Source organism: Kitasatospora sp. Xyl93, from assembly GCF_055383135.1.
On sequence record NZ_AP029185.1, the window covers coordinates 680,742 to 738,412 of the forward strand.

Annotated in this window: 32 protein-coding genes (2 of these 32 cut by a window edge); 23 read left to right on the forward strand and 9 right to left on the reverse strand. The window is 75.5% G+C overall.

Translation table 11 applies throughout. The features are described from left to right. Positions 1-1,898 carry the 3' portion of a fibronectin type III domain-containing protein gene (locus ACZ5GH_RS03015; protein ID WP_464333329.1) on the forward strand. Its footprint begins 1,327 nt before the window's first position, so only the last 1,898 of its 3,225 coding nucleotides appear in the window; its start codon lies beyond the left edge, outside the window; it ends in the stop codon at positions 1,896-1,898. Positions 1,899-2,276: 378 nt separating this feature from the next. Next, positions 2,277-3,251, forward strand: coding sequence for an alpha/beta hydrolase (locus ACZ5GH_RS03020; protein WP_387747625.1), 975 nt, complete (start codon positions 2,277-2,279; stop codon positions 3,249-3,251). A gap of 136 nt (positions 3,252-3,387) precedes the next feature. On the opposite strand, the gene ACZ5GH_RS03025 is transcribed toward ACZ5GH_RS03020, so the two are convergent. Both ACZ5GH_RS03025 and ACZ5GH_RS03030 read right to left on the reverse strand, forming a co-directional pair. Beyond that, a complete protein-coding gene (locus ACZ5GH_RS03025) occupies positions 3,388-4,308 on the reverse strand; it encodes an NAD-dependent epimerase/dehydratase family protein (RefSeq protein WP_464333330.1) in 921 nt (306 codons plus the stop codon). Positions 4,309-4,390: 82 nt separating this feature from the next. Further along, on the reverse strand, positions 4,391-5,599 hold the full coding sequence (locus tag ACZ5GH_RS03030) for a saccharopine dehydrogenase family protein (protein ID WP_387747621.1): 1,209 nt from the start codon (positions 5,597-5,599) through the stop codon (positions 4,391-4,393). A 70-nt stretch (positions 5,600-5,669) separates the two neighbouring features. Here ACZ5GH_RS03030 and ACZ5GH_RS03035 point away from each other — a divergent pair, with 70 nt between their 5' ends. The 4 genes from ACZ5GH_RS03035 (at position 5,670) to ACZ5GH_RS03050 (ending at position 8,964) form a co-directional block, all read left to right on the forward strand. Then, positions 5,670-6,245 (forward strand): TetR/AcrR family transcriptional regulator, encoded by a 576-nt coding sequence (locus ACZ5GH_RS03035; protein WP_387747619.1) that lies wholly within the window; start codon positions 5,670-5,672, stop codon positions 6,243-6,245. Between the two features lie 229 nt (positions 6,246-6,474). After that, positions 6,475-7,185, forward strand: a complete 711-nt coding sequence (locus ACZ5GH_RS03040; protein ID WP_387747617.1) for a type 1 glutamine amidotransferase domain-containing protein — start codon at positions 6,475-6,477, stop codon at positions 7,183-7,185. Between the two features lie 257 nt (positions 7,186-7,442). Beyond that, entirely contained in the window at positions 7,443-8,201 is a 759-nt protein-coding gene (locus ACZ5GH_RS03045) for a YqjF family protein (protein ID WP_464333331.1), read from the forward strand. A gap of 124 nt (positions 8,202-8,325) precedes the next feature. Beyond that, the gene (locus ACZ5GH_RS03050) at positions 8,326-8,964 is read left to right on the forward strand and encodes a hypothetical protein (protein WP_387747613.1); all 639 of its coding nucleotides are present in this window, start codon (positions 8,326-8,328) and stop codon (positions 8,962-8,964) included. A 336-nt stretch (positions 8,965-9,300) separates the two neighbouring features. Here the strand turns inward: ACZ5GH_RS03050 and ACZ5GH_RS03055 are convergent, their stop codons facing one another. The 3 genes from ACZ5GH_RS03055 to ACZ5GH_RS03065 are packed head-to-tail and all read right to left on the reverse strand — an operon-like array spanning position 9,301 to position 11,998. Then, entirely contained in the window at positions 9,301-9,996 is a 696-nt protein-coding gene (locus tag ACZ5GH_RS03055; RefSeq protein WP_464333332.1) for a response regulator, read from the reverse strand. Next, a complete protein-coding gene (locus ACZ5GH_RS03060) occupies positions 9,993-11,168 on the reverse strand; it encodes a sensor histidine kinase (RefSeq protein WP_464333333.1) in 1,176 nt (391 codons plus the stop codon). Before ACZ5GH_RS03060 ends, ACZ5GH_RS03055 begins: the two co-directional genes overlap by 4 nt. Next, positions 11,165-11,998: a lysostaphin resistance A-like protein gene (locus ACZ5GH_RS03065; RefSeq protein ID WP_464333334.1), complete on the reverse strand. Its 834-nt coding sequence runs from the start codon at positions 11,996-11,998 to the stop codon at positions 11,165-11,167. Before ACZ5GH_RS03065 ends, ACZ5GH_RS03060 begins: the two co-directional genes overlap by 4 nt. A gap of 276 nt (positions 11,999-12,274) precedes the next feature. On the opposite strand from ACZ5GH_RS03065, the gene ACZ5GH_RS03070 reads away from it, so the two are divergent. From ACZ5GH_RS03070 to ACZ5GH_RS03085, 4 genes are all read left to right on the forward strand, one after another. After that, the gene (locus ACZ5GH_RS03070; protein WP_387747605.1) at positions 12,275-12,643 is read left to right on the forward strand and encodes a hypothetical protein; all 369 of its coding nucleotides are present in this window, start codon (positions 12,275-12,277) and stop codon (positions 12,641-12,643) included. Positions 12,644-12,701: 58 nt separating this feature from the next. Then, complete coding sequence (locus ACZ5GH_RS03075) at positions 12,702-15,812, forward strand: type 2 lanthipeptide synthetase LanM family protein (RefSeq protein WP_464333335.1); 3,111 nt, start codon at positions 12,702-12,704, stop codon at positions 15,810-15,812. Positions 15,813-15,817: 5 nt separating this feature from the next. Further along, the gene (locus ACZ5GH_RS03080; protein ID WP_387747601.1) at positions 15,818-16,096 is read left to right on the forward strand and encodes a hypothetical protein; all 279 of its coding nucleotides are present in this window, start codon (positions 15,818-15,820) and stop codon (positions 16,094-16,096) included. 212 nt (positions 16,097-16,308) lie between these two features. Continuing rightward, a complete protein-coding gene (locus ACZ5GH_RS03085) occupies positions 16,309-19,227 on the forward strand; it encodes a helix-turn-helix transcriptional regulator (RefSeq protein WP_464333336.1) in 2,919 nt (972 codons plus the stop codon). 212 nt (positions 19,228-19,439) lie between these two features. Here ACZ5GH_RS03085 and ACZ5GH_RS03090 read toward each other — a convergent pair whose 3' ends face one another. Both ACZ5GH_RS03090 and ectB read right to left on the reverse strand, forming a co-directional pair. Beyond that, the gene (locus tag ACZ5GH_RS03090) at positions 19,440-20,369 is read right to left on the reverse strand and encodes an ornithine carbamoyltransferase (RefSeq protein ID WP_464333337.1); all 930 of its coding nucleotides are present in this window, start codon (positions 20,367-20,369) and stop codon (positions 19,440-19,442) included. Positions 20,370-20,374: 5 nt separating this feature from the next. Then, positions 20,375-21,676: a diaminobutyrate--2-oxoglutarate transaminase gene (gene ectB / locus ACZ5GH_RS03095; RefSeq protein WP_464333338.1), complete on the reverse strand. Its 1,302-nt coding sequence runs from the start codon at positions 21,674-21,676 to the stop codon at positions 20,375-20,377. Positions 21,677-21,882: 206 nt separating this feature from the next. Between ectB and ACZ5GH_RS03100 the strand changes: the two genes are divergently transcribed. From ACZ5GH_RS03100 to ACZ5GH_RS03145, 10 genes are all read left to right on the forward strand, one after another. Beyond that, positions 21,883-22,104 (forward strand): MbtH family protein, encoded by a 222-nt coding sequence (locus ACZ5GH_RS03100; protein ID WP_387747593.1) that lies wholly within the window; start codon positions 21,883-21,885, stop codon positions 22,102-22,104. Beyond that, the gene (locus ACZ5GH_RS03105; RefSeq protein WP_464333339.1) at positions 22,101-23,954 is read left to right on the forward strand and encodes an amino acid adenylation domain-containing protein; all 1,854 of its coding nucleotides are present in this window, start codon (positions 22,101-22,103) and stop codon (positions 23,952-23,954) included. The genes ACZ5GH_RS03100 and ACZ5GH_RS03105 overlap by 4 nt, the downstream gene beginning before the upstream one ends. Then, the gene (locus ACZ5GH_RS03110) at positions 23,951-30,574 is read left to right on the forward strand and encodes an amino acid adenylation domain-containing protein (RefSeq protein ID WP_464333340.1); all 6,624 of its coding nucleotides are present in this window, start codon (positions 23,951-23,953) and stop codon (positions 30,572-30,574) included. Before ACZ5GH_RS03105 ends, ACZ5GH_RS03110 begins: the two co-directional genes overlap by 4 nt. Continuing rightward, on the forward strand, positions 30,571-31,914 hold the full coding sequence (locus ACZ5GH_RS03115; protein WP_464333341.1) for an MFS transporter: 1,344 nt from the start codon (positions 30,571-30,573) through the stop codon (positions 31,912-31,914). Before ACZ5GH_RS03110 ends, ACZ5GH_RS03115 begins: the two co-directional genes overlap by 4 nt. A 104-nt stretch (positions 31,915-32,018) precedes the next feature. Next, entirely contained in the window at positions 32,019-33,038 is a 1,020-nt protein-coding gene (sbnA, locus tag ACZ5GH_RS03120; protein ID WP_464333342.1) for a 2,3-diaminopropionate biosynthesis protein SbnA, read from the forward strand. Further along, positions 33,032-34,033, forward strand: coding sequence for a 2,3-diaminopropionate biosynthesis protein SbnB (gene sbnB, locus ACZ5GH_RS03125; RefSeq protein WP_464333343.1), 1,002 nt, complete (start codon positions 33,032-33,034; stop codon positions 34,031-34,033). The genes sbnA and sbnB overlap by 7 nt, the downstream gene beginning before the upstream one ends. Next, positions 34,030-37,251, forward strand: coding sequence for an amino acid adenylation domain-containing protein (locus tag ACZ5GH_RS03130; protein WP_464333344.1), 3,222 nt, complete (start codon positions 34,030-34,032; stop codon positions 37,249-37,251). The genes sbnB and ACZ5GH_RS03130 overlap by 4 nt, the downstream gene beginning before the upstream one ends. Before the next feature lie 307 nt (positions 37,252-37,558). Further along, positions 37,559-38,554 (forward strand): TauD/TfdA family dioxygenase, encoded by a 996-nt coding sequence (locus ACZ5GH_RS03135; RefSeq protein ID WP_387747579.1) that lies wholly within the window; start codon positions 37,559-37,561, stop codon positions 38,552-38,554. Continuing rightward, on the forward strand, positions 38,541-45,038 hold the full coding sequence (locus tag ACZ5GH_RS03140) for an amino acid adenylation domain-containing protein (protein ID WP_464333345.1): 6,498 nt from the start codon (positions 38,541-38,543) through the stop codon (positions 45,036-45,038). The genes ACZ5GH_RS03135 and ACZ5GH_RS03140 overlap by 14 nt, the downstream gene beginning before the upstream one ends. Beyond that, positions 45,035-52,264 (forward strand): amino acid adenylation domain-containing protein, encoded by a 7,230-nt coding sequence (locus ACZ5GH_RS03145; RefSeq protein ID WP_464333346.1) that lies wholly within the window; start codon positions 45,035-45,037, stop codon positions 52,262-52,264. The genes ACZ5GH_RS03140 and ACZ5GH_RS03145 overlap by 4 nt, the downstream gene beginning before the upstream one ends. Before the next feature lie 59 nt (positions 52,265-52,323). Here ACZ5GH_RS03145 and ACZ5GH_RS03150 read toward each other — a convergent pair whose 3' ends face one another. Further along, entirely contained in the window at positions 52,324-53,037 is a 714-nt protein-coding gene (locus tag ACZ5GH_RS03150; protein ID WP_464333347.1) for a helix-turn-helix transcriptional regulator, read from the reverse strand. Continuing rightward, a complete protein-coding gene (locus ACZ5GH_RS03155) occupies positions 53,034-53,642 on the reverse strand; it encodes a response regulator transcription factor (protein ID WP_387747571.1) in 609 nt (202 codons plus the stop codon). The genes ACZ5GH_RS03150 and ACZ5GH_RS03155 overlap by 4 nt, the downstream gene beginning before the upstream one ends. Before the next feature lie 498 nt (positions 53,643-54,140). Between ACZ5GH_RS03155 and ACZ5GH_RS03160 the strand changes: the two genes are divergently transcribed. From ACZ5GH_RS03160 to ACZ5GH_RS03170, 3 genes are all read left to right on the forward strand, one after another. Beyond that, positions 54,141-55,100 (forward strand): UDP-glucuronic acid decarboxylase family protein, encoded by a 960-nt coding sequence (locus ACZ5GH_RS03160; RefSeq protein ID WP_464333348.1) that lies wholly within the window; start codon positions 54,141-54,143, stop codon positions 55,098-55,100. Between the two features lie 91 nt (positions 55,101-55,191). Continuing rightward, on the forward strand, positions 55,192-56,862 hold the full coding sequence (locus ACZ5GH_RS03165) for a carbamoyltransferase family protein (protein ID WP_464336788.1): 1,671 nt from the start codon (positions 55,192-55,194) through the stop codon (positions 56,860-56,862). After that, positions 56,859-57,671: the 5' portion of a glycosyltransferase family 2 protein gene (locus tag ACZ5GH_RS03170; protein ID WP_464333349.1), read on the forward strand. 252 nt of this gene lie beyond the right edge of the window; the window shows 813 of its 1,065 coding nt (coding positions 1-813); the start codon lies at positions 56,859-56,861; its stop codon lies off the right edge, out of view. Before ACZ5GH_RS03165 ends, ACZ5GH_RS03170 begins: the two co-directional genes overlap by 4 nt.

The following is a 57,671-nucleotide window of genomic DNA, read 5'->3' on the forward strand; positions in this document are numbered from 1 at the left end:
GCGCCACCGGCAGCCGGCTCACCTCCGGGTCCGAGGGCTACCGGGTCAAGTCGCTCAACCCGAAGTTCCAGGCCGCGCTGGCACCTCAGGGCTCCGGCCCGGGCGCGGAGAAGACCTTCACCCTCGACCTGGCCGAGAAGATCAACGACGACCCGAAGATGAAGGAGAGGCTGGGCGGCGCCACGGTCACCGCCAAGCTGACCGCGGCCCTGAGCCTGAGCACCAACTGGGCGGCCGCCGTCGACTTCAAGCAGGACCCCAACGGCTCCTGGTACACCCTGCCGACCTTCACCTACGACTTCTCCGCGACGGCCACCGCGAAGGCGTCGATCAACGGTGAGTTCGGCATCGCCTACAAGCACGAGACGCAGCGCGAGCCCCTGGTCACCATCACGCCGCAGAGCTGCCTGTTCGTGTACGGGATCGCGTTCTGCCCCTCGCTCACGGTCTACACCCAGACCTCGATCGACGGCTCGATCAGGTTCTCCTTCTCGGCCTCCTACGAGCGGACCATGGGCGGCCGGGTCTTCCGCGACTACAGCGGGAACAGCCAGACGGAGGACCTGACCAAGGACGCGGTCACCAAGTTCGACTACACGCTGAACGCGGCCGCCAAGGTCAGCTTCGCCTTCCCGGTGTCGTTCAAGGTCCTGATCTACGGGGTGGCCGGCCCGGAGGTGGAGATCACGCCCGCCATCGAGGTGACCGCGGACACCTCGGCCAATCCATGGCTGACGGTGAAGGCGCCGTTGAAGGTGTCGGCCTTCTTCCTCCTGGACGTCAAACTGACGAAGTTCGCCTTCGGCGGCGTCGTGTTCAACAAGACCTTCGACGTGTACCAGGCGCCCGGGCCGTTCCCCGGACCGTCCCTGTCCGGCGGGTCGGCGGCGGCCGCCTCGGCGCCGTCGGACGGAGCGGCGGCGAAGGGCGAGCTCGCGCCGGCGGACGACCAGGCACCGGCCTCCGGCACCGCGCTGACGGCCACCCACCAGTACCACGTGACCTGGCCGGCGGGCTGCGACAGCACCCAGGCGGTCACCTGGTCCATGGCGCCCGGCTCGCTCGGCAGCGTCGACCAGACCGGCCTCTACAGCCCGCCGCACCCGCGCCCCACGTACAACTACGTCGACGTGATCACCGCCACCACGGCCGGCTCCGCCGGCTGCGCGCCCACCACCCTCCAGGCGGCGGTCCACCACGGCGCCAGCCTCCCGGCCGCGCCCAAGCAGCCGGTGGTCAGCGCGGACGGCACGACCGTCAGCTGGACCGCGGCCGGCGACGGCGGCAGCCCGATCCTGGAGTACGTCGTGACCGTGGTGAACGACCCGGGCAACCCGGCCGGCGCCGAGACGGTGCTCGGCACCGTGCCCGGCACGGCGACCTCGCTGGCCGTCCCGGCCGACCGGATCGCGCAGATCGAGGCGGACGGCGCCCAGGTGCAGGTCACCGCGGTGAACGCGCGCGGCCAGGGCCCCGCCTCTCCGCTGTCGCACCCCGCGCCGGCCACCAACCCGATCCTCGACCTGCGGACCTCGCAGGCCACCGTCGGCGGCACCATCCAGGTGCACCCGACGGTGGTGAACGGGGGCCGCAGCGACGCCACCGGCGTCCGCTACCAGCTCAGCTACCCGGAGGCCTTCGGCAACCCGACCTCCCCGTCCGCCTGCACGATCGACGCGGTGAACCGGGTGCTGACCTGTGACACCGGGGCCCTCGCCTCCGGTCATCACCGGACCACCCCGCTGATCTCCTTCAGCGTCGGCGCGCTGACCCCGGGCACCAGCTACCCGCTGACCATGACCCGCGTGTCGGCCAGCCCGGTCGCGAGCGACCCGAACAACGGCACCTTGACGCTCTCCTGCACCGCCGACCCCGCGGGCAAGGTGACCTGCGCGTAGCCCTGACGCACCGCACGACCCGGCCCGGCCCCCTCGCCGAGGGGGCCGGGCTCCGTGCCCTGCCAGTCCCCGCTCAGTGCGCATGCGGCACACCACTCCCACCAGCATCATCGAATGCGAATGCGATCAACGCCGACGAGCCGGACCCTGTAGGGAGGACGAGCCGTCCGCCGAAGGCCCGCCATGTCCATTCACGAGCGGCCCCCCTGCCGGGCCGCCGCACTTCGGGGCCTCCCGTTCTCGACTCGCCCGCTTCTCCGCACCTCGGATCGGGTGTCGCGATCACCTCGAAGGGAGTCGTTCGCGGCACTCGGCCTGGATGCGGACCGTGCGTAGCGTCGATGAGGCAGGCCACCGGCGTCGAGGAGAGGACCAGCGATGACCGACCTTCCAGCCCCGACCACTCCGTACCTGGAGCCCGAGGCCAAGAAGCTCGCCGACGACACCGACCCGCACCCGCGGATCTACGAGCTTCCGCCCGAGGAGGGGCGCAAGATCCTCAGCGACCTGCAGAGCGGCGAGGGCGTCGAGCGCCCGGACGTCGACGAGGAGTGGGTCGACGTCGACGCCGGCGAGTGGGGCACCGTCCGCACCCGCATCATCAAGCCCAAGGGCGCCACGGACCCGCTGCCCGTGGTCTTCTACATCCACGGCGCCGGGTGGGTCTTCGGCGACGACAAGACCCACGACCGCCTCTTCCGCGAGCTCACCGTCGGGGCCGGTGCCGCCGGCGTCTTCCCGGTCTACGACCGGGCGCCCGAGAAGGGGTACCCCAGCCAGGTCGAGCAGAACTACGCCGTCGGCCAGTGGCTGCAGGAGAACGGCGCCGACCACGGCCTCGACACCTCCCGCGTCGCAGTCGCCGGCGAGTCGGTCGGCGGATGCATGTCCGCAGTCTTCGCCCAGATGAACAAGGACCGCGGCGGGCTCGCGCTCAAGGCGCAGATCCTGCTCTACCCCGTGACCGGGCCGGACTTTGACACACAGTCCTACCACCAGTTCGCGGAGCACTACTACCTCACCCGCGACGGTATGAAGTGGTTCTGGGACGCGTACACGACCGACGAGACCAAGCGCGAGGAGAAGTACGCCTCGCCGCTGCGGGCGACCCTCGAGGACCTCAACGGGCTGCCGCCCGCCCTCGTCATCACGGCAGAGGCCGACGTCCTCCGGGACGGCGGCGAGCTCTACGCCAACAAGCTCCGTGAGGCCGGCGTCGAGGTGACGGCCGTCCGCGTCAGCGGGACCGTCCACGACTTCATGCTGTTGGACAGCCTGCGGGACACCCCGGCCACCAACGTCGCACGGAAGCTGTCCGTCGACGCGCTGCGAGAGGCTCTCCACCAGGAGTGACCGCAGCCGGGAACATGGGCGGCTGACTCGACAGGGCCTGCCGCCCAGCGCTGCGCCGACCGCGTCCGCGCGGTGCAGGCCCGGCTGCACGCCCGCGCGCACGAGCCCCACCCATGGAGCACCTCCTGTTGACGGGTCAGTCAGCGAGGATCCGCTCTGCGCCGTCCCGATAGGTCGTGACCGGGAAGTCGGGAAAGCGGGCCGCGAACTTCGCGCTGTCGAAGACGTTGTCGTCGCGGTAGCGGGCGAGCAGCTCGAACATCTCATCGAGCGGCTTGACGAAGCGGCGCCCGAGGCGGAAGGCGAGCATCGGCAGCACCGTGTAGCCGATCCTGCGGCCGGTGACCTCGCCGGCGATCCCGACGAGCTGAGCGTAGGACTGGCGGTCCGGGTCGATGGGCAGGTGCCACGTCTGGCCGTAGGCATCCGGCGTGTTGCCGAGCAGGGCGAGAGCGCGGCTCGCGTCGGGGGTCCAGATCAGGGAACGCTTGGCATGGGCATCGACCGGGACGAACGGTCGCTTGCCCGCCTTGATCCGGTCGAACACGAGCGAGTTCGTGTAGCTCTTCGTCCGGCCGGGACCGTAGAACTCGGGCGCTCGGCCGATCAGGGCTTCGACCTGTCCGGCCCGCATGGCCTCGAGCAGCATGGTGGCGATCTGTGCGCGGACCCGTCCTTTGCGTCCGCCCGGTGCGAATGCTGTCGACTCGGTCTGGGGCGTCGCTGTTCCGGGATACATGTAGGTGTTGTCGAAGAAGACGAGCCTCGTGCCGTGTTCGGCGCAGGCGTCGATGACGTTGCGCATGATGACGGGGAACTGTCGCTCCCACAGCTCCGAGTCCAGGGGCAGACCGACGGTGAGGTAGGCGATGTCGCTGCCCGCGACGGCACGGCTGGTGGCGTCGGCGTCGGTGAGGTCTGCGGCCACGAGCTCGTCGGTGTCGTTCACCCTCACCGGCTTGCGGCTGACGAGGCGGATGTCCTTGGTGTGGTTGCGGTGGAGCTCGTTCACGAGCTCGTCGGCGATGGGTCCGCCGGCGCCAAGGACGGTCTGCATGGGTGCGGTCTCCTTGAGGTGGATGGTGCGGGTGGCGACGACGGCCCGACTGCGAACGATCGGCGCGCTGGTGCCACCCTGCTCAACGTCCGGTACGGGTCGCCGTCTGCGAGGTGACCACGGTGAAGGACATGCCGGCGTCGCCGAGCCGGCGCAGCAGGTTCTCTCCCATCGCGGTGGCGGTGGTGACCTGGCCGGCGGTGGGCGGGTTGTCGTCGAAGGCGAGGCACAACGCCGACTCGGCCAGCATCTTGGCCGTCTCGGTGTAGCCGGGGTCCCCGCCGCTGACCCGGGTGTGCACGGTCCGACCGCCGCCCTCGCCGATGATGTCGACGGTGAACCAGGTGCGGTCGCGCCGCTGCACCGACGGCCCCTCTCCTCGGGGGATGCGTCGGCCGATGGCGCGGCGCAGGGGCGGGACCTGCACGGCTGCCAGGGCTGCGGCGAAGCCGGCAACCGCGCCGGCGACGGTGGCGACGCGTCGGGCCCCGGCGTAGTGGGAGTAGGCGAAGTCGGGCCCGTAGTCCGGGCGGGCGAGCGCGGAGCGCCGTACGACGTCGGCGTCGATCGTGGGCAGCGGGATCAGCCAGGTCCCGAGCGTGCGGTCGCGACGGGGGCGGCCGATGCGGGTGCGGACCTGTCGGCCGCGCGGTCGAGGCTCGAGGCGGCGGCGTCCGGCCGCGGCCCGCAGCATCGCGCGCGGTCGCGACAGCTGGCCGAGACCGGAGTGCAGCGTGCCGCCGGAGATGGTGGCGTTCGTGCGGACCACTCCCCGAAGGGTCACCGGTACCCCGGCCGGCAGCTGCTGGACGGTGAAGAGCGCACCGAGGTCGTGCGGGACCGAGTCGAAGCCGCAGGCGTGAACGATGCGAGCACCGGTCCGCTCGGCCGTCGCATGGTGCTCGACGTACATCCGGTCGACGAACTCGGGCTCGCCGGCGAGGTCGACGTAGTCCGTGCCGGCCGCGGCACAGGCCGCGACCAGCGCTTCGCCGTGCTCCAGGTAGGGGCCGACCGTGGTGATCACGACCCGCGCGGACTCGGCGACGCGGGCCAGGGACTGCCGGTCCGAGGAGTCGGCGTGGAACAGCGCGATGTCCTCCGGCCGCTGGTCGATCCGGACGAGACGATCGCGAACGGCCTCCAGCTTGGCCTGGTTGCGTCCGGCCAGGGCGAGCCTCGCTCCGGGAGGGAGATGGGCAGCCAGGTACTCGGCGGTCAGCGCGCCGGTGAAGCCGGTGGCGCCGAGGAGCACGACGTCGAAGCGGCGCGGGTTCGTGCGTGGGGACATCGGGTCTCGGCTCCTTCGGACGTACGCTATGTTTACAGTGCTCACAAAGCATAGGAGGGCAAAGTAAGCAATGTCAACATCAGAGAAGAGCGGCTACCACCACGGCGACCTGCGGGCGGCGCTGCTGTCGACCGCGATGGAGATGCTGGAGGGCGGCGAGCCCTTCTCGCTGCGTGCCGTCGCACGCCGGGCCGGCGTGTCGCCGACCGCGCCGTACCGCCACTTCAAGGACCGCGACGCCCTGGAGTCCGCACTGGCCGTGGAGGGCTTCCGGGACCTGCTGGGCGACCTGGGCGGCGGGCGCGACCTGCCCGCCTCGCTCCCGGACCTGGCCGAGTTCGCCGTCGCCTACGTCGCCTTCGCGCTGCGGCGCCCGGCCCTGTTCCGCGTGATGTTCGGCAAGCCGTGCGACGACGCCGACGACGAGCGGGTCAAGGCCGCCGACGCCCTGCACGAGCTCCTGGCCGACGCACTCGATCGCGTCTTCCCCGATGCGGACGCCTCGGCCCTGGCCACGGCCGGCTGGGGGCTCGCCCACGGGCTGGCCTGCCTGTACCTCGACGGCAAGCTGCAGGCCGCGTCGGGCGAGGAGGTCGCCGACCGGGTACGCGGCACCTTCCTCGCCCTCACATCGGTGGGCGCCTGACCCGCACCGCCACCCCGCACATGCTCTACGCCCTCCATTGTTGACGGTGCTCACGTCCCGTGCGACCTCCAGGGCTTCACCCCACTCCGCGGACTTGGGCACGAACAGTGGGCGCGGATCCTGACCCGGGCATTCGGGACGCTGCGCGCCCTGGGCGCCCGCTGACCGACCACCCCGTGGCGTCGGAGCGCCACCTCGCTGTCCCGGTCCGCATGAAGGAAGATCAGCCATGACCAAGCGCGTCCTCAACGTCGTCACCAACGTCGGTCACTACGACGACCCGTCCCACACCACGGGCCTGTGGCTCTCCGAGCTCACGCACGCCTGGCACGTCTTCCAGGAACACGGCTACGAGCAGACACTCGTCAGCCCGGCCGGCGGCGCGGTGCCCCTCGAACCCCGTGCGCTGAAGTTCCCGAACTACGACAGGACAGCCAAAGCCTGGCGCGCCGATCCCGGGAAGATGGCGCTGCTCCACAACACGGCCAGCCCGGACCAGATCGACCCGGCCGAGTACGACGCGATCTACTTCACCGGCGGACACGCGGTGATGTACGACTTCCCCGACAGCGAGGGCCTGCAGCGCATCACCCGCGAGATCCACGAGCGCGGCGGCATCGTCTCCTCGGTCTGCCACGGCTACTGCGGCCTGCTCAACACCCGGCTCTCCGACGGCTCCTACCTCATCGCCGGCCGCAAGATGACGGGATTCGCCTGGACCGAGGAGGTCCTCGCCCGGGTCGACAAACTGGTCCCCTACAACGCCGAGGAGAAGGCCAAGCAACGCGGCGCGCTCTACCGGAAGGCGGCACTGCCGTTCGTCCCCTACGTCGTCACCGACGGCAACCTCGTCACCGGCCAGAACCCGAGCTCGGCCAAGGCCACGGCGAAGAAGGTCGTCCAGGCCATCGAGGGCAACGCGTCGAAGGAGCGCGGCTGAGTCGAGACGCACTCCGTCCGTGACAGAAGGCCACTGGGCGGGGGCAGGGCGGTGCCGACGCCGCCCGGTGCGGTGATCGACAGGATGCTCGCCTCGGTCTTCAGGGCGAAGGAGACGTTGAAGGCGGCGTTGACGCTGCGGATCTTGCTGGAGGACGGGCTGCGCACCACCTGGTCGGCCTCGGTGAACTCCACGACGGGGGATCCGGGTGTTTGGCACCAGGGCCGGACGGACAGGCGCTCGGCGTGGTCTCGTTGATGCCGGAGCAACCCGTGAAGCTCGCCGCGTTGCGCGCCGGGTGGCTCACCCAGACGTTCGTGCACTGGGCGTTCGAGCCCGAGCACGTCATGGCCCTGTTGCCGAGCGGGTTGACCGTGGACACCTACGACGGGATGGCCTGGGTGAGCCTGACGCCGTTCGTGATGGCCCGGGTTCGGCCGGCGGGACTGCCCGGTGCCGGGTTCACCTGCTTGGAGACGAACCTGCGGACCTACGTGCTGGGGCCGGACGGCTCCCGGGGGCTGTGGTTCCTGTCCATCGAGGTCAACCGTGCCGTCATGCTCGGCGCTCGGGCGGTGGGCGCTCCTTACCACCGCGCACGGCTCGACCTGTCCCGAGCGGGCGGCGCGCTCACCTACACCGGCCACCGCCGTGGAGCGGGCGCCGCGTACCGACTGCGGGTGCGACCCGGCAGGGCGATCGAACCCGTTGGACTCGACGTGTGGCTGACCTCCCTCTGGCGGGCCTACACCAGCAGGCTGGGGAGGCTCTGGCGCACGCCCGTCGAACACGGGCCCTGGCCGCTGCGCGAGGCAGCGGTCGACGTGCTCGAGGAGAGCCTCACCCGCGCCGCAGGGCTGCCCGCTCCCGGCGGCGAGCCGCTGGTGCACTTCTCGGACGGAGTCGAACCGGTACGCCTGGGTCTGACCCGTCCCACCCATCTCGGCCACGCGCCCGGGCGAGGCCGCCACGGCACGGACACGGCGACTCCCCGTACGGAGGAGGCGCAATCGTGAACCCGAGGGCCGTCGCCCGCTTCCAGGGCCTCTTCGACCTGGTCGGCGGAGCCTGGCCGGTCCTGCACGTGCGCGGCTTCGAGGAGGTGGTGCGCAGTGTGGATGACGGAGCGGTGGTGGGAACGTGGAACGGGTGCGGCTGCGGTTCGACGGTTGGATCGCGGGTGTCGGGACCGAATCCGGTACCCGGATCGTCGTAGGGCACTGGACGGCGTCCCCGTTCGGGGCGTTCAGCGATGTCATGGTCGAGCAAGCGGACGGGTTCCGGCTTCTGCTGGTCCCCACCGGACAGATCGGCGAGTTCGTCGCGGGCACCTACAGCTTCGACCAGGTTGACGTCGTGCCGGTCGCGGTGGCTCGTACGGGCACAGGGTGGTCGGTGACGGCGGGACCGCTGACCCTGCGGTTCACGTTGGGCCGACGCGGCCCGCTGGGCTGGTTGCTGCGCGCCGTGCCCGCGCCGCTCTCCTGCCGGCCTGCGTGGGCGGCCCTGACCGACGTTCCGAGCAGCCTGCTGCCGGGGGTACGGACGCGCGGCAGCGCCGGCCAGGGGCGCCGCGAGTGGTACGCCGCCCGCGATCTGTGGCCGATCACCGCCGCCACCGCCGTACACCGGGGACGGGACCTCGGTTCACTGCGCCCGGTCGAACCACCCGTCCGCTTCGGGTTCGGTTCCACCCCTCGCACGCCGTGTCAGGTCCGGATCACCACCACCGTGGAGCAGGACGGCGTCCCTCGCCGACCGCCCAGCGGCGGACGGTGACTGTTCGGCGGCAGGGCGGCGGATACCACCGCGTCCATGGAGCCCGACTCCGGGGGCGGGCGCCGCACGGAGGAGCGCAAGTCCTCCGACGAGCGGGCCGGTGGCCGCGGTGCCCCGCGGCGGTTTGTGCGGGGCACGGGACGGTCGGACGCTCGTCGAGCGCACCCGCGACCGCTTCGCGGACGTCCACCGCCTGCTGGAGCAGAAGTGGACGATCAGCCGCCATCGCCCATTCCGCTCGCCGATCGGGTGCCGGCCGGGCCAGGTCGTCCTCCATGACGACCTGGACCGGGAGCACGGTGAACCGGCGCTCCTGCGGCCCGTGCCCGTCCCGGGTCAGCGCCGTGGCCGGCCGGGTGGGGCGAAGGCTCCGTCAGCGACCAGGCCGTGGCGGTAGGCGTACACGACGGCCTGGACGCGGTCGCGGAGCTGGAGTTTGGCGAGGATGCGGGAGACGAAGGTCTTGACGGTCTCGTGGCTGATGACGAGGGTTGCGGCGATCTCGTTGTTCGAGAGGCCCTCGGCGATGAGGCGCAGGACTTCCAGTTCGCGAGGTGTGAGCGGGACGTCGTGGGAGCTGCTCGTGGCGGGGCGGGTGCCGGCGGCGTAGTGCCCGACTAGCCGGCGTGTCACGTCCGGGTCGAGGAGGGCCGCGCCGGTGGCCACGGTCCGGATGCCGTGGAGCAGCCGGTCCGGCGGGGCATCCTTGAGGAGGAAGCCGCTTGCACCGGCGCGCAGTGCCTCGTAGACGTATTCGTCCAGGTTGAACGTGGTCACGACGAGGACTTTGGCGGGGTTGGATATGTCGATGCCGGCCAGCAGTCGGGTGGCTTCGAGGCCGTCGAGGACCGGCATGCGGATGTCCATCACGACGACGTCGGGACGTAGCTCGCGGGCGAGGTCGACCCCGCTCCGTCCGTCCCCGCACTCGCCGGCCACCTCCATGTCGGGCTGGGCGTCGATGATGGTGACCAGGCCGGTGCGGACCAGGATCTGGTCGTCGCAGACCAGGACCCGGATCGGTGTGCTCACGAAGTCCCTCCGGCGGGGATGCGCGCCCGGACGTTGAAGGCGCCGTCCGAACCGCGGTCGGCGCTGAATTCGCCGTCCAGGATGTCGACGCGTTCGCGCAGGCCCGCGAGGCCCCGTCCGCCGCCGGTGGCGTCGGCGGCGTGCGAGCCGGTTCCGTCCGTGCTGACCGATACGGTGATCTCCCTCTCTCCGTGCTGCACCCGCACGGACGTGCGGCTGCCGCGGGCATGCTTGAGGGCGTTGGTCAGTGCCTCCTGTACCACGCGGTAGGCGACGAGGTCGGCGCTGCCGGTCGAGGCCGCTGGTGTGCCCTGCTCGGTGAAGTCCACGGGCTGTCCGGCCCGGCGGGTCTGCTCGACGAGGGTGCCGATCCTGCCGACGACCGGTGTCCTGGGGTGAGCGCTCTCCGTCGTCGTGATGCCGTGGTCCGGGTTGAGCAGGTCCAGCAAGTGGCGCAGGTCGGTGAGGGCGCGGCGGCCGGTGTCGCTGACGGCGGTCAGGGATCGCTCCAACCGCTCGGGTGCGGCGGTCAGGTAGCGAGCGGCTTCGGCCTGGACGACCATCGCGGTCACGTGGTGGGTCACCACGTCGTGCAACTCGCGGGCGATGCGCGCGCGTTCGGCGGCGCGGACCTCGGCGGCCACGCTTTCGCGGCGTTCGGCTTCCTCCGCCCGCATGGAGCGGAGCCACGCTCCGGCCCCCCAGGCCACCGCGAGGGCCAGGTAGAAGGTCACGAACCCCGTCGGCGTCTCGCCGCCCGAACCGAGCCGGGTGAGCGCGACCGCCAGGGGCACGTACGCCAGCGAGAGGAGGGCCAGGACGGCGCGCCGGTGCCGTTCGAGGTGGGATCCCGCACTGATCAGCACGAGGGGCAGGGCGGCGCCGGCGACCGAGTGGTAGCCGCGCAGCTGGTCGAGGGCGAAGCCGCAGGCCACCAGGGCGAGAGAGACGATCGGCCACCGTCGGCGCACCACGAGGGCGAGGCCTTCGAACACGAGGGCCACGGCGGCCGGCGCGTCGAGGCGGTGGGTGGGCAGGTCCCCGAGCTGCGTTCCGTGACCGCGCAGCCCCGGCAGGAACGGCGCGGCCATGAAGAGCAGTCCGAGGGGAAGGTCGCGCACGGTGACGTCGAGTCGGCGCCAGACCCGCCCGGCACCCTGAAGGCTGATCACCGGGCGAGTGTAGCGAGGGCCTTGACCCGCTCGACACGCTGCCGAGGGACGATGTGGCCGCGGCGGTGGGCGAGCCACAGGAAGGCGACGGTGAGCAGTGTGCCGAACAGCATCGCGTACACGCTGGCTTCCGGGCCGAACTCGCCGCCGGTGAGCAGCTCGCTGCCCGAGGTCGAGGCGTTCAGCAGCCCGTGGACGTCGCCGTTGCCGGAGACCTCGGTGCCGAAGATGCCGGATTCTGCGTAGTTCCAGCCGAAGTGCAGGCCGATCGGCAGCCACAGGGAGCGGGTGGCGGCGTACGCGGCGGCCAGCATGCCGCCGGCCTCGAGCGAGATGGCGACGGCGCCCAGCAGGGTGGCGTCCTTGTTGAGCAGGTGGGCCGCGCCGAATATCACACTGGAAAGGGCCAGTGCGGGGTACGTTCCGAGACCGCGCTCCACGAGTCGAAAGAGCAGGCCGCGGAACATGAGTTCCTCCGTGACGGCGGCGCCGGCCATGAAACCGACCAGCCCGATCGCCCCGGTGGGCGAGCCGAACCCGTGGACCGTGTAGTCGCCGAGGAAGGTGATGTTCGCGATGACGCATCCGAACATCGCGACTCCGATGACCAAGCCCCGCAGGAGCGACCCGCGCGCGCCTTCCCAGGCCAGTTCCGTGACCGGGCGCCGCTCGGTGCGCCCCACGACCCACCGGTAGACGACCACCGAGAGCGCAACCGTCAGGCCGCCCAGGAGCAGTGACAGCCACGGGTTGCCCGCGGCCGCGGTGACACTCTGACCGCCGACCGCACCGACCAGGACCACGGCCAGGATCTGCCACACCAGTTTCATGACGACTCTCTCTTCGGTTCCGCTTCCGGCTTCACGCCCGATCCGCGGGCGGAGCACCGCGGCTGACCGAACGCTACGGAACCGGTGGGCAGGGATCGTCACCCCGCAGAGGGCACTCGCACGTAGCTCTCACGGGGGACCTCACGCGGAGGAGTTCACAGGCAGGACCGGGCCGACCGTGGTGAGGGCGGTGCCGGCGAGCTGACCAGTGCCGAACGCGAGGACCTCCGGCGTCTGCGACGGCAGAACCTCGAACAGGACAGGACCATCGAGGTCTTGAAGAACGGCATCACCTGCCTGCCCACCGGCGAGGGCTGGTACTACCTGGCGTGCCGGCTGGACCTGGCCACTCGCGAGGTGGTCGGCTACGCGATGGCCGACCACCACCGGGCCCGCCTGGTCGTCGACGCCCTGCCCACGGCCCACGGGCGAGGCTGCGAAGAAGCCGCTGCGCGTCGCCGTATGGAGGCGGCGGCTCCGGGGGCCGCCCGGGTCCCGAGGTACCGGGGCGGCTTCGCGTGGGGCGGGGTGTTCACCTCGCACGTCCTGGAGAAGGCGTCCCTGTACCTTCCCCGGGAGCCGCGCGGGCGGCGGGGGCCTGACGACGGGGGCCGGGCGAGGACGGTCCGCACGGTAGCCACGTGATCACTACGTGGAGATCACACCCTTGTGCAATCATCCACACGATGCCACCCTCTGCACTGTGATTGCCAGGGACCCCACGACCGTCAACGCCGGTTACGGATCCGGTGGTTGGTGGCTGCCCGCGGTCCGGGCAGCGGACCGGGCCCCGGCGGGCCGGCCCGACTGGGCCGTGTTCGTCGAGCGGGCGGTGGCCGGGGCGCCGACGACCGACGCGACCGACCACGGGTTACCCGCCGGCGACCTGCCCGGCGTCAGCGGGTTCCGGCCCGTGGTGGCGCCGCTGGCCCGGCTGGCCGGGGCCGGACTGCCGACCGCGCTGCCCGCCGGGGCGGTCGACCTGCCCACCGTACGGGCACGGTTCGTCGACGGGCTCACCGACACGCTGGCCCGGCAGGCCGCCCGGACGCTGGTCCTGGAGCTCAACGTGGCCAGGGAGGAAGGGGTGTTGGCGGGCGACTCCCCCGCCGACCGCTTCCGGGACTTCGTCCGGCGGATGGCCGCACCGGCCGCGCTCCGCGCGCTGTTCGGCGAGTACCCGGTCCTGGCACGGGTCCTGGCCCGGACCTGCCTGGCCGCCGCCGACGCCTTCGCGGAACTGCTGACCCGGTTCGCCGCCGACCGGCGCGAGGTGACCGCAGCCCTGTTCCACGGCGTCGACCCCGGCCCCCTGGTAGCCGTCCGGCGCGACGCGGGCGACGGGCACCAGGGCGGGCGGTCCGTCGCGGTGCTGCGCTTCGCCGGTGGCGGGCGGCTGGTGTACCGGCCGCGGCCGACCGCCGTCCACCGTCATCTCGCCGACGTGGTCCACTGGTTCAACACCCGGCCCGGCACCCCCGGTCTGCGGACCCCCGCCCTGCTGGAGCGACCGGGCTACGGCTGGCTGGAGTTCGTGGAGCGGCGGCCGTGCACCGAACCGGCCGAGGTGCAGCGGTTCTACCTCCGGCAGGGCGCCTGGCTCGCCCTGCTGCACGCCCTGGACGCCACCGACCTGCACGCCGGGAACCTGATCGCCTGCGGCGAGCACCCCGTACCGGTCGACCTGGAGACCCTCTTCCACCCGCCCGCGCCCGCCGACCCGGACCGGCCGGACGACGACCCGTGGCACGAGGACCCGGCGGCGCTCGCACTCCAGGCCTCGGTGCACCGCACCGGCCTGCTGCCCCGGCTGGTCCTCGGCGACGAGCGTGCCCTGGACGCCTCCGGGCTCGGCGGTGACGCCGGCGCCGGCTCCCCGAGCGCGGCCGTGCGCTGGGCGGCGGCGGGCACCGACGGGATGCGGCTGGTCCGCGGTGCGGCCGAGTTCGCCGGCGCCGAGAACCGGCCGCGGCTCGACGGCACCGACTCCGATCCGGCCGACCACCTGGACGAGCTGCTGGCCGGGTTCCGAGCGGGCCGCCGGGCCCTCGTGGCCGGACTCGCGGACCTCACCGGCCCGCGCGGCCTGCTGAGCGCCTTCGCCGAGGACGAGGTCCGGGTCGTCCTGCGGGCCACCGAGGAGTACGCGACGCTGCTCGACGAGTCGACCCACCCCGACGTGCTGCGCGAGGCCGGGCACCGCGAGGCGCTGTTCCGGACCCTCGGCACCGGCGAGTCCGCCCGGCCCGGCCCGGCGGCGGTGATCGACGAGGAGGTCGCCGAACTGTGGGCCGGTGACGTGCCGCTGTTCACCACCCGCCCGGGCGGGACCGAACTGCGCGGCGGCCGGGGCCGACCGGTCGCCGGCGCCCTGGACCGCCCCGGCCTCGACCGGGTCGCGGAGCGGCTCACCGCCCTGGGGGCGACCGGTCCGGCCGAGCAGGAGTGGATCGTCCGCGCGGCCATGGCGGCCCGCTCGACCGGCCCGGCGCACGGCCACACCGGGCCGGGGACGCCCGCCGACCCGCCCGCCGACCCGCCCGCCGCTCCGGACCCCGCCCGGCTGCTCGCCGCCGCCCGGGAGATCGGCGACCGGCTGGTCGACGGGGCGCACCGGTCCGCGGACCGGGCCAACTGGCTCGGGCTCGACCTGATCGCCGACCGCTACTGGCGGCTCGCCCCGGCCGGCGCCGACCTCGGCGGCGGCTACCCCGGGCCGGCGCTGTTCCTCGCCCAACTCGCCGCGCTCACCGGCGCGGACCGCTACGCGGAGGTGGCCCGTCTGGCTCTGCGGCCGGTGCCGGCCCTGCTGGAGCGGCTCGCCGCCCGGCCCGAGGACCTGGCGCTGGTCGGTTCGGGTGCCTGGGCCGGCCTGGGCGGCCTCACCTGGGCGCTGGCGCAGGTCGGTGGCCTGCTGGACGACCGGGAGGTGCTCGGCTGGGTCGGGCCCGCCGTCCGGCTCACCGCGGCCGCCGCGGAGGCGGAGGAGCCGTCCGGGCTGGCCGACGGTACGGCCGGCGGGCTGGCGGCCCTGCTCGCGGTGGGGCGGGAGACCGGGGACGCCGAGGCCCTGGCCGGTGCCCGGCGCTGCGCCGAGCGCCTGCTCGGTCGACTCGACCTGTACCGGGTGCACGACGCGCACGGCCCGGACGGGCCGCGCGACCGGCCCGACCGCCCGGCCCCGGGCTTCGCCACCGGAACGGCCGGCCTCGGCTGGGCCCTGCTGGCGTACGCGCAGGCGGGCGGCGGCGCCGCGTACCGGCACGCGGGGCTGGCCGCGCTGCGCTCGTCCGTGGCCGGGCGGGCACCCGGCGGGTCCTGCTGCGAGGGCGCGCCCGGCATCGCACTCGCGGTGATCGACAGCGGGGCGTCGGCGGGCGACCCGGAGCTGGCCGCCTGGGCCGGGGCCGCCGTCGGCGCGGCGGTCACGGCCGGGACGCGGCCCGACCACAGCCTCTGCCACGGCGAGACCGGCGTGCTGGAGCTGCTCGGCCGGGCGCCGGGCGCCGCCGCCCGGCAGGGGCTGGCGCGCCGTTCGGCCGCCCTGCTGGACGCGCTGGCCCGCACCGGGCCGGTCTGCGGCACCCCCGGTGGCCTCGCCGTCCCGGGTCTGCTGTTCGGGCTGTCCGGAGTCGGCCACGGGCTGCTCCGGCTCGGTTTCGCCCACCGTACGGCTTCGGCGCTGCTCCTGGCGCCGGGTTCGACGCGGCCGTCCCACGAGGACGCCGTGACCCACCCGCGGTCGTCCCCCCGGACGTCGCGGCACCGAACGGCGTCCGCCCCGGACGCCGTGATCCACGAGAGAGAAGGGTGAAGTCCTTGAACCGATCCGTCCCCCTGGCCAGAGCACTCGCCGGAACCACCCCCGCCGCGGGCAGACCGGCCGTCGGGCAGTCCGCCGGAACGCCCGCGCCGGAGGCCGTCCGCCGGTGGAAGCGGGCCGACGGGCACGAGGGCGTGGCCGCCGACCACCCGGCCGGCGCGATCAGGCTTCACCCGGGCGGCCGGCTCGCCCGCCGCTCCGTGCTGCTGGGCGGCGGGACGGCCCGGATGGCCGAAACCGACCCGTGGACGACGATGAGCTACCACGAGGAGTAGCCGGCCCAGCCCGTCCGGGCCCGTGTGTGCGCCGGCGCCCCCGGGTGCGCACGCGGTCGGCGTGACCCCCGCGGCGCGCGGCCGCCGGTGCCCGGACGACCCGCCACCGCCCGCCTGACCGGCACGTTCAGGCATGAACATGCCGGTCAGCCGGGCGGTGAATGCCCGATTCCGCTCTACCGGAGCCGTCCGGTGACCAATAGCCTGCGGCCATGCGGACCTCATCACCGGTGACCGTCGGCCGCACGGCCGAAACGTCACTGCTGCGACGAACCCTGACACGCCTTCAGAGCGACGGCGGGCGCGCGGTGTTCCTGGTCGGCGAGGCCGGCATCGGCAAGTCCCGGCTGGTCGACGACTGCGCCGGGCGGGCCGTGGCGGCCGGACTGCCGGCACTGCGCGGGCGCAGCAGCGCGACCGGGGCGGACACGCCCTTCCGCCCGCTGGCGGAGGCGCTGTACTCGTGCTTCCACGCCGAGGGCCCCCCGGAGGACGCCGAACTGCTGCCGTACCGGCCGGCCCTGGGCCGGCTGGTGCCGGAGTGGCGGCCGGCGGCGGGGCCGGGCTACGCCGAGAGCGTGGTGGAGCTCGCCGAGGCGCTGCTGCGGCTGCTGGGCGTGATCGGCCGCCGGTCCGGCTGCGTGCTGGCCCTGGAGGACCTGCACGACGCGGACGCGGAGACGCTCGCCGCGGTGGAGTACCTGGTGGACCACCTCGACCGGGTGCCGGCGCTGCTGGTCGCCACGCTGCGGCCGGAGCCGGGCAACGCGTTGGACCTGGTGCGCGGCGCGGAGCGGCGCCGGGTGGCGTCCGTCGCCGCGCTGCCGCCGCTGACCACCGCCGACGTCGGGGCGCTGGCGGCGGGCTGCCTGGGCGTGCCGGTGGGCCGGGTGCCGTCCGCGGTGACCGGCCGGCTGGCCGAGCGCAGCGGCGGGAACCCGTACCTGGTGGAGGAGTTGCTGGCCGAGCTGGTCGGCTCGGGCGCGCTGCGCCGGGACGGCGACGGCTGGCGGGTGACCGGCGACCTGGCCGCGACCGTGCCGGCCAGCGTGGTGCACGGCTGCGGCCTGCGACTGGGCCGGCTGGCCCCGCCGGTCCGCGACCTGCTGCTGGCGGCGGCCACCCTCGGCCCCCGGTTCTCGGTCGACAGCCTGCAACTCGTCACCGGGGACGACGATCCGGGCCTGTTCGCCCGGCTGCGCGCCGCGGCCGAGGCGGACTTCATCGTGCCGGACCCGGGTGCGCCCGAGGGGTACGGCTTCCGGCACGCCATCACCGCGCAGGCGGTGCTGGAGAGCGTCGCCCCGGCCGAGCGGGCCGCGCTCGCCCGCCGGGCCGCCGCCGCGCTGCGCAAGGCCGGGCCGCCGTACGCGGCCGACCACGGCCGGCTGGTGGCCCGGCTGCTCGTCGCGGCCGGCGACCACCACGGCGCGGCCCTGCTCTACGCGGAGGCCGGCCGGCAGGCGCTGGCCGAGGGCGCGTCCGCCTCGGCGGTGCGGCTGCTGGAGCGGGCCGTGGAACTGGCGGCGCCGGCCGACCGGACGGCGGCCACCGAGTCGCTGGGTTACGCGCTGGTCGAGGCAGGCCAGCTGGACCGCGCGCTCGCCCTGGCCGACACCCTGCCGACGGCCAGCGCGGCGGCGTTGAGCCCCGAACGGGAGGTCGCGCTGCGCACCCGGCTGGCCTGGGCGGCCGTGGTGGCTGAGCGGGGCCCCGAAACCGTCACCCAGGTCGCGGCGGCCCGGGCGCTGCTGCGCGACGGGGGCCGGCCCGAGCAGACCGCCGCGCTGGCGGTGGTCGAGGGGCACCTGGCGCTGCTGCCCGGCCGGCGGGACCGGGTGGACGACGCCGAGCGGATCGCCCGGGAGACCGCCGAGGAGGCGGAGCGGACCGGCCCGCCGGTACTGGCCTGCCAGGCCCTGCAACTGCTCGCCCTGCTCGCGCGCGAGCGCGGCTTCGACGCGGCCGACCAGTGCCTGGAGCGGATGCTGGCGGTCGCCGAGACGCACGGCCTGCCCAACTGGCGCTTCGAGGCCCTGCTCCGGCTGGGCGCCAACGCCTTCCTGCGCACCGGCGACGCCCGCCGGCTGGAGCAGGCCGGGGAGGCCGCCCGGGAACTGGGCTCGCTGGTGCGCACCCAGCACACCGAGAGCCTGCTCGCGATGAACGCCGTCCTGTGCGGCGACCCGGCCGCCGCCGAGGCCATCGTGGACCGCTGGCTGGACACCAGTCTGCGGATGGGCAACCTGGCCACCCACCGCTACCTGCGGCTGACCTCGGCGACGCTGGCCGCCCACCGCGGCCGCCGCCGGGACATGGAGCGCGAACTGCGGCTGTTCCGGCAGGCCGGGGGCGACGGCTCGCTGCTCACCCCGGTGGTGCTCGGGCTCTGCCGGGCGGTCTGCGCACTGCTGGAGGAGGACCGGGCCGGCGCGGAGGCCGAGCTGACCGCCACCGCCGAGTGGGAGGCGCTGCACCCGAGCGTCTTCTACCTGTCCGGCCAGTACGGGCTGGCCCCGCTGCTCGCCGTACTGGCCGGCCGGGCGGACTGGGCCGCGTACGAGGCGGTCGCCGGCGCCCCGGGCGCGGAACTGGCCTGGAACCGCCCGTTCCTGGCACTGGCCCGGGCGGTCCTGCTCGGCCGGCGGGGCCGGGGGGCGGAGGCCGCCGCCGAGGTCGAGCGGCTGCGGCGGGACCCCGACCTCTTCCCGACCGCCCACCGGCTGGGCCTGCGGCTGGTCGCCGAGGCCGCGCTGGCCGACGGCTGGGGCGATCCGGTGAGCTGGCTGCGCACCGCGGAGGAGTACTTCCACGAGCTGGACGTGCCGTCCGTCGCGGGCGCCTGCCGGGCCCTGCTCCGGCAGGCGGGGGCGAGCGTCGGGCAGCGCCGCAGCGGACGGGACCGCATTCCGGCCGCGCTGCGGGAGCGGGGCGTCACCCCGCGCGAGTACGAGGTGCTGGCGCTGCTGGTGGACCGGCCCGGCAACCAGGACCTCGCCCGGCGGCTGTCGATCTCGCCGCGCACGGTGGAGAAGCACCTGGCGAGCCTGGTGCAGAAGACCGGGGCGGCCGACCGGGGCGGGCTCTGCCGACTGGCGGCCGAGCTCGCCCCGGACCCGCGCCGGCCGTGAACGCCGGTGCGCCGGAGCACCCGCGCCGGCTGTGAGCGCCGGTGCGCCGGAGCACCCGGAGGGGACGTGGGCACCGGTGCCCCCGGGGGACGTGGGCACCGGTGCGTCCCCGGCCGGCCGGGGACGGCGGCGCGGCGCACGGGCCGGGAACGGGCGGCGCGCCGGGCCGGCCGTTCCCGACGCCGCCACCGCGCCGCCGCGCCACACCGCGCTCAGCCGTTCCCGACCGTGCACCACTCCAGGACGGCGCGCGCGCTGTGGTACTTGTTCTCGGCCTGCCCGAAGGCGAGGCTGAGCGGTCCGTCGAGCACGGAGGCGGTGACCTCCTCGCCCCGGTGGGCCGGCAGGTCGTGCAGGAAGACCGGGGCGGAGGTGGCGGCCATCACCGCGTCGTCCACCCGGAAGGGGTCGAACAGCGAGCGCCAGTGCGGGTCGGGCTTGCTGGTGCCGGTGGTCTGCCAGCGGGTGGTGTAGACGACGTCGACCTCCGGCAGGCGGGCCATGTCGTGCCGCTGCTCGACCAGGCCGCCGCGGCGCCCGGCCCCGGCCGCGGCCCGCTCCACGTACCGGGGGTGGACGCCGTAGCCGGGCGGCGTGCGCAGGTGCAGCTCGGTGCCGGGGTAGCGGGACAGGGCCAGCGTGAGCGCGGAGGCGCTGTTGTTGCCCTCCCCCGCGTAGAGCACCCGGAGCCCGTCGATCCGGCCGAAGTGCCGGTGCAGGGTGGTGAGGTCGGCGAGGGCCTGGGTCGGGTGCTCCTCGGCGCTCATCGCGTTGACGACCGCCATGGTCTGCTGGTCGGCCAGTGCCCGCAGCTCGGCCTCGGGGCCCGCCGTCCGGGCCACCAGCACGTCGAGCATCCCGGACAGCACCCGGGCGGTGTCCTCGACGCTCTCACCGGTGTTCTGCTGGAGGTCGTCGGGGCCGTAGCCGATGATCCGCGCGCCGAGCCGCAGCGCCCCGGCGGAGAAGGCCGTCCTGGTGCGGGTGGAGGTCTTGCGGAAGAGGATGCCGACCACGTGCTCGCGCAGCGGGCGGGCGTCCTCGGCGTGGCCGGCGGCGAACTCGGTGCCCCGGCGGACCAGGTCGTACAGCTCCTGGTCGGAGAGGTCGTCGATCGAGATCAGGTGGCGGCGACTGGTCACGGCGCTCACCCGGCCAGGATCGCGTCGAGGACGACGGCGAGGCCGCGTTCCAGCGGGGCCCGGTCGATCGCCAGCGGCGGGAGGAGCTTGACCACCTCGTCGTGCCGGCCGGCGAGTTCGACCACCAGGCCGTGGTCGAAGCAGTACCGCTGGACGCGTTCGGCCCGCTCGGGGCCGCCCGCCCCGGCGAGGTCGAGGCCGAGCACCATGCCCCGGCCGCGTGCCGTGACGCCGGGCACCTTCGCGAGGACGGTCTCGCCGAACTCGCGCAGCCGCTCGGCGTTGTCGGCGAGGGCGTCGAGGAACTCGGGCTGCTCCCAGTAGTCCCAGGCGGCGGTGGCCGCGACGAAGGCGAGCTGGTTGCCGCGGAAGGTCCCGGTGTGCTCGCCGGGCTCCCAGCAGTCGAGGTCGCGGCGCAGCAGCACCAGGGAGAGCGGCAGCCCGTACCCGCCGATGGACTTGGAGAGGGTGATCAGGTCGGGGACGATGCCGGACTGCTCGAAGGCGAAGAAGGTGCCGGTGCGGCCGCAGCCGGACTGGATCTCGTCGGCGATCAGCAGGATGCCGTGGCGGACCGTCAGGTCCCGCAGGCGGCGCAGCCAGTCCGCGGAGGCCGGGTAGACGCCGCCCTCCATCTGGAGCGGCTCGACGATCACGGCGGCCGGCAGGTCGGTGCCGGAGGACGGGTCGGTGAGCAGCCGCTCCAGGTACCCGATCGAGTCGAACGCGCCGTGCGGGCCGTCCTCGTAGGGGACGAAGGTGACGTCCTGGGCGATCGCGCCGCCGGCCCGGCGGGCCCGCCGGCTGCCGGTGACCGCCAGCGAACCCTGCGACATGCCGTGGAAGCCGCCGGTGAAGGCGACCAGGCCGCGCCGCCCGGTGGCCTTGCGGGCCAGTTTGAGGGCGGCCTCCACCGCGTCGGTGCCGGTCGGGCCGGTGAACTGGACCTTGTGGTCGAGGCCGCGGGGGCGCAGCAGCACCTCGTCCATCCGGGCCAGGAAGTCCCGCTTGGCGACGGTGTACATGTCCAGGCCGTGGCTGACGCCGTCGGCGGCGAGGTAGGCGGCCAGCTTCCGCTTGATCGGGTCGGGGTTGTGGCCGTAGTTGAGGGTGCCGGCGCCGCAGAAGAAGTCGAGGAAGACCCGGCCGTCCTCGGCGTGCAGTTCCGCGCCCTTGGCCCGCTCGAAGACCACCGGGAACTTCCGGCAGTAGAGCCGGACGTCGGCCTCCATGGTCTCGAAGAGGGCGTGGTCGCCGGGGGCCGGCGGCTCTGCCGGGGTGGCCGGCGCGGTCCGTTCGACGGTCATAGGTGTCCTTTCCGACGCGGCGGGGTCCGGCCAGCATTCCGGCGCGGCGCGGGCGCGCAGAAGAGAAGGACCAGCAGTCCTGCGGGCAGCGGGGCTGCCGGATTGTCGGCCGCTTCTTCCCTATGGCGTCCGGCCCGCCCCGGGCGAGTCTTCCTGTCGCGGCGCCCCGGCCGAGCGGGCGCCCGCCCCTGCGAGAGGAGAGCGGAATGGCTGACGAGAGTACCGACCCGCGCACGTACTGGGTGGTCCGCAACGACGAGGAGCAGTACTCGATCTGGCTGGCCGACCGGGAGCTCCCGCTCGGCTGGCAGCGGGAGGGCAAGGAGGGCCCCAAGCAGGACTGCCTGGACCACATCGACACGGTCTGGACGGACATGCGTCCGCTGAGCCTGCGTCGGCGGATGGAACAGGAGACCCGGACGGCATGAACACCGTGGTTGGCCGCGCCGACGCACCCCTGCCCGACCGGTGCGTGCACGAGTGGTTCGCGGGACGGGCGTCGGGCACGCCGGACGTGACGGCCCTGGAGTTCGGCGGACGGCGGCTGACCTACGCCGAACTGGACTCCCGGGCCAACCAGTTGGCCCATCTGCTGCGCGCCCGCGGAGTCGGGCCCGACGCCCCGGTCGCGGTGTGCGCCCAGCGCAGCCCGGAGGTGGTGACCGCCCTGCTGGCCGTGCTCAAGGCGGGCGGGCACTACCTGCCGCTGGATCCGGAGTACCCGCCCGAGCGGCTCGCCTTCATGGTGGCCGACTCCGGCGCCCGGGTCCTGCTGGTCGAGCCGGGGCTCGCCGACCGGTTCGCGGCCACCGGCCTGGACCGGGTGGCGATCGAGCCGGACTGGTCGGCGGCGGCCGGCCTGCCGACCACGGCCCCCGCCTCGGGGGCCGTACCGGACGACCTGGCCTACCTGATGTACACCTCGGGCTCCACCGGCCGTCCGAAGGGGGTCGGGGTCACCCACCGCAACGTGCTGCGGCTGGTACACGAGGCCGACTACGCGGACCTCGACCCGGGGCAGGTGGTGCTGATGCTCGCCCCGCTGTCCTTCGACCTGTCCACCTTCGAGGTCTGGGGCGCGCTGTGCAACGGCGCCCGGCTGGCCGTGCTGCCGCAGGGCGTGCCGACCGCCGCCTCGATCGAGGAGGCGGTGCGCCGGCACGCCGTCAGCGTGGCGCTGCTGAGCACCGGGCTGTTCCAGCACGTGGTGCGCACCCGGCCCGGCGCGCTGGCGACGGTGCGCCAGGTCCTGGTGGCCGGTGACGTGGCGCCGCCGGCCGAGGTGCGGATGCTGGTGGAGCAGGGCGTGGAGGTGGTCAACGGCTACGGGCCGACCGAGTGCACGACCTTCTGCGCCGCGCGGCGCGGGGTCACCCTGGCCGAGACCCGGGGCTCCGTCCCGATCGGCCGGGCCATCACCCGGACCAGCCTGTACGTGGTGGCGGAGGACGGCGTCACCGTGCTGCCGGCCGGCGAGCCCGGTGAACTGCTGGTCGGCGGGCCGGGGGTGGCCCGGGGCTACCACGGCCGCCCGGCGCTCACCGCCGAGCGGTTCGTCCCGGACCCGTACGGCACGGTGCCCGGCGCCCGGCTCTACCGCACCGGGGACCTCGTCACCGAGGGCCCCGACGGGCAGCTGCTCTTCCACGGCCGGCGCGACCAGCAGGTCAAGATCAACGGCCACCGGATCGAACCCGGCGAGGTCGAGGCCGCGCTGAGCAACCACCCGGAGGTCCGGGCGGCGGTGGCCGCGGTCCGGCCGACCCCGGCCGGGGACAAGCAGCTGGTCGGCTACGTGGTGTCGGACACCCTCGACCGGCCGGGCCGGCCGCTACGGGAGTACCTGGGCGGGCTGCTGCCCGAGTACCTGGTGCCGACCGCGTGGGTGCGGCTGCCCGAACTGCCGCTGAACCCCAACGGCAAGGTGGACCGGGCCGCGCTGCCGACCCCCGGCGACGACCCGGGCCGGGCGCCGGTGGCCGCCCCGCGCACGCCGGTCGAGCGGGCCGTCGTCGAGGTCTGGTCCGAGCTGCTGTCGGTGGCCGCGATCGGCGTGCACGACGACTTCTTCGAGCTGGGCGGCCACTCGCTGCTGGCCACCGAGGTGACCGCCCTGCTGGGCGAGCGCTTCCCGGTCGAGCTGCCGGTGAGCGCGGTGTTCGACGCCCGCACCCCGGCCCAGCTCGCCGAACGGCTGCGCGAGGCGATCACCGAGCGGGTCGAGCAACTTTCCGATGCAGAAGTGGAGTCGATGTTGTCTCAGGTGATCGAGGGATGAGCGCTCCGCTGACCGGCCCTCCCCCCGCCGAACCCGCCGACCCGACGAACTCCGAGGACACGACGGGCGCCGAGGGCACGACGAACGCCGAGGGTACGACGGGCGCGAGCGCGCAGGCCGAGCGGCGCCGGGCGCTGCTGGACGGCCTGCTGCGCGGCTCGGCCCGGCCCGCCCCTCCCGGCGCCGCCGCCGAGGGCGCCGTCGCCCGGCTGGCCCGCGGCGGCCCGCTGCCGCTCTCCTTCGCCCAGCAGCGGCTGTGGCTGCTGGAGCAGTTGCGCCCCGGCACCGCCGAGTACGTGCTGCCGGTCGGCTGGGAGCTGCGCGGCCCGCTGGACGTGCCGGCGCTGCGCCGCGCGCTGGCCGAGGTGTCGGCCCGCCACGAGGTGCTGCGCACCCGCTACCTGGAGGTCGACGGCGAGCCCCGCCAGCTGCCGCTGGACGTGGCCGCACCGGAGTTCGAGCTGGTCGACCTGGCCGTGCTGCCCGCCGCCGACGCCCGGGACCGGCTCGGCGGGCTCGTCGAGCGACTGGCCCGCGCGCCCTTCGACCTCACGGCCGGCACCCCGCTGCGGGCCCGGCTGGTCCGGCTCGCCGAGGAGCACCACGTCCTCGTCCTGGCCTTCCACCACATCGCCTTCGACGGCCATTCGGTCGGTGTCCTCGCCGCCGAGCTCGGTGCCCTGTACCCCGCGTTCGCCGAGGGGCGGCCCAGCCCGCTGACGCCGCCCGCGGTGCAGTACGCGGACTGGGCCGGCTGGCAGCGCGAGGCGCACTCGGCCGCCGCGACCGCCGGCCAGCTCGACTACTGGCGGCGGAAGCTGGCCGGCTCGACCGCGCTGGAGCTGCCCACCGACCGGCCCCGGCCGCCGGTGTTCGACCCGGCGGGCGCGATCCTGCCGTTCACCGTGCCGGCCGGCACCGCCCGTGCCCTGACCGCCTGGGGGCGCGGCCGCGGCGCGACGCCGTTCATGCTGCTGCTGGCCGCCTTCAAGCTGCTGCTGGCCCGGCACGCCGGCCGCGCGGACGTCACCGTCGGGGCCCCGCTGGCCGGCCGCACCCGCCCGGAGGCCCGCGAGCTGCTCGGCTTCTTCGTCAACACCCTGGTGCTGCGCACCGACCTGTCCGGGGAGCCGACCTTCGAGGAGGCCGTGGAGCGGGTCCGGGAGAGCGCGCTGGGCGCCTTCGCCCACCAGGACGTCCCGTTCGAGCGGCTGGTGGACGAGCTGGGCGCCGAGCGCGACCTGTCCCGCAACCCGCTGTTCCAGGTGATGTTCGCCTACAACGGGGCGAGCGCCGGCCACGGCTTCGGCGGCGCCGGGCTGAGCGCCACCCCGTACGCCACGCCGTGGCACAGCGCCAAGTTCGACCTGACGCTGCACCTGACCGAGCAGCCCGACGGCTCGCTGTCCGGCGTGGTCGAGTACGCCACCGCCCTGTTCACCCCCGAGCGGGCGGCCGTGCTGGCCGAGCACTTCACCGCGCTGCTGGAGGCGGTCGCCGCCGACCCCGGCACCGCCGTCACCGGCGCCACCCTGTTCTCGCCGGACGAGCGCGCCCGGCTGGAGCGGTGGAACGACACCGCGGTGCGCTACCCCGACGACGAACTGCTGCACTCCCTGGTCGAGCGGCAGGCCGGGCGCACCCCCGCGGCCGTCGCCGTGCGCTTCGGGACGGACGCGCTCGACTACCGCGCGCTGCAGTCCCGCGCCGAGGCGCTGGCCCGCCGGCTGCGGGCGCTGGGCGTCGGCCCGGAGCGCACGGTGGCCGTCTGCCTCAACCGCGGGCTGGAGCTGCCGGTGGCGCTGCTGGCCGTGCTCCGGGCCGGCGGCGCCTACCTGCCGCTGGACCCGGGCTACCCGGCGGACCGGCTGGCCCACATGCTCGCGGACTCCGCCGCCCCGGTCGTGCTGACCACCGGCGACCTCGCGGCCGCGCTGCCCCCGCACCGGGCCCGCGTGCTGCTGCTGGACGCCGACGCCGGCGAGGAGGCCGCGGAGCCGGCGGAGCCCGTGGCCGCCGCGGCCGTCGACCCGCTGCACCCGGCCTACGTCATCTACACCTCCGGCTCCACCGGCCGTCCCAAGGGCGTGGTCACCACCCACCGGGGCGTGGTCAACCGGCTGCGCTGGATGCAGGACGCCTACGGCCTCACCAAGGCCGACCGGGTGCTGCAGAAGACGCCGTACAGCTTCGACGTGTCCGTCTGGGAGCTGTTCTGGCCGCTGATCACCGGCGCGACCCTGGTGATGGCCCGGCCGGACGGCCACCGCGACCCCGGCTACCTCGCCCGGGCCATCACCGACCAGGGCGTCACCACCCTGCACTTCGTGCCCGCGATGCTCCGCGCCTTCCTGGCCACCGTGCCCGCCGACACCCCGCCCGCCGCGCTGCGGCTGGTGCTGTGCAGCGGCGAGGCCCTGCCCGACGACCTGGCCGAGGCCTGCCACCGCCACCCGGTGACCGGCGGCGCCGCGCTGCACAACCTGTACGGCCCCACCGAGGCCAGCATCGACGTCACCGCCACCCCGTGCCGGCCCGGCGAGCGCGTCACCATCGGCACGCCCGTCTCCAATACCCGGGTCCACTTGCTGGACGACGACCTCGCCCCGGTGCCCGTCGACGTCCCCGGGCAGCTCTGCCTGGCGGGCGTCCAGCTCGCCCGCGGCTACCTCAACCGGCCCGCGCTGACCGCCGAGCGCTTCGTGCCCGACCCCGACCCGGCCAACCCGGGCGGGCGGCTCTACCTGACCGGCGACCTCGCCCGGCGCAACCCCGACGGCACCCTGACCTACCACGGCCGCGGTGACCACCAGGTGAAGCTGCACGGGCACCGGATCGAGCTCGGCGAGATCGAGGCCGCGCTGCGCACCCACCCGCTGGTCGCCGACGCCGTGGCGGCGCTGCACGGCACGCCCGGCGGCGAGCGGCTGACCGCGCACGTCGTCCCGGCCGACCCGGCCGCCGCGCCGGCCGCCGCCGAACTCCAGGCCCACCTGAGGCTGTCGCTGCCCGAGCACATGGTCCCCACCGCGTGGACCAGCCTGCCCCGGCTGCCGACCACGCCGAACGGCAAGCTGGACCGCGCGGCCCTGCCCGATCCGGTGCCGCAGGCCGCCGCCGAGCACGTCCCCCCGCGCACCCCGGTCGAGCACCTCGTCGCCCGGGCGTGGGCGGCGGCCCTGGGCGTCTCCCGGATCGGCGTGCACGACACCTTCTTCGACCTCGGCGGCGACTCCATCCTCGCCATCCGCGCCGTCGGCCGGCTGCGCGAGCAGGGGCTCGACGTCTCCGTCCAGGACCTCTTCCGGTACCGGACCCTGGGCCTGCTCGCCGAGGCGCTGGCCCCGCGGGCGGCCGGCCGGCGGGCCGAGCCCACGGCGCCCTTCGCCCTGCTCGCCCCGGGCGACCGAGAGCGGCTGCCGGGCGGCCTGACCGACGCCTATCCGCTGTCCCAGGTGCAGGCCGGGATGGCGTACGAGATGCTGGCCGGCGCGGACCGGGGCATGTACGTCAACGTGCTGAGCTACCCGGTGCGCGAGGAGGACGACGGCTTCGCGCCCGACGCGCTGCGCGCCGCCGCAGCGCTGCTGGCGGAGCGGCACGAGATCCTGCGGACCTCGGTCGACCTGTCCGGCCACGGCGAGCCGCTCCAGCTGGTGCACGCCGTGGCGCACGTCCCGCTGGAGGTCCACGACCTGCGCGGGCTCTCCCCCGAGCGGCTGCGGGCCGAACTCGCCGCCGCCACGGCGCGCGAGCAGTCCACGCCCTTCGACCTGGCCGCCGCCCCGCTGCTGCGGCTGGTCGCGCACCGGATCGACGACCGGCGGTGGCGGCTGACCGTCGTCTACGCCCACACCATCCTGGACGGCTGGAGCCAGAACTCCCTGGTCCCCGAACTACTGGGCTACTACCGGGCGTTGCGCGACGGCCGGGACCCGGCCCCGCCTCCCCCGCCGACCACCCGGTTCGCCGACACCATCGCGCTGGAGCGCCGCTCCCTGGAGTCCGCCGAGGACCGGGAGTTCTGGCGCGAGCGGGTGTCACGGTACGGGCCGTGGCGGGTCCCCGAGGGCTGGTCCGCCCCGGAGCGGCACCGCGCGGACGGCGGCGACGAGGCCGTCCACCGGGTCGCCCGGGTGGGCTTCGCCGACCTGCTGCCGGGCCTGCGCGCGGTGGCCACCGGGGCCGGGGTGCCGCTGAAGAGCGTGCTGTTCGCCGCCCACCTGACCGTGCTCGGCCTGTTCGGCGGCAGCACCGACGGCCCGGCCGCGTTCACCTCCGGGCTGGTCTGCAACGCCCGCCCGGAGACCTCCGACGGCGACCAGGTGCGCGGCATGTTCCTCAACACCGTGCCGTTCCCGGTGGTGCTCGACGCGGCCGACTGGCCCGCGCTGGCCCGGGCCGTCTTCGCCGAGGAGACCGCGCTCTGGCCGCACCGGCACCACCCGCTGCCCGCCGTGCAGCGCGCCTGGGGCCAGGACACGCCGCTGGTCGACGTGTTCTTCAACTACACCGACATGCACGTGCTGGCCGGCGAGGGCATCGACGCCGACGAGGTCGAGGACGTGACGCCGAACGAGTTCGGCCTGTCGGTCTCGACCGTGCCCGGCACCCTCCAGCTGGAGGCCGCCGCGGACCGGATCGGCGCCGAGGAGCTCGCCCTGCTGGCCCGGACCTACCGGCACGTGCTGGCCGGCCTGGTGGCCGACCCGCAGGCCGACCCGCGCGCCGTCACGCTGCCCCCGGCCGACCGCCGGGCCCTGCTGCCCGCCGGGCCGCCGCCCGCCGCCGACCAGGACGGCCCGACCGTGCCCGAGCTGTTCCACCGGCAGGCCGAGCGCACGCCCGACGCGGTGGCGCTGGTCTGCGGCGAGGAGCGGATCGACTACGCCGGGCTGCGCTCGCGCGCCAACCGGCTGGCCCACCACCTGCGGGCGCTGGGCGCCGGCCCGGGCACCGTGGTCGGGCTGCTCCTGGAGCGCGGCCCCGAGCTGCTGACGGCGATGCTGGGCGTGCTCGGCTCCGGCGCGGCCTACCTGCCGGTCGACCCGAACCTGCCCGAGGACCGGATCCGCTTCCTGTTCGACGACTGCGCCAGCCCGCTGGTCGTCACCGACCGCGCGCTGGCCGCCCGGCTCGCTGCCGACGGGCCCGCCGGGGGGCGCCGGCTGGTGCTGACCGACGCCCACCGGGCGGAGATCGCCGCGCACCCGGACACCGCGCCCGCCGTGGACCTCGACCCGGCCGCGCTGGCCTACGTCATCCACACCTCCGGCTCCACCGGCCGCCCCAAGGGCGTCATGATCACCCACGGCGGACTGGCCGGCTTCCTGACCGCCGTGGCCGAACAGGTTCCGGTGCGGCCGGACGACGCGGTCGCCGCGCTGACCACCGTCTCCTTCGACCCGTCCGTCCTGGAGCTGTACCTCCCGCTGCTCGCGGGCGGCCGGGTGGTCCTCGCCGACACCGAGGAGGCCAGGGACCCGCTGCGGATGGCCAAGCTGCTGGACCGCGCCCGCCCGGCCGTCGTCCAGGCCACCCCGGTCACCCTGCGGATGCTGCTGGACGCCGGCTGGAGCGCCCCCGCCGGACTGCTGGTGCTCAGCGGCGGCGAGCGGCTCACCGCCGACCTGGTCGAGCGGCTCACCGCCGACGGCGCCCGGGTCTGGGACCTGTACGGCCCCACCGAGACCACCGTCTGGGCCACCGTCACCCGGCCGGGCGCCGACCCCGGCGGAGCCCCGTGGTCCGTCCTGGCCAACACCCGGCTGTACGTCCTGGACGGGCGGCTGGAACCGGCCCCGGACGGCGTGGTCGGCGAGATCCACCTCGGCGGCTCGGGCCCCGCCCGGGGCTACCTCGGCCGGCCCGGCACCACCGCCGACGCCTTCCTGCCCGACCCCTACGCCGGGGTGCCCGGCGCCCGGATGTACCGCACCGGCGACCTCGGCCGCCGGCGCCCGGACGGCGGCGTGGAGCTGCTCGGCCGGGCCGACCACCAGGTGAAGATCCGCGGCCACCGGATCGAGCCCGGCGAGATCGAGACCGCGCTGCTCTCCTGCCCGGAGGTGCGGGCCGCCGTGGTCCAGCCGGTGACCCTGCCGACCGGCGAGGTCGACCTGGTCGCCCACCTGGAACCGGTGCCCGGCGCCAGCGTGCCCGGCCACGGCGAACTGCGCGACCGGCTGCTGGCGACCCTGCCCGACTACATGGTCCCGGCCGCCTTCTCCGTCCTCGACGCGCTGCCGCTGACCCCCTCCGGCAAGGTCGACCGCCGCCGCCTGCCGGCGGTCGAACCCGGCGTGGGCGTCCAGGAGTTCGTCGAACCCAGGACCCCGGACGAACGGACCGTCGCCGCCGCCTGGCGCGAGATCCTCGGCCACCCGCGGATCGGCGCGCACGACAACTTCTTCACCCTCGGCGGGCACTCCGTGCTGGCCACCCGGATCGCCCTGCGGCTGCGCGAGGCGACCGGCCGGGACGTCCCGGTGCGGGCGGTCTTCGACCGCGCCACGGTGGCCGCGCTGGCCGCCGCGCTGCCCGACTACCCGGAGGCGGGCTCGGCCGCCGCGCTGCCGCTGCTGGGCTCCCGCCGGGCCCGCCGGGGCGGTGCCCGGTGACCGCCGTCGCGGCCGGGCGGCCCGACGCCGAGGACCCGCCGCTGCACCGCAACCGGGACTTCGTCCTGCTGTGGACCGGCTCGGCGCTGTCCATGCTGGGGTCGACGGGTGCCACCGTCGCCTACCCGCTGCTGGTGCTGGCCGTCACCGGCTCGGCCGCCGACGCGGGGCTCGCCGGGTTCACCGCGCTGCTGCCGCTGCTGCTCTTCCCGGTACCGGCCGGGGCGCTGGTGGACCGGGTGGACCGCAGGCGCCTGATGATCTGGTGCGACGTCGTCCGGGGGGCCGGCGCGCTGAGCATCGTGCTCGCGCTGGCCCTCGACCGGCTGACCCTGGCCCAGATCCTGCTGGTCGGCTTCGTCGAGGGCACCCTGACGGTCTGCCACGAACTGGCCTCGCACGTCGCCGTCCCGCACCTGGTGTCGAAACGGCGGCTGACCGAGGCGCTGTCGCGCAACGAGGCCCGTGAACGGGCCGCGATCACCCTGGGCACCCCGCTGGGCGGCGCGCTCTTCGGGGTGGCCCGGGCCCTGCCGTTCCTGCTGGACGCGGTCAGCTACGCGGTGTCGGTGGTGACGCTGCTGCTGATCCGCAAGGACTTCCAGTCGGCGCCCGGCACGGCGAAGGAGGCCGCCGCCGCCGCCGACACCGGCGCGGACGCCGACGCCGGGCCGCCTGCCAAGCCGCTCGCCGAGCTGGCCGCCGGGTTCGCCTGGCTGTGGCGCCGGCCGTTCCTGCGCACCGCCGCCCTGGCCGTCGCCGGCAGCAACCTGCTGTTCCGGGCGCTGTTCCTGGTCGTCGTGGTGCTCGCCGACGAGCGCGGCGCCTCCCCCACCGGCATCGGCGTCCTGCTGGGCGTCGCGGGGGCGGGCGGCGTGCTCGGCTCCACCGCCGCCGCCTGGTGCCGGCGGCGCCTGCCGCTGCCGGCCGTGGTGATCGGCGCCAACTGGGCCTGGGCCGCGCTGGCGGTCGGCCTGGTCCTCGCCGACGACCTCTGGCTCACCGGCGCGCTGTACGCGCTGATGTGGTTCGTCGGCCCGATCTGGAACGTCGCCGTCGCCACTCAGCAGCTCTCCACCACCCCGGACCACCTCCAGGGCCGGGTGTCCGGCGCCAGCTCGGTGCTGTCCGGCGGAGCGCTGCCGCTCGGCTCGCTCGCCGGCGGCCTGCTGCTCCAGTGGTACGGCACCGGGACGGCCCTGACCGCGCTCGCCGTCTGGATGGTGCTGCTGGCCGCCGCGGTGACGCTCAGCAAGGCCGTCCGCCGGGGCCCGGCCGCCCCCGACGACCCCGCGGCGAGCGACCCGGCGCTCCCCGCCCCGACGGACGCACCCGCCTGAGCCCGTCCCCGTCCTCTCCTCGACGCTCTCACCAGGAGTCCCGCCATGACCCGTACCCCAACCTCCCCGGCCCGGGCCGGCCGCGACGCGCGCGCGGGCGTCCGGTGACGGCGCCCCCGGCCGTCGGGGTGGCCGGCGGCGTGCTGTCCACCGTCGGCGCCACCCCGCTGGTCGAACTCACCCGGATCTTCCCGGACAGCGGCTTCCGCACCTACGCCAAGCTGGAGTCGCACAACCCCGGCGGCAGCATCAAGGACCGCGCCGCGCTCAACATGCTCGTCGACCGGGTCCGCTCCGGCGCCCTCACCCCCGGCAAGTCCGTGGTGGTGGAGTCGAGTTCCGGCAACCTCGGGATCGGCCTGGCCCAGGTCTGCCGGTACTTCGGACTGCGCTTCGTCTGCGTGGTGGACGGCCGCACCAACCAGCAGAACATCGCCGTGATGCGGGCCCTGGGCGCCGAGGTCGAGGTGGTGACCGAGTGCGACCAGGACACCGGCGAGTACCTGCCGGTCCGGCTGCGCCGGGTGCGCGAGCTGGTCGCCGGGATCCCGCACGCCTACTGCCCGGACCAGTACGCCAACCCGCTGAACGCCGGGGCGCACCGGCAGACCATGCGGGAGATCGTCGACGAGCTGGACGGCCGGGTCGACTACCTGGTCTGCGCCACCAGCTCCTGCGGCACCCTGCGCGGCTGCGCCGAGTACGTGCGCGAACGCGGCCTGTCGACCCGGATCGTGGCCGTCGACGCGGTCGGCAGCGTGATCTTCGGCGGGACGGCCGGGCCCCGGCTGATCCCCGGCCACGGCGCCTCGGTGCGCCCCGCGCTCTTCGACGCGGACCTGGCCGACGAGGTGGTGCACGTCGACGACCTGGACTGCCTGGTCGGCTGCCGCGCGCTGGCCCGCCGGGAGGCGATCCTGGCCGGCGGCTCCTCCGGCGCGGTGCTCAGCGCCCTGGACCGGATCCGCCCCCGGGTGCCGGCCGGGTCCGTCTGCGCCGTGGTCCTGCCCGACCGGGGCGAGCGCTACCTGGACACGATCTACAACGACGACTGGGCGGCCGAGCACTTCGGCGACGCCGCCGACCTGTGGAAGGACCCTTCGGTGGAGGTGGCAGCATGCTGATCCTGGGTGCCCGCGACGTACGACAGGCCCTCGACGGACGGGAGCGGGAGGTGCTGGCGGCCGTCCGCGAGGCCTACGTCCGGCACGCGCGGGGCGAGAGCGCGATCCCGCACTCGGTGTTCCTGCGCTTCCCCGAGGACGAGCGCAACCGGATCATCGGCCTGCCCGCCTACCTGGGCGGTGAGCAGCCGGTGGCCGGGATGAAGTGGATCTCCTCCTTCCCCGGCAACCTGGAGCTGGGCCTGGAGCGCGCCTCGGCGGCGATCATCCTCAACTCGATGCGCACCGGGCACCCCGAGGCGCTGATCGAGGGGTCCCTGGTCTCGGCCCGGCGCACCGCCGCGAGCGCCGCGCTGGCCGCCGCCACCCTGGCCGGCGAGCAGCCCGACACCGGGGCGGCCCTGATCGGCTGCGGCGTGATCAACTTCGAGGTGCTCCGCTTCCTCCGGGTGGTCCTGCCCGCCCTGGACACCGTCACCCTGTACGACCGGGACCGCGTCCGGGCGGAGGAGTTCGCCGCCCGCTGCGCGCGGGAGCAGCCGGGCCTGAAGACCGCCGTGGCGGACCGGCCCGAGGACGCGCTGGCCGCCCACCCGCTGGTCAGCCTCGCCACCACCGCCGCCACCCCGCACCTGTCCACCGGGCCCTGCCGGCCCGGCACGCTGGTCCTGCACGTCTCACTGCGCGACCTGACGGTGGAGTCGGTGCTCTCGGCGGTCAACGTGGTGGACGACCCGGACCACGTGTGCCGGGCCGCGACCTCCCTTCACCTGGCCGAACAGGAGGCCGGCGACCGGGAGTTCATCACCGCCATGATCGGCGGCCTGCTCGCCGGGCCGGCCCCGGGGCCGCGCGACCCGCGGCGCACCACGGTGTTCTCCCCGTTCGGCCTGGGCATCCTCGACCTCGCACTGGCCGACCTGGTGCGGCGCGGCGCCGAGGCCGGGGGCGGCGGCACCCGGCTGGACGACTTCCTGCCCGGCGGCGCGCCGTGACCGCCCGGCCCGCCGTCCTGGCTCCACTGGAGCTGCGGCGGTACCTGGCCGACGCGACCGGCCCCGACCGGCCGTACCCGCTGGAGCAGTGCGTCCACCAGCTGTTCGAGCACCAGGCCCGGCTCACTCCGGACGCGGTCGCGCTGGTCTGCGAGGGCGTCGAGCTGGGCTACGCCCGGCTCAACGAGCGGGCCAACCGGCTGGCCCACCGGCTGCGGGCGGCCGGGGCCGGGCCGGAGGCCCTGGTCGGCGTCCGGCTGGAGCGGGGGATCGACCTGGTGGTGGCGCTCCTGGCGGTGCTCAAGTCGGGGGCCGGGTACGTGCCGCTCGACCCCGAGCACCCGCCGCTGCGCACCGCCGCGGTCCTGGCCGAGAGCGGTGCGGCCCTGCTGGTCACCGACGCCGGGGCGGCGCGGGCCGCCGAGCACGCCGGGGTGCACCCGGTCGTCCCCGCGGACGAGCCGGACTGGCCCTCCCACAACCCGGACCCCGCGGCCGGGCCGGACCACCCGGCGTACGCGATCTTCACCTCCGGCTCGACCGGCCGTCCCAAGGGCGTCGTGGTGCCGCACCGGGGCGTGGTCAACCGGCTGCTGTGGATGCGCGACGACTGCGGGCTGGTCGGCGGCGGCCGGGTGCTGCAGAAGACGCCGGCCACCTTCGACGTGTCGGTCTGGGAGTTCTTCGGCCCGCTGGCGGTCGGCGGCACGCTCGTCCTGGCCCGCCCCGGCGGCCACCGGGACCCGGCCTACCTGCACCGGGTGCTGGCCGAGGAGCGGGTGGACACCGTGCACTTCGTCCCCTCGATGCTGCGGGAGTTCCTGGCCGACCTGCGGGCCCGCCGCACCCACGGCGGCCCGCCCGAACTGCCCGCCCTGCGCCGGATCGTGTGCAGCGGCGAGGCGCTCGGGCCGGACCTGGTCCGCGAGGTGCACGAGCTGCTGGACTGCGAACTGTTCAACCTGTACGGGCCCACCGAGGCGGCGGTGGACGTCACCGCCGAGCGCTGCCTGCCCGGCGCCCCGGTCACCATCGGCCGGGCGGTGGCCAACACCCGGACGTACGTCCTGGACCCCGACGGGGTGCCCGTACCGCCCGGCACCGACGGCGAACTCTGCCTGGCCGGCGTCCAGCTGGCCCGGGGCTACCTCGGCCGGCCCGGCCTGACCGCCGCCGCCTTCCGGCCCGACCCGTACGGCCCGCCCGGCGCCCGGCTCTACCGCACGGGGGACCTGGCGCGCCGCCGGGTGGACGGGCGGATCGAGTACCTGGGCCGGCTCGACCACCAGGTGAAGATCCGCGGCCTGCGGATCGAACTCGGCGACGTGGAGGCCGCGCTGGCCTCCCACCCGCAGGTGCACGCCGCCGTGGTGGCCGCGCACCCGGCCGCCACCGGCGGCAGCCGGCTGGTCGGCTACCTGGTCGGCGTCGTCCCCGACGCACCCGACCTCACCGAGCTGCGCAAGCACCTGGGCGAACTGCTGCCCGACTACATGGTCCCCACCGCCTGGGTGCGGCTGCCCGAACTGCCGCTCACCGCGAGCGGCAAGACCGACCGCAAGGCGCTGCCCGCCCCCGACGACGGCCGCCCGGAGCTCGCCACCGCCTACCTGGCGCCGCGCACCCCGACCGAGCGGGCCCTGGTCGACGTCTGGGAGCAGGCCCTGGGGGTCGCCCCGATCGGCGTCCGGGACCGCTTCCTCGACCTGGGCGGCCAGTCCCTGATCGCGACCCGGATCTGCTCCCGGCTGCGGGCGCTGACCGGCGCCGCGCCCTCCCCCGCCGACCTGCTGGCCCGGCCCACCGTGGAGGAACTGGCGGCCCTGCTCGACGCGGCCGGACCGGCCGCCGCCCCGGAGGCCGGCCGCACCGTCCCGCCGCGCCCGCCCGGCCCGGTGCCGCTCTCCTCGGAGCAGCACCGGCTCTGGTTCCTGGACCGGCTCACCCCCGGCAGCACCGAGTACACCATGTACGACGCGCACCGGCTGCGCGGCCGGATCGACCCGGCCGCGCTGCACGAGGCGCTGCGGGCGACCGTCCGCCGGCACGCCGCGCTGCGCACCACCTTCGAGGCCACCCGCGGGGTGCCGCACCAGGTGGTGCACCAGGACCTGCCGATCGTCCCGGAACTGCTGGACCTCACCGGCACCCCGCCCGGCGAGCGCGAGGAACGGGCCCGCCGGGCCGTCCGGGAGCAGGTGGCCCGGCCGTTCGCGCTGGACCGGGGCCCGCTGCTGCGCCTGGTCCTGCTCGCCCTGGGGCCCGAGGACCACGTGCTGCTGGCGGTGACCCACCACATCGTCTCCGACGACTGGTCGATGGGCGTGTTCTGGCGCGACCTGTCCGAGTGCTACCGGGCCGCGAGCGCCGGCCGCGCGCCCCGGCTGCCCGACCTGCCCGTCGACTACCCGGACTACGCGGCCTGGCAGCGCGCCGGAGCCGACGACGCGGACCGCGCCGAGGAGGACCTCGACCACTGGCTGCGCCACCTCCGGGCGCCGCTGCCCGTCCTGGAGCTGCCCGCCCCGGGGCCGCCCGGCGACGGCGCCCGGCCGCCGCTGCGCGGACGCCGGGACGCCGTGGTCGACTTCACCCTGGCCCCGGCCGCCACCGCCGCGCTCAACCGGACGGCCGGCGAGGCCGGCGCCACCCCGTTCATGGCGCTGCTGTCCTGCTTCTCCGCCGTGCTCACCGCGGCCGGCGAGACGGACGACCTGGTCGTGGCCACCTTCACCGCCAACCGCCCGGTCGCCGAACTCACCGACCTGGTCGGCCTGTTCGTCAACACCCTGGCGCTGCGCACTCCGGTCGGGCGGCGCGAGCCGTTCACCCAGGTGCTGGCCCGCACCCGGGCCACCGCACTCGCCGCCTACCGCCACCAGGGCCTGCCCTTCGACCGCGTGGTGACGGCGCTGCGCCCGCCGCGCGACCCGAGCCGCAACCCGGTCGCCCAGGCCGGCTTCCAACTGCTGGGCCCGCTCACCGGCCGGGTCGACCTGCCCGGGGTCGTCGCCGAACCGTACGACCACGGGCAGGGTGGGCACCCCTTCGACGTGCTGGTCGACCTGCGCGAGAACGGCGGCGCCCTGGACGGCCGGCTGCACTACCCGGAGGGCCTGCTGACCGCGACGGCCGCCCGCGACCTGGCCGGCGCGTTCACCGCCTTCGTCGCGGCCGCGGGCGAGCGCCCCGGCCTCCCGGTGGAGCGGCTCGGCTGACGGCACACCCACCGGCCCGACGGCGGCCGGGCCCCCGCACCGGTGCGGGGGCCCGGCCGCCGTCGGCGTGCCCGCGCACCGGACCGCGGCACCCGGCCCGGCGCACCCACCGGGAGGGGTCCGAAGCGGGAGGGGCCCGGGCGGGGGAGGCGGAAGAGAAGGACACGCAGCGGGCCCGGTGGAGGGGCTGCCGACAGGGCTGCCGGTAGTTCTCTCGCCGCACCCGGTCCGGCCCGAGAGGCTGAGACGCATGACTGCGAACCCGTCACCCCTGTCCGTGACCGCGGACCCCTCGGGAGAGCGTGCCGTGGAGTCCGCCCTTCCCTTCGTCCTGTCGGCGGACGCGCCGGGTACCCCCGTGGCCGAGTACCTGCCCGCCGCCCGTCCTCTCCTCCGCCGGCGGCTCCTGGAGCACGGCGCGGTCCTGCTGCGCGGTTTCGACGTCGGCGGGGTCGACGGGTTCGCCGGCGTGGTCGCCGCGGTGTCCGGCGAGCCCCTGGCCTACACCGAGCGCTCCTCGCCCCGCAGCACCATCAAGGGCCGGGTGTACACCTCCACCGACTACCCGCCGGCCGAGGAGATCTTCCTCCACAACGAGAACTCCTACCAGGCCGCCTGGCCCAGGACGCTGTTCTTCCACTGCGTGCGGCCGCCGGAGACGCTCGGCTCGACCCCGCTCGCCGACGTCCGCCGGGTGTACGCCGCGATCGACCCGGCGGTGCGCGAGGAGTTCGCGGCCCGCGGCTGGATGGTGGTGCGCAACTTCACCGAGGGCTTCGGGGTGGCCTGGCAGCAGGCCTTCGGCACCGAGGACCGGGCCGAGGTGGAACGGTACTGCGTCCGCAACGGCATGACCGCCGAGTGGACCGCGACCGGCCTGCGGACCCGGGCCCGGCGGGAGGCCGTGCACCGGCACCCGGAGACCGGTGAGCGGGTCTGGTTCAACCACCTCGCCTTCTTCCACGTCACCACGCTGGGGCCGGAGGTCTGCGACGGCCTGCGGGAGATGTACGGCGAGGCCGACCTGCCCACCAACACCTACTACGGCGACGGCGCACCGGTGCCCGACGAGGTGGTCGCCCACCTGCGGGACTGCTACCGCGCGGAGCAGCGCCGCTTCGACTGGCAGCTCGACGACGTGCTGGTGGTCGACAACATGCTGGCGGCGCACGGCCGCGAGCCCTTCACCGGACCGCGGCGGATCGCCGTGGCCATGGCCGAGCCCTGGTCCGCGGCCGACGCCGCCCAGGCCCGCGCCGCCCGTACCGACTCGCCCGGGGAGGCGTCCGATGGCACCCGATGAGACCGGCCCCCCGCTCTCCTTCGCCCAGGAGCAGCTGTGGTTCGTCGACCAGCTGCGCTCGGGCGCCTCGACCGAGTACCTGCTGCACGAGACGATCCGGCTGCGCGGCCCGCTGGACGAGGCCGCGCTGACGGCCGCGCTGACCGAGGTCGCGGCCCGGCACGAGATCCTGCGCACCCGGTACGCCGCGGTGGACGGCGCCGGCTCCCAGCTCGTCGACGACCCGTCCCCGGTCGAGCCCCGCCGGGTGGACCTGACCGGCCTGTCGGCGGCCGACCAGCGGGACCGGCTGCGGGAGCTGAGCGTCGCCGAACGGCGGACCCCGATCGACCTGCGCGCCGCGGCGCCCTGGCGGCTGACCCTGGTGCGGCTCGGCGAAGCCGACGCGGCCCTGCTGGTGACCGTCCACCACATCGCCTTCGACGCCGGCTCCTGGGTCCTGCTCGCCCGTGAACTCGACGCCCTGTACGGCGCGTTCCGGGCCGGCGAGCCGTCCCCGCTGGAGCCGCCGGCCCTGCAGTACGCGGACTACGCCGAGTGGGAGCGGGAGCGCTGGGACGCCGACGCCGAGCGGATGGAGCGCCGCCGCGGCTACTGGCGGGAGCGGCTGGCCGGGCTGGAGCCGCTGGACCTGCCCGCCGACCGGCACCGGCCGGCGCGGTGGGACGCGGCCGGCGCCGACGTCACCTTCACCGTGCCCGCCGAGTGCGCCGCCCGGCTCACCGAGCTCGGCCGCGACCACGGCGCCACCCCGTTCATGGTGTACCTGGCCGCCTACCAGCTGCTGCTGGCCCGGCACGCGGGCCGCGAGGACGTGGCCGTCGGGGTGTCGGTCTCCCGCCGCGACCAGCCCGAGCTGGAACAGCTGCTCGGCATGTTCCTCAACACCGTGGTGCTGCGCACCGACCTGTCCGGCTCGCCGAGCTTCCACCAGCTGCTCGGCCGGGTCCGGGAGGGCGTCCTGGACGCCTACGACCACCAGGACGTGCCCTTCGACCGGGTGGTGGCGGACCTCGCCCCCGAGCGCGACCAGTCCCGCAACCCGGTCTTCCAGGCCGCCTTCGCCCTGCACACCACCGACGCCCAGCCGTTCCGGCTCGCCGGCCTGGACGTCGACCTCGTCCCGGCGACCGTCACCACCTCCCCCTTCGACCTCTCGCTGCACCTCTCCGAGGAGGCGGACGGCTCGCTCAGCGGGCGCCTCTTCTACCCCACCGCCCTGTTCGACGCCGACCGGATCGAGCGGATAGCCGGCCACCTGCTGCGGCTGCTGACCGAACTGGCCGAGCACCCGGACACCCCCGTGCAGCGGCTGGAGCTGCTCACCGAGGACGAGTCCCGGGCGCTCCGGGCCTGGAACCGCACCGAGGCCGACCCCGACCGGCTGTGGTCGGGCCCGTCCCTGCCCGAGCTCTTCCTCGCCCGGGCGGAGGCCGCCCCGGACGCGGTGGCCGTGGTGGCCGGCCCGCTGGAGCTGACGTACGCCGAACTCGCCGACCGGACCAGGCGGCTGGCCCACCGGCTGCGCGGGCTCGGGGTCACCCCGGAGACCCCGGTCGGGGTCGCCCTGCACCGGGGCGCCGACCTGGTCACCGCGCTGCTCGCGGTGCTCACCGCGGGCGGGGTGTACGTGCCGCTCGCCCCCGACCACCCCGCCGACCGGCTCGCCTACCTGGTCGAGGACGCCGGGGTCGGCCTGGTGCTCACCGAGGAGTCGCTGCGCGACCGGCTGCCCGACGGGCCCCGGCTGGTGCTGCTGGACGGCGACGGGTCCGAGCCCGCGCAAGCCCTCGCGGCACCCGTGCCCGTCGACCCCGCGGGCGCCGCGTACGTGATGTACACCTCCGGCTCGACCGGCCGCCCCAAGGGCGTGGTCGTGCCGCACGCGGCCATCCGCAACCGGGTGCTCTGGTCGGTCGAGCACCTGGACCTCGGCCCCGGCGAGCGGCTGCTGCAGAAGACCACGATCGGCTTCGACGCCGCCGTCTGGGAGTTCCTCTCCCCGCTGGTGAGCGGCGCGACCGTGGTGACGGCCCCGGCCGACGCCCACCGCGACCCGGCCGTGATGGCCCGGGCCGCCGCCGAACACGGCGTCACCGTGCTGCAGCTCGTCCCCTCGGTGCTGCGGCTGCTGCTCGCCGAGCCCGGCCTGGCCGACTGCACCGCGCTGCGCGTGGTCTGCTCCGCCGGGGAGCCGCTGCCCGCCGACCTCTGCGAGCGGCTGCGCGCCCTGCTCGACGTCCGGGTGGTCAACACCTACGGCCCGACCGAGTGCGCCATCGACTCCACCGCCTGGCCGCACGACGGCTCCCAGCGGGACGGCATCGTCCCGATCGGCCACCCGCTCACCGGGGCCCGGGTCCACGTCGTCGACGCCCAGGACCGGCTGGTACCGGTCGGCGTGCCCGGCGAGCTGTGCGTGGCCGGCGTCGGCCTGGCCCGCGGCTACCTCGGCCGGCCCGGCCTGACCGCGGAGCGCTTCGCGCCCAACCCGTACCCGCTGACCCCCGGCGAGCGCTGGTACCGCACCGGGGACCTGGTCCGCCGCCGGGCGGACGGCGCGCTGGAGTTCCTGGCCCGGCTGGACGAGCAGGTCAAGGTCCGCGGGGTGCGGATCGAGCCCGGGGAGATCGAGGCGGCGCTCGCCCTGCACCCGGCCGTCCGGGCCGCCGCGGTGGCCGCCCACCGGTCGGCCGCCGGGGACCTGGAGCTGACCGCCTACGTGGTGCCCGCCCCCGGCGCGGCCGCCACCGCCGAGGAGCTGCGCGCCCACCTGGCCGCCCGGCTGCCGGAGGCCATGGTGCCCTCCGCCGTCCTGGAACTGGACGAACTGCCGCTCACCCCCAGCGGCAAGGTCGACCGCAAGCTGCTGCCCTCGCGCGAGGGCCGGCAGCGCGACGCGAGCCGCCCCTGGACCGCCCCGCGCACCGCCACCGAGCGGGCCGTCGCCGAGGCGATGGCCGAGGTGCTGGAGGTGGACCGGGTCGGCGCCGAGGACGACTTCTTCGCCCTCGGCGGCCACTCGCTGGTGGCGATCCGGATGGTCCTGCGGCTGCGCCGGGCGCTCGGCGTCGACCTGACCGTCGGCGACCTGTTCGGCGCCCGCACCGTCGCCGCGCTGGCCGCCCGGGTCGACGCGGCCGGCGCCACCGCCGCCGACGCCGGGCCCGCCATCCGGCCGGTGCCGCGCACCGGCGGGATGCCGCTCTCCTTCGGCCAGCAACGGCTCTGGTTCCTCGACCAGTTGGAGCCCGGCAGCGACGAGTACCTCGTCCCGCTCGCCGTGCGGCTGCGCGGCCCGCTGGACGTCGACGCGCTGCGCGGCGCGGTGGATGCCGTCGCCGCCCGGCACGAGGTGCTGCGCACCCACTACCTGCCCAACGACGGCGACCCCCGCCAGGTGATCGACCCGCCGGGCCCGGTGCCGTTCTGGCTGGTCGACCTCGCCGCCACCCCCGACGCCGAGGCGCAGGCGCACGAGCTGGCGGCCAAGGCCGGCAGCCGCCCGTTCGACCTGGCGGCCGAGTGGCCGGTGCGCGTCACCGTCGTGCGCATCGCCCCCGAGGACCACCTGCTGGCCCTGACCCTGCACCACATCGTCTGCGACGGCTGGTCGACCGGTCTGCTGCTCGCCGACCTCGACCGGGCCTACCGCGCGCTCGCGGCGGGCGGGCCGTCGCCGTTGGCCGCGCAGCCGGTGCACTACGCGGACTTCGCGGTCTGGCAGCGCGAGCGGGAGGACTCCGGCGAGCTCACCAGGCAGCTCGACCACTGGCGGGAGCGGCTGGCGGGCCTGGTGCCCGTCGAACTGCCCACCGACCGGCTGCGGGCCACCGTCCGGGACACCCGGGGCGCCACCTTCGACACCACCGTGCCGGCCGGGCTCGGCCGCGAGCTGACCGAGCTGGCCCGCCGCAGCGGGGTGACGCCGTTCGTCCTGCTGCTGACCGCCTTCCAGCTGCTCCTGGGCCGCCACACCGGACGGGAGGACGTCGCGGTCGGCACCCCCGTCGCCGGGCGGACCAGGCCCGAGACCGAGGACCTGGTCGGCTTCTTCACCAACACCCTGGTGATCCGCACCGACCTGGCCGGTGATCCGCGGTTCACCGACCTCCTGCAGCAGGTCCACCGGGCGTCCGCCGACGCGCTCGCCCACCAGGACGTGCCGTTCGAGCACCTGGTCGACGCCCTGCGGCCGGACCGCGACCTCTCCCGCAACCCGCTGTTCCAGGTGATGTTCGAGCTCCAGCACGCCGACGACCTGCCCACCGCCCTCGGCGGGGCCGCGGCCGAGTGGATCGACGCCGGGCCCTCCGTCGCCAAGTTCGACCTCACGGTGACGGTCACCCAGCACGAGGACGGCCTGCTGCGGGTCTGGTTCGAGTACGCCACCGCCCTGTTCGACCGGGCCACCATGGACCGCCTCGCCGGGCACTACCTGACCCTGCTGCACGCCGTCGCCGCCGCCCCCGACGCCCGGATCGGCGACCTCGGACTGCTCACCGCGCAGGAGCGCCACCAGCTGCTCGAACGGTGGCCGGACCCGGACGGGCACCGCACCGCCGTCCTCGACCCGGCCGAGGACCACGGGCTGTGCGTACCGCAGCTGATCGAGCGCGCGGCCCGCCGCACCCCCGGGGCCGTCGCGCTGATCGCCGGGCAGGAGCGGATCGACTACGCCGAGCTGAACGCCCGGGCCAACCGCCTCGCGCACCGGCTGCGCCGGCTCGGCGTCGGGCCGGAGACGGTGGTCGCCTCCTGCCTGGAGCGCAGCGTGGCCGCCGTGGTCACCCTGGTGGCCGTGCTCAAGGCGGGCGGCGTGTACGTCCCCCTCGATCCCCGGCACCCGGCCGAGCGGCTGGCCTTCATGCTCGACGACGCCGGCGCCGACCTGGTGGTCACCACCACCGAGTTCGCCGACCGCACGGCCGACGGCCGGCACCGGACCGTCCTGGTCGACGACAAGCCCGGGCCGGACGGCGGGCGGACCGAGCCGGCTCACGCCACCGGCCCGGACGCGGACCCGGACGCCGGCGCCGACACCGACCCGGTGCCGCTGGCCGGGCCCGGCAACCTCGCCTACGTCATCTACACCTCGGGCTCGACCGGCCGCCCCAAGGGCGTGATGATCGAGCACCGCTCCTACGCCCACCACTGCCGGGTGATCGCCGACGCCTACGGCATCGCCCCGGGCGAGCGGGTCGTCCTGCTCTCCGCGCTCACCTTCGACGTCGCGATGGACCAGATCGCGGCCACCCTGGTCGCCGGCGCCACCATCGTGGTCGGCGACCCGGTCTTCTGGACGCCGGCCGAACTGCCCGCCCGGCTCGCCGAGTACGGCGTGACGGTCCTCGAGATCACCCCCGCCTACTACCGGGCCGTCCTGGACTCCCCCGACCTCGGCCGGCTGACCGCGCTCAAGCTGATGAACGTCGGCAGCGACGTCGTCACCGTCGACGACGCCCGCCGCTGGGCCGACACCGGCCTGCCCGGCCGCTTCCTGTGCAACTACGGCCCCACCGAGGCCACCGTCACCTGCCTGCTCCACCCGGTGGACGCCGCCGAGGAAGCCGGCCGGCAGGCCTCCGCCGCGCTGCCGATCGGACGGCCGGTGGCCGGCACCCGGGCCCACGTCCTGGACGCCGACCTGCGGCCCGTCCCGGTCGGGGTGCCCGGTGAACTCTGCCTCGGCGGGGTGCGCCTGGCCCGCGGCTACCACCGCCGGCCCGGGCTGACCGCCGACCGCTTCGTCCCCGACCCGCTCGCCACCGCGCCGGGGCAGCGGCTCTACCGCACCGGCGACCTGGTCCGGCGCCGCCCGGACGGTGCCATCGAGTTCCTCGGCCGGATCGACCGCCAGGTCAAGCTGCGCGGCCTGCGGATCGAGCTCGGCGAGATCGAGGCGGCGCTGGCCCGGCACCCCGCGGTGCGGGAGGCCGTGGTCGTCGCGGCGCCCACCGCGCCCGGCGAGCGGCAGCTGGTCGCCTACCTGGTCGCCCGGCCCGGCGCGGAGGTCCCGCCGGTCGCCGACCTGCGCGCCCACCTGCGCGACCTGCTGCCCGAGTACATGATCCCCGCGCGCTGGACCCCGCTGGCGGAGTTCCCGATGACCTCCAGCGGCAAGGTCGACCGCAGGGCCCTGCCGGACCCCGCCCCGGCCGGCACCGAGCGGACGGCCGACCACCTGCCCCCGGAAGGCCCGGTGCAGGAGGCCCTCGCGGCCATCTGGTCCGAGGTCCTCGGCCTGCCCGGGGTCGGCGCCCAGGACGACTTCTTCGCCCTCGGCGGCCACTCCCTGCTCGCCACCCGGGTGCTCGCCGCCCTGCGGGAGGCCTTCGCGGTCGACCTGCCGCTGCGCCGACTGTTCGAGGCCACCACGGTGGCCGCCCTGGCCGAGGCGGTGGAGGAGGCCGTCGAGGCCGACATCGACCGGCTGACCGATGACGAGATCGAGGACCTCCTGTCCCGGAAGGGTGTTCTGTGAGCGAGTCCGTTGACCGCGCCGCCCGGCGCGCCGAGCTGCTGCGCCGCCGGCTGGAGGGCGGGGCCGCGCCCCGCCCGGCCGACGCCATCGGCCGGGCCCCCCGCACCGGCCCCCTGCCGCTCTCCTCCGCCCAGCGCCGGCTCTGGATCCTGGACCGGATGCGGCCCGGCGGCACCGAGTACCTGATGACCGCCGCCCTGCGCCTGCGCGGCCCCCTGGACCGCCGGGCCCTGCACACCGCGCTGGACGCCCTGCCGGCCCGGCACGAGGTGCTGCGCACCCGCTACCCGGTGATCGGCGACGAACCCGTCCAGCTGGTCGACGACCCGGCCCCGGTGGAGCTCGACGAGCTGGACCTGAGCGGGCTGGACCGCACCGCCGCCGAGGCCCGGATCGACGCCCTGACCAGCTCCGAGCGCCGCCCGGTCGACCTCGCCACCGGGCCGGTGCTGCGCGCCGCCCTGGCCCGGCTCGGCGAGGACGAGCACGCCCTGCTGCTGACCTTCCACCACATCGCGGCCGACGGCCGGTCGGAGGACCTGCTGGTCGCCGAGTTCACCGCCCGCTACGCCGCGGCCTCCACCGGCGCCCCGGAGGCGACCGCGGAAGTCGCGCCCCTCCAGTACGCGGACTACGCCGTCTGGCAGCGCGAGCGGCTCGCCGCCGAGCCGTCCGAACGGCACCTGGCCTTCTGGCGCGAGCGGCTGGCCGGTCTCGCCCCCCTGGAGCTGCCCACCGACCGGCCCCGGCCGCCGGTCTGGGACCCGGCCGGCGCCCAGGTGCCGGTGGCCGTCCCGGCGGACGTCGCCGGCAGGCTCTCCGCGCTGGCCCGGGAGCACGGCGCCACCCCGTTCATGGCCCTGCAGGCCGCCTACGCCGTGCTGCTCGGCCGTTGGAGCGGGCAGCGGGACGTGGCCGTCGGCACCCCGGTGGCCGGCCGGGACCGCACCGAACTCCAGTCCGTGGTGGGCCTGTTCCTCAACACCCTGGTCCTGCGGACGGACCTGTCCGGTGCCCCGTCCTTCACCGGGCTGCTGCGCCGGGTGCGCGAGGGCGCGATGGACGCCTACGCCCACCAGGAGCTCCCGTTCGAGCTGCTGGTGGACGAGCTGGTCCCGGAGCGCGACCCGTCCCGCAACCCGCTGTTCACCACGATGCTGCTGTGGGAGGACGCGTCGACCGCCGCCGACGTGCCGGCCGGCGGACTGACCGTCGGCCGCCTGCCGGTCGGCGAGAGCAGCGCCAAGGTGGACCTCACCCTGGGCCTCACCGAGCAGCCGGACGGCTCGCTGGCCGGCGGGATCACCTACGCCTCCGCCCTGTTCGACCGCGCCACCGTCGAACGCTTCGCCGCCCAGCTGGCCGAGCTGCTGGCGAGCGCCGTCGCCGCGCCGGAGCTGCCCGTCGACGCCCTGGAGGTGCTGCCCGCGGCCGAGCGCACCCTGCTGCTGGAGACCTGGAACGACACCGCCCGCGACTACCCCACCGGGACCCTCACCGCCCTGGTCGAGGGCCGGGCCCACCGCGCCCCGGACGCCCCCGCCCTGCGCGACCAGGGCGTCACCGTGTCCTACGCGGAGCTGAACACCCGGGCCAACCGGCTGGCGCACCGGCTGCGCGCCCTCGGCGTGGGCCCGGAGTCCGTGGTCGGGGTGCGGCTGCACCGCGGCGCCGAGCTGGTGGTGGCGCTGCTCGCCGTGCTCAAGGCGGGCGGCGCCTACCTGCCGCTCGACCCGGACTACCCGGCCGAGCGGCTGGCCTTCATGCTGGCCGACTCGGGCGCCCGGGTGATGATCGGCCACGCCGGCCACCCGGCCGGGACTCCGAGAGCCGACGGCGACGCGGTCCTGGTCGACGTCGCCGAGGACGTGTCCGGCCTTCCCGCCGAGGACCCCGCCCCGCTCGCCGGGCCGGCCCACCCGGCGTACGTCATCTACACCTCCGGCTCCACCGGCCGCCCCAAGGGCGTCGTGGTGGAGCACCGGGCGATCGTCAACCGGCTGCACTGGATGCAGGAGGCCTACCGGCTGGGCCCCGACGACCGGGTCCTGCACAAGACGCCGACCAGCTTCGACGTCTCGGTGTGGGAGCTGTTCTGGCCGCTGGCCACCGGGGCGACCATGGTGCTCGCCAAACCCGGCGGCCACCGGGACCCGGCCCACCTCGCCGAACTGGTCGCCGCGGAGCGGGTGACCACCGTGCACTTCGTGCCGTCCATGCTGCGCGAGTTCCTCGCCGCGGACCTGCCCGACCTGCCCGACCTGCGCCGGATGGTCTGCAGCGGCGAGGCCCTGCCGAGCGAGCTCGCCGAGGCGGTGCACCGGCGGATCGGCTGCGAGCTGCACAACCTGTACGGCCCGACCGAGGCCGCGGTGGACGTCACCGCCCTGCGCTGCCTGCCGGGCGAGCCGGTCACCATCGGCCGGCCGATCGCCAACACCCGCACCTACGTGGTGGACGCCGGGCTGCGGCCGGTCCCGATCGGCGTGGCCGGCGAACTGCTGCTCGGCGGCGTGCAGTTGGCCCGCGGCTACCTGGGCAGGCCGGGTCTGACCGCGGAGCGCTTCGTCCCGTCCCCGTTCGCCACCGCGCCCGGCGAGCGGCTCTACCGCACCGGCGACCTCGCCCGGCTGCGGCCCGACGGCGCGATCGAGTACCTCGGCCGGCTCGACGACCAGGTGAAGATCCGCGGCCAGCGGGTCGAGCCCGGCGAGATCGAGGCGGCCCTGGCCTCCGCGCCGGGCGTGGCCGCGGCGGCCGTCACCGTCCACGACGGCCGGCTGGTCGCCCACCTCGCCCCGCGCACGGTCGCCCCGGCCGCGGTGCGCGAGCACCTGCACGACCGGCTGCCCGCCGCCCTGCACCCGGCCCACTGGCTGCTGCACGACGCCCTGCCGCTCACCCCCAGCGGCAAGACCGACCGCCGGGCCCTGCCCGCCCCCGACGGCAGCCGCTCCGCGCTCGCCGGGGAGTACGTCGCACCCCGGGACGCCCTGGAACGGACCCTCGCCGAGGCGTTCGCCGGCGCCCTGGGCCTGGACCGGGTGGGCGTCCTGGACGGCTTCTTCCAGCTCGGCGGCGACTCCATGCGCGCCATCCGGGCGGTCGGCGCCCTGCGCGCCCGGGGCGTCCCCCTGGAGGTGCAGGACGTCTTCACCCGGCAGACCGTGGCCGACCTCGCCGGGGCGGTGGCCGCGCGCGCCGGGGAGGAGGACCGGGAGCCCCGGGACACCCTCGTCCGGCCGTTCGAGCTGCTCGCCGACGCCGACCGCGAACGGCTGCCGGAGGGCCTGGTCGACGCCTACCCGATGGGCCGGGTCCAGGTCGGCATGGTCTTCGAGATGCTGGCCGACCCCGAGCGCAACACCTACCAGAACGTCAGCACCTTCCAGGTCGTCGACGACGGCCCGTTCTCCGAGCCGGCCCTCCGGGAGGCGGTGCGGCGGGTGGTCGCCCGCCACGAGATCCTGCGCACCTCCTTCGACCTCTCCGGTTACTCCGAACCGCTCCAACTGGTGCACCCGGCCGACGCCGTCGAGGCGCCCGTCACCGTGCACGACCTGCGCGACCTGACCCCCGAACAGCAGCGGGAGGAGGTCCGGCGGTTCCGCGCCGAGGCCCAGCGCACGCCCTTCGACGTGAAGCGGGCCCCCCTGCTGCGCTACCACGTCCACCGCACCGGCGACCGGGAGTGGCTGCTCACCCACGTGGAGTGCCACGCCATCCTGGACGGCTGGAGCCACCACTCGGTCATCGCCGAACTGCGGGCCTCCTACCGGGACCTGCGCGACGACCCGGGCATCCCGCCGGCCACCGCGCCCGAGGCGCGCTACGCCGACTTCATCGCGCTGGAGCGCCGGGCGCTGCGGTCCGCGCAGGACGCCGAGTTCTGGCGCCGGCGGATCACCGGCTTCGAACGGCTCCGGCTGCCCGCCGACACCGCGCCCGAGGAGGCGGCGCTGCCCGCCACCGAGGTGCGGCTGTCCTGGGCGCACCTGGAGCCCGACCTGCGCCGCCTGGCCGCCGCGTCCGGGGCCTCCCTCAAGAGCGTGCTGTACACCGCGCACCTCACGGTGCTCGGACTGCTCAGCGGCCAGCGCCGCTTCTTCGCCGGGGCGGTGACCAACGGCCGGCCCGAACTGGCCGACGGCGACCAGGTGCGCGGCATGTACCTCAACACCGTGCCGTTCGCCGTCGACCTGCGGGCCGCGAGCTGGCGGGAGCTGGTCGGCTCGGTCTTCGCGGAGGAGCTGGCGCTGTGGCCGCACCGCCGCTACCCGCTGCCCGCCATGCAGCAGTCCTTCGGCGACGGCTCCCCGCTGGTCGAGGTCGTCTTCGGCTACCTCGACTTCCACGTGCTGGACGACCACGCCGAGGGCATCGGCGACGTGACCGACGACAGCCCGAACGAGTTCACCTTCGACGTCTGGACCTTCCCCGGCGAGCTGCGGATGACCTGCCGCCCGGGCTGGCTGGGCCGGGACCGGCTGGCGGCCGCCGCCGAGGCCTTCCTCGGCGTGCTCACCGCGATGGTGACGGACCCGGAGGGCGACCCCCGGACCTTCCGAGCCCCCGCCCTGGAGCGGCCGACCGCCGAGCCCCGGACCGCCCGGCCGCTGCCCGAGGTGACCGTGCCCCGGCTGATCGACGAGCGCTCCGACCCCGGAGCCGTCGCCCTGGAGGACGGCGAGCGGCAGCTGACCTACCGTGAGCTCCAGGAGCGGTCCGACCGTCTCGCCCACCTGCTGCGCTCGCTCGGCGTCGGACCGGACGTCCCGGTCGCGGTCTGCCTGGAGCGCGGCATCGAGGCCGTCGTCACGATGCTCGGCGTCCTGAAGGCCGGCGGGTACTACCTCTGCCTGGACCCGGCGTACCCGGACGCCCGCATCGCATTCGTCCTGACCGACGCCGGAACCACCGTGCTGGCCACCACCGCCCGCCACGCCGGCCGCTTCGCCGACCGCCCGGGCCTGCGGACAGTCGTACTGGACCCGGAGTGGACGGCGCTGGACGGCCAGCCGGAGGGCCGGCCCGAGGTGCCGCTCTGCCCCGACCACCTCGCGTACACCACCTACACCTCCGGTTCGACCGGACGGCCGAAGGGGGTCCAGATCACCCACCGGGCAGTGGTGCGGCTGGTCCACGACGCCGACTACGCCGAGCTCGGCCCGGACGAGGTGCTGCTGCAGCACGCCCCGCTCGCGTTCGACGCCTCGACCTTCGAGGTCTGGGGAGCGCTGTGCAACGGCGCCCGCCTCGCCCTCAGCCCGCCCGGCGCCACCGACGCGGACGGACTGGCCGAGGTGCTGCGGCGGCACGGGGTGACCAGCCTGTTCCTGACCACCGGCCTCTTCAACCACGTGGTCGAGACCCGGCCCGAGGCGCTCGCCGGCCTGCGCAACCTGCTCACCGGCGGCGACGCCCTCTCGCCCTCCCACGTCCGCACCGCCCTCGCCCACGGCGCGCCGGTGGGCAACGTCTACGGGCCCACCGAGTGCACCACCTTCAGCACCGTCCGGCCCGGCCTGACCGCGGCCGACGCCGAACGCGCGCTGCCGATCGGCAGGCCGATCACCGACACCGTCGCCGCCGTGGTCGACGAGGAGCTGAACCCGGTGCCCTTCGGGGTGGTCGGCGAACTGCTGCTCGGCGGCCCCGGTCTCGCCCGGGGCTACCTGGGCCGGCCGGACCTGACGGCCGAGGCCTTCGTCCCCGACCCGACCGGGGCCCGGCCCGGGGCGCGGATGTACCGCACCGGGGACCTCGTGCGGCGCGACCCCGACGGCACCCTGCACTTCATCGGCCGCCGCGACCACCAGGTGAAGATCCGCGGGCACCGCGTCGAACTCGGCGAGGTGGAGGCCGCCCTCGGCGAGCTCCCGGGGGTCCGGGCGGTGGCGGCCGCCGCCCGGCCGGGAGCGGACGGGAACCGGAACCTGGTCGGCTACCTCGTCCCGGATCCCGACGCGACCGACGCCGCCGGCGGCCTCGACCCCGTCGCGCTGCGCGCCCTGCTGCGGCAGCGGGTCCCGGACTTCCTGGTCCCCTCGGCCTGGGTGGTCCTCGACGCCCTGCCGCTCACCGCCAACGGAAAGCTCGACCGGGCCGCGCTGCCGGAGCCCTCCGGCGCCGTCGCGGCCGAGGAGTCCGTCGCTCCGCGCACCCCGACCGAGCGGGCCGTCGCGGAGGTCTGGGCCGAGGTGCTGGGCCTGCCGGAGGTCGGGGTCCACGACGACTTCTACGCCCTCGGCGGGCACTCGCTGGCGATCCTGCGGATCACCGCCCTGCTGCGCGAGCGGCACGGCGTCGAGCTGACCGTGCGGTCCTTCACCGAGCACCACACGGTGGCCGGGCTGGCCGCCGCGGCCGGCGGGGACGGCTCGCAGGCGCTGCTGTGGCTGCGGCGCACCGGCAGCCGGCCGGTCCTGGTCTGCGTCCACCCCGGCGGGGGCAGCGCCCACTGGTACCGGCCGCTGGTCGAGCACCTCGACCCCGACCAACCGGTCCTCGCCTTCGCCTGGCCGGGTCTGCAGGCCGCCACCGGGCCGGCGCCCTCGACGGAGCGGATGGCCGAGCGCTACCTCGCCGAACTGCGGGCCGCCGTGCCGCACGGGCCGTACCGGCTGTTCGGCTGGTGCGGCGGCAGCGGCATCGCCAGCGAGCTGGCGCACCGGCTGACCGCCGAGGGCGAGGAGGTCGTCCTGCTGCTGCTCGACCCCGGTCTGGACAGCCACGACAGCCCGCAGCTGTGGCGGGAGTTCCGGCTGATCGAGAGCTGTGTCGAGAAGCTGGAGGCACTCGCCGCCGCCCCGCCGGAGCAGGACACCTCGGAGCTGCGGCGCGAGACCCTGGAACTGCTCGACCACATCGTCGACGACGTCGACCCGGAGATCGGCATCGTGCTGCCCGAGCACGGGGCCGACGAGGTGTGGCTGCCGTCCGCCCGGATCTGGCGCGAGGTCATGGAGATGTGCCTCACCTACCGCCACCGCCGGTACGCCGGGGGGCTGCACCTGATCGCCAGCGACGAACTCGCCCAGGGACGCCACGAGGTGGCCTACGGCACCGAGTTCGCCGACTACCTGGCGCGCTGGCGGGAGCTGGCGGCCGGCGAGGTGACCGTGCACCGGATGGCGGGCGACCACTTCGGGGTGGTGAAGCCGCCCCTGGTCGGCGAGCTGGCGGCGGTGATCGAGCGGGTGATCGCCCCGGACGCCCGGGAGTGACCGGCGGCCGGGCCGGTGGGGCGCCGGGGACGGCGCCCCACCGGCCCGGCAGACACGCCCTATATCAGGCCGGCCCGGACGGCGTGCGCCACCGCGTGGGCGCGGTTGCGGACCTGGAGCCGGGCCATCAGGTCGTACAGCGCGTTCTTCACGGTGTGCTGCGAGCAGGACAGCGTCCGGGCGATCGCGGCGTTGTCGTAGCCCTCGGCCACCAGGGCGAGCACCAGGGACTGCCGGGCGGTCAGCGGCGTTCCGGGGCGCTGCGCCCCCGGTTCCTCGCCCCCGACGGGGAACAGCCGCAGCACCACGCCCTGCGGGATCATCCCCTCCCCGTGCCGGGCGGTGCGCACGGCGGCGGCCAGCCGGTGCGGGGCGGTGTCACCGGCGCGCAGCATGGTCCGGGCGCCGGAGCGCACGGCCCGCAGCACCCCGCCCGCGGTGAAGCGTTCGGCGACCAGCAGCACCCCGGACCCGGCCCCGGACCCTCCCGGCGGCGGGCAGATGCCGAGGGCCTCCTCGACCGTCCCGCCGACGGCGACCGTGACCGCGCCCGGTGGTCCGTCGACGGGGCGGCTGCCGAGCAGTTCCACGCCGGCCCGTCTCAGCGCGTCGGCCAGGGCCTCGTACCCGGCGAGGTCGGCGGTCCGGAGGTGGGCGCGCAACCGGTGGCCCGCGCCGGTCCGGGCCCGGTCGGCCGGCGCGGCCGGCGCGGCCGGGTACGAGGCGCCGGTCAGGGGCCCGGCCGGAACCTCGGCCACCGCCGCGCCGCTCACAGCAGGCCCCCGCGCAGCGCGAAGGCGACGGCGTGGGCGCGGTTGCGCAGCCGGAACCGCTGCGTGATGTCGCGCAGCACGGTCGTCACGGTCCGCACCGAGTAGTTCAGTTCGCGGGCGATCTCCTCGGTCTCCCGGCCGTCCGCGACCAGTTGCAGCACGGTGCGTTCCCGGTCGCTGAGGCCCGGGCCGCCGGCGTACGGGCGGACGCCGCCCTCCCGGTGGTCGAGCAGTTCGTCGAGCAGGTCGGCGGACATGGTGCAGTCGCCGCCCGCGGCGGTGAGCACGGTGCGCACCAGGCGGTCGACGGTCACCTCGCGGCGGCGCAGCAGTCCGGCCGCACCGGCGGTGACGGCCTGGCGCGCGTCGGCGGCGTCCAGTTCGGTGGCCACCAGGACCACTTCGGGCCGCTGGGACCGTTCGCGGGTGGTGGTGACCAGGTCCAGGGCCGGGCGGTCCACCTGGTCGACGATCACGACGGCGACCTGGGCGGGCTCGTTGGGGAGCGCCAGCGTGACCTCCGGGCTGTTGCCCAGGGTGCTGGCGGCTCCCGCCTCCAGGACGGGATCCAGTGCGACTACGCGGACGGACAGGGCGTTCCCCATGGAGCGGCTCCTCGATCGGCGCGGCGAGTCCTCTTGGGCCCTGAGCATCGGTCGGGCCCGGCTGGAGCCGCATGGGGGATCGGCCCCCGCATTCCGCCCACGGCCGAGGCGGCCCCTCCCCGCTCCCCGGGGAAGGCCTCGGCGGCCCCGCGGGACACCGTCGTGCGCGGTGCTTCCCGGGCCGGGCGCACGCCGGCCCGGGGCCGCATGGGGGGATCGCCCCCAGGTTCTCGGCGGCCCGGCCGGGACGGCCGGGGTTCGTTCGGATGGAGTACCGGCCCGGTCGGCGGCGGCCGTCCGTTCGCGGTCGTCCGCGGCCTGCCGCCGCGCCGGGGGGCGGCAGGGCGGGCGGGGCGGCGGCGGCCCGCGGGCGCGGCGGGGGGGTGCGCGGGCCGGAACCCGAGACGCGGGCGGTCCGACTGGCGGAACGCCCCCAGGTCCGCCAAAGCTGGTCCGGGGACCGCGGGCCGCAAGTCCGCGACGACCGAAAGGAATTCCATGGGCAGCTTGCCGACCGACCACATGCATGCCGTCGTGACGGGAGGGGCCGGCTTCGTGGGTTCCCATGTGTGCACGGAACTCGTCCGGCTCGGCCATGCCGTCACCTGCGTCGACGACTTCTGCACCGGTTCCCCGGCCAACGTGCGCCACCTGCTGGGCCGCCCCGGTTTCGAGCTCCGCGAGGCGGACGTCACCGACCGGCTGGAGATCGACCGGCCCGTGGACCTCGTCCTGCACCTCGCCTCCCCCGCCTCGCCCAGCGACTACCTCCGGCTCCCGGTCCACACCCTCGACGCGGGCAGCCTGGGCACCCGCAACGCGCTGGCCCTGGCCCAGCGGCACGGCGCGAGGTTCCTGCTCACCTCGACCTCGGAGGTCTACGGCGATCCGCTGCAGCATCCGCAGAGCGAGACCTACTGGGGCAACGTCAACCCGGTCGGTCCGCGGAGCGTCTACGACGAGGCGAAGCGGTTCGCCGAGGCGCTGACCACGGCCGAGTCCGCCGCCGAGGGGGTGGACACCGCGATCGTCCGCCTGTTCAACACCTACGGGCCCCGGATGAGGTCCCACGACGGGCGGGCGGTGCCGACGTTCATCCGCCAGGCGCTGGCCGGCGAGCCCCTGACGGTGACCGGCGACGGCAGCCAGACCCGCTCCCTGACCTACGTGAGCGACACCGTGAACGGCATCCTCGCCATGGCCCGCTCCGAGCTGGCCGGCCCGGTGAACCTCGGCAACGACACCGAGATCACCATGCTGGACCTGGCGAGGCTCGTCATCGAGCTCACCGGTTCCACGTCGACGGTGGAGTTCATCGCGCGCCCCACCGACGACCCCGCCGTCAGGTGCCCGGACATCACCCTGGCCCGCGGGAAGCTCCGCTGGGAACCGACGGTGCCCGCCCGCGAGGGACTCGCCCGCACCATCGCCTGGTTCCGCGAGCACCCCGAGGCCTGACGCGAGCACCCGAGGCCTGAGCAGTCCTCCCCGACCCGACCCTCCACCTGACGTGCGGGGCCCGCCGCCGATCCGGAAGGCCGTCATGACCATGCGCATTCTCGGCATCAACGCCCTCTTCCACGACCCTGCCGCCGCCCTCGTCATCGACGGGCGGACGGTGGCGGCGGCGGAGGAGGAGCGTTTCAGCCGCCGCAAGCACGGCAAGCGTCCGCTGCCCTTCTCCGCCTGGGAGCTGCCCGAACAGGCCGCCCGCTGGTGCCTGGACCACGCGGGCATCCGCCCCGGCGACCTCGACCTGGTGGGCTACTCCTTCGACCCGGCACTCGCCCGGCCCGCCGAGCAGCTGGGCCTGGACGACCCCTGGGACCACGTGCGCCTCACCTACGCCCGCGAGGCCCCGAACTTCCTCGCCGAGGCGCTGCCCGGACTGGACCCCGCCAAGGTCAGGTTCGTCCCGCACCACGTCGCGCACGCCGCGTCCGCCGCGTTCGCCGCCGACGGGAACACCGACCCCTCCTCGGTCCTGGTGCTCGACGGCCGGGGCGAGGCGACGTCGCACCTGGCCGCCCGCCGGGAGGGGCCGCGGCTGCACCAGCTCGCGGCCCAGGAACTCCCGCACTCCATGGGCCTGGTGTACGAGGAGCTGACCCAGCACCTGGGATTCCTCCGGTCCTCGGACGAGTACAAGGTGATGGCGATGGCCTCGTACGGCTCGCCGACCTCGGTGGCGGAACTCCGCCGGTACGTCCACTCCACCGGCGACGGCGGCTTCCGCGCCGCCGGCGTGCCGTGGGCCGAGTTCGCACCGGCCCTGCGGCCCAGCCAGGATTGGACTACCGCCCACGCCGACCTCGCGTGCTCCGCGCAACGGGTGCTCGAGGAGGTGCTGCTGGACCTGGCCCGCTGGCTGCACGGGCGCACCCACGACCGGCTGCTGACGATGGCCGGCGGGGTGGCCCTGAACTGCGTGGCGAACTCCCGCATCGCCGCCGAGGGCCCGTTCGAACGGGTCTGGGTGCAACCGGCCGCCGGCGACGCCGGCACCGCGCTCGGCGCCGCGCTGCACCTCGCGGCCTCCGCCGGGGACCAGCCGGAACCGATGCCCGGCGCCGACCTCGGCCGGGGCTGGTCGGACCGGGAGCTGGAGGACTGGCTGCGCGGCGCCGCCGTCCCCTACGAACGGCCGGAGGACGTCGCCGCCGAGGTGGCCCGGGAGCTCGCCGCGGACGGCATCGTCGCGTGGTTCCAGGGCCGGTCCGAGTTCGGCCCGCGCGCGCTCGGGCACCGCTCGCTGCTCGCCCACCCCGGCCGGGCCGCGAACCTCGAACGGCTGAACGACGTCAAGGGGCGGGAGCAGTTCCGGCCCGTCGCGCCGATGGTCCTCGCCGACCGGGCGCAGAAGATCTTCAACGGCCGGCACCCGAGCCCCTACATGCTGTTCGTCCACGAGGTCGCACCCGCGTGGCGCGACCGGATCCCCGCCGTGGTCCACGTGGACGGCACGGCCCGGATCCAGACCGTCGATCCGCTGGACGACCCCCTGACGGCACGGATGCTGGAGCGGTTCGAGCTGCTCACCGGCCTCCCCGTCGTCGTCAACACCAGCCTCAACACGGCGGGGCGCCCGATGGTGGACGACGTCCGGGACGCCCTGGAGTGCTTCGGCTCCGCGCCGGTCGACCTGCTCGCCCTCGGCCCGTTCGTCGTCCGCCGAGGGGCCCTGTTCGCGGGGCCGGACCGGACGGAGGCCCGGGCATGACGCACGGCACCGGCCCCTCGTACGCCGTCGTCATACCCACGCTCGGCCGGCCGAGCCTGTCCGTCACCCTCGCCGCCCTCGCCGGGGCCCGCGGGCCGGCGCCGGAACGCGTGGTCCTGGTGGACGACCGCCCGCTGACCGACTGCGGGCCGCTGGACGTCGAGGTCCCGCCGTCCCTCCGGGACCGGACCTCGGTGGTGGCGGGTTGCGGGAACGGCCCCGCGGCCGCCCGCAACGCCGGCTGGCGGAGCGTCGGACAGGAGTGGATCGCCTTCCTGGACGACGACACCGTGCCCGGACCGACCTGGCGGGCCGACCTCGCCGCCGACCTCGCCGCCTGCGGGCGGCGCACCGGCGGAAGCCAGGGCACCATCGTGGTGCCGCTGCCCGACGACCGGCGGCCGACCGACTGGGAGCGGTCGACGGCCGGGCTCGCCAGATCGTTGTGGATCACCGCGGACATGGCGTACCGCCGCACCGCCCTGGAGCAGGTCGGCGGCTTCGACGAGCGCTTCCGCAGGGCCTTCCGCGAGGACGCCGACCTGGCCCTGCGCGTCCTCGACGCGGGCTGGCACCTCACCCAGGGCGCGCGCACCACCCTGCACCCCGTCCGGCCGGCCGACCGCTGGGTCTCCCTGCGCCAGCAGGCGGGCAACGCGGACGACGTCCTGATGAACCGCCTCCACGGGCGGCACTGGTGGCACCGGGCCGGAGCCCCCCGCGGCCGGCTCCCCCGGCACCTGGCGGTCACCGGCTGCGCGGTCGGCGCCGCCGTCGCCGCCCTGGCCCGCCGCCCCCGCGCCTCGCTC

Bases quoted from the DNA above. Each gene is read 5' to 3' on its own strand.
- ACZ5GH_RS03100 (WP_387747593.1), top strand. From the start codon at position 21,883: ATGGCTGACGAGAGTACCGACCCGCGCACGTACTGGGTGGTCCGCAAC.
- ectB (WP_464333338.1), bottom strand. From the start codon at position 21,676: ATGACCGTCGAACGGACCGCGCCGGCCACCCCGGCAGAGCCGCCGGCC.
- ACZ5GH_RS03085 (WP_464333336.1), top strand. From the start codon at position 16,309: ATGCGGACCTCATCACCGGTGACCGTCGGCCGCACGGCCGAAACGTCA.
- ACZ5GH_RS03030 (WP_387747621.1), bottom strand. From the start codon at position 5,599: ATGTCCCCACGCACGAACCCGCGCCGCTTCGACGTCGTGCTCCTCGGC.
- ACZ5GH_RS03160 (WP_464333348.1), top strand. From the start codon at position 54,141: ATGGGCAGCTTGCCGACCGACCACATGCATGCCGTCGTGACGGGAGGG.
- ACZ5GH_RS03045 (WP_464333331.1), top strand. From the start codon at position 7,443: ATGCCGGAGCAACCCGTGAAGCTCGCCGCGTTGCGCGCCGGGTGGCTC.
- ACZ5GH_RS03020 (WP_387747625.1), top strand. From the start codon at position 2,277: ATGACCGACCTTCCAGCCCCGACCACTCCGTACCTGGAGCCCGAGGCC.
- ACZ5GH_RS03035 (WP_387747619.1), top strand. From the start codon at position 5,670: ATGTCAACATCAGAGAAGAGCGGCTACCACCACGGCGACCTGCGGGCG.
- sbnB (WP_464333343.1), top strand. From the start codon at position 33,032: ATGCTGATCCTGGGTGCCCGCGACGTACGACAGGCCCTCGACGGACGG.
- ACZ5GH_RS03065 (WP_464333334.1), bottom strand. From the start codon at position 11,998: ATGAAACTGGTGTGGCAGATCCTGGCCGTGGTCCTGGTCGGTGCGGTC.
- ACZ5GH_RS03040 (WP_387747617.1), top strand. From the start codon at position 6,475: ATGACCAAGCGCGTCCTCAACGTCGTCACCAACGTCGGTCACTACGAC.
- ACZ5GH_RS03110 (WP_464333340.1), top strand. From the start codon at position 23,951: ATGAGCGCTCCGCTGACCGGCCCTCCCCCCGCCGAACCCGCCGACCCG.
- ACZ5GH_RS03105 (WP_464333339.1), top strand. From the start codon at position 22,101: ATGAACACCGTGGTTGGCCGCGCCGACGCACCCCTGCCCGACCGGTGC.
- ACZ5GH_RS03165 (WP_464336788.1), top strand. From the start codon at position 55,192: ATGCGCATTCTCGGCATCAACGCCCTCTTCCACGACCCTGCCGCCGCC.
- ACZ5GH_RS03140 (WP_464333345.1), top strand. From the start codon at position 38,541: ATGGCACCCGATGAGACCGGCCCCCCGCTCTCCTTCGCCCAGGAGCAG.
- ACZ5GH_RS03025 (WP_464333330.1), bottom strand. From the start codon at position 4,308: ATGCAGACCGTCCTTGGCGCCGGCGGACCCATCGCCGACGAGCTCGTG.
- ACZ5GH_RS03155 (WP_387747571.1), bottom strand. From the start codon at position 53,642: ATGGGGAACGCCCTGTCCGTCCGCGTAGTCGCACTGGATCCCGTCCTG.